This window comes from Streptomyces sp. NPDC085946, from assembly GCF_044540485.1.
Lineage (GTDB): Bacteria > Actinomycetota > Actinomycetes > Streptomycetales > Streptomycetaceae > Streptomyces.
Window position 1 is genome coordinate 171,402 of sequence record NZ_JBITSF010000011.1, and the last position, 57,671, is coordinate 229,072.

The window sequence follows — 57,671 nt, forward strand, 5'->3', positions numbered from 1 at the left end:
CAAGACTTCACGTAGTGCCGTAGTCTCAGGGATGTTCAGTCAGCGAGGGTGCTGGGGCTCGGGCGTCGGCATCCGAACCGGGAGTGGCGTGTACCGATCCCTGGTACGGACGGGGCGTCAGTCCCCGGCGAGACGAAGGGAACACGCGTGTCGAACGATGCCAAGAAGCCAGGTGACGACAGGGACCGCCAGGTCGTTGTCTCGGTCCGTTTCCCAGGACACCTCCTGGACCGCATCCAGGCCATGGCGGCGGTGATGTCCACGACCGCCAACGCCCTGATCCGTGAGGGCATGGAGGCCTACGTGCAGGAACGGGCGTCCAGCGAGGAATTCAAGGCAGCCAGCCAGAAGTACATCGCCGAGGCGCAGGCCCGGGTCGCCACCGTGCTCGGCGCCCCGCTCGACGGCCGACCACCGCGTGATTGACATCGGCTCAACGGTCACCAGGCGACATGTGCACACCGTGCTCACTTTTTGATCCTTGCAACCGGTCCCACCGCGCCGGGGCTCGCCAGCGGGTCCCGGCGCACCTGCGCCCCCGGCGCACAGGCCCCACCGGGGCCTGAACCCCTTCCGCACCCGCGGAACACCGGCCACCCGCCCACGCCGCGCGCCCGCACAGCGGAGCAGCCGCCGCCCGCACGGGGATCCCGCCGCCTCCGCCCCCGGCGTCACCGCTGTCCGCCCCGGGCCGCCGCCCGGACCCGGCACCCTCCGGAGCGGGAGCAGCCGGCCTGGTCGGGCAGTGCCGTGACACCCGCCTCGTCCCGTCGCCGGCAGGTCCGAGCGGCGGCTTCCCTCCAGGCGCCCTCAGGCGGTGGCGAGGGTGACGACGTCGTGCGTGGCGAGCCCCAGGGGCGACGATCCCCTCCTGAACCACCCTGCCGCGTGATCACGGGGTCACGGAACAACGGCCCTCCGCGTCACCGCCCGCCGAGCGGGGCGAACCGGCCCTTTCCGCGTCCTCGCGAGCCCGGGGCACCCCCCTTCCACCGGCCCGGAGCCGCCTCGTGCATGATCGATGGGTCCCTCGACCTCCAAGGCGGGGAGGCCTCTACCGAATGCAAAGGAGATGGCGTTGACCATCTGGGAGTCACTGGCGGTCTTCGTCGCCGGTGTGAGTGCCGGCACCATCAACACCATCGTCGGCTCGGGGACGCTGATCACCTTCCCGGTGCTCCTCGCCACGGGACTGCCACCGGTGACGGCGACCGTGTCCAACGCCCTGGGTCTGATCCCCGGCTCCGTCAGCGGCGCCATCGGCTACCGGAAAGAGCTCAAGGGCCAGCGCTCACTGGTGCTGCGGCTGGGGGTCGCCGCCGCGATCGGCGGGCTGGCCGGAGCGGTGCTGCTGCTCATGCTCCCGGAGACCGCCTTCGAGACGATCGTCCCCGTCCTCGTGGCGCTCGCACTGGTCCTCGTCGTGCTCCAGCCGCGCCTCTCCGCGGCCGTCCAGCGCCGCCGCACCCGCGCCGGAACCGCTACGAGGACCGACGGCGGCCCGGTCCTCTTCGGCGGCCTCCTGCTCGCCAGCGTGTACGGCGGCTACTTCACGGCGGCCCAGGGAATCATCTACCTCTCCCTGATGGGCATGCTGCTCGACGACACGCTCCAGCGTCTCAACGCCGTGAAGAACGTCCTCGCGGCGATCGTGAACAGCATCGCGGCACTCTTCTTCCTCTTCGTCGCCGACTTCGACTGGACCGCCGTCCTCCTCATCGCCGTGGGCTCCGCGATCGGCGGGCAACTCGGCGCGAGGATCGGGCGCCGGCTGCCTCCGACGGCGCTCCGCGTCTTCATCGTCGTCGTCGGCGTGTGCGCCATCGTCCAGTTGCTGCGCTGAAGCCCGTACGGGCACGCGACGCGATGACCGGCCGACGCCGCCCCCACCCGGCGCGGGCCGGGACGGCGCCGCGGTGGGCCGCGGCGATCCCGTGGGTACGGCCGGCCGGGCACCGGCGGCACCTCGGCCCGGGCGGCTGCGCGCGCTCCGGGACGGCGCCGGGCCGGAGGCCACGGGGCACCACGGGCCGGCCTCCGGCCCCAGGGCGCGAGGTCAGGAGCACAAGAACTCGGTGGTCACAGGAGGAACATTCGTGAACGTCGGCGTACAACGCGGAGCGATCGCTGCCGTGCAGGTACTCGGCCTCGCCGTGTGGTTCTCCATGTCGGCGGTGGTCCCCGGCCTGCGGGACGACTGGGGGCTCACGGCGGGCGGCGCGGTATGGCTGACCGCCTCCGTGCAGTTCGGCTTCGTCGCCGGGGCCGTGACCTCGGCCACCCTGAACCTGGCCGACCGGGTGCCGCCGCAGCGCCTGCTCGCCGCCAGCGCCGCGGCAGCCGCCGCCTGCACCGTGGTGCTGGCCCTGGTCGCCGACCGGCCGGCCGTCGCCGTCCCGCTGCGCTTCCTGACCGGCCTGTTCCTGGCCGGCGTCTACCCCACCGGCATGAAACTCATGGCGTCCTGGTCCGGCAGCGCCGGACGGGGCAGGACCATGGGCGTCCTCATCGCCGCCCTCACCCTCGGCTCCACGCTCCCCCACCTCATCGCCGGCGTGGGCTCACTGCCCTGGCGCCACGTGCTTCTCGCCGCGGCGGCGGCCGGACTCACGGGTTCCGTCGTCGCACTGCTCTTCGTCCGGCCCGGCCCCCACGCAGCGCCGGCCGCACCCGCCCGCAATCCCCGGTACGCGCTGACCATGTTCACCGAACGCGGGCCGCGGCTGGCCAACCTCGGCTACTTCGGGCACATGTGGGAGCTCTACGCCCTGTGGACGTGGATCCCCTCCTTCCTGCTGGCAACCGACACCGCAAGAGCGCTCCCGGGCTCGGTGGAGGTCACGGTGTTCCTCACCATGGGCCTCGGCGGAGCAGCCGGTTGCCTGCTCGGCGGCTGGGCCGCGGACCGCTTCGGCCGCCCACCCGCCGCCCTGGCCGCGCTGTGTGTCAGCGGCCTGTGCTGCCTTCTCTCCCCCCTCCTCTTCCACGCCCCGCCGCTGCTCCTGCTCGCCTTCTGCACCCTGTGGGGCGCCGCCGTGATCGCGGACTCGGGAGTGTTCTCGACGTCGCTGAGCGAGGTCGCCGACCACCGCTACATCGGGACGGCTCTCACCGGTCAGACCGCGATCGGATTCGCCCTCACCGTCGTCACCATCCAGCTGACCCCCCTCCTGGCCGACGCCATCGGCTGGCGTCACGCCTTCCTCCTCCTGGCGCCCGGCCCCCTGGCCGGCGCCCTCGCCATGCGCGCCTTCGGCAACGCCGCCCCCGCCGCGGTCCGGCCGGGCGCCTCCTGATGGTCGGCGGCCGGCCGCGCACCGGCGCTTCGGCCGAGGGAGCCGGTCCCTGCCCCGGCGCCGGCCGCGAAAGGGGACCGCCGACGGGACCGGACCGATTACGGCAAGCCGGCGCCGAGGAGCCGCTTGCTCACCGACCGGAACGGGATACCGCCGCCGTCGGGTGCCTCCCGAGGCCACCGCGGTCGTTGCCGGCCCGGCTCCATGACCGGCGCGTCCGGGCCGGGTCCCCCGCGCGGGCCCGGAGAGGCGGCATCCCCGAGGGGGGCCTAGCCTTTATGGGTGAGAGTCGCGCTGCGGACCGGCCCGCCGACCGGCGAGACCCTGTCCACGTGTTCGGGCGACAACGCACACGACCGCGCCGCAGGTCTCCCGCGCGGACGCGGCCATCGTCTCGTGCATCGACGACGCACGAGGGATGGAAGGAAGTCAGATCATGAATGCACAACGCGCCAGGCGTCTTCTCGCGGCGTCCGCCGTCGGAGTCCTGATGGCCGGCGGTGCCACGATCGGCGCAGCAGGTACGGCCTCGGCAGCCACCCCGGCCGTCCTTCCGACCCAGGTCGGCAGTGACTGGTGTGATCGCCACGGCTGGCAGAACGAGAACTGCCACCTCCCCGGCGGCATCGACAACACCGTCGTCGTAGTCGTCGTGGTGGCCTGACCGGTTCGACGGAGTACGGCCGGGGGTCGCCGCCCGCACCGCAGGTGGCGACCCCCCACCACGTCCACGGGCGTGAGCAGGCGCGGTACGGGAAGCCCCGGCGGGATCGGTCATCGCCGGCCGGCACACCGGCCAGGGGCGCCGGCCTCGGCCACGGTCCGGCCGTGCCGGCGGAGTCCCCGACTTCGAGCAGGCCGGGACGTACGGGACGTTCACCGAGGTGCCCCGTGCCCGGAGCCGGAGCCGCGAGACGGCTCGCCTGGCGGTCCACGGCCCGCACAGACCGCCCCGAGGTGGCCGGGCCGCTCGCCCTCGCCCTGCTCCACCCCACCCTGCGCGCTGTCCGGACCGCGCCCGACGGCGGCCCGGTGCCGCTCGCCGGGCAGGACCGCGGCCGGTGGTTGCCGCCGTACGGGACTCCTGCCGATCGGGCCCGCGGCCCGCAGGGAGGCGAAAGGCCGCGTGTCCGTCCACGGGCTGAGGCCGGCATACAACCGGGGGCGGACGCCGTTCAGGCCGTGGGCTGACGCCCCGGGCGGGGCCCGCTGCCTAGCCTCACCCGTATGGATCATCTGCCTCGCGGCGCAGCCGCCGCTTTACTCGGTCTGTCCCTCGCCCTCCTCGGCACCGGCGTGGCCCAGGCCGCACCGCCCGCGCCCGCGGCGGTGTCGCCGGCCGCCGAGACCGCTCGCGTACGCCTCGAACTGCCGCCTCCCACCGGGGCGTTCGCGGTGGGCCGTGACACCTTGCACCTCGTCGACAGGAGCCGCCCCGACCCCTGGGTGCCGGAGGCCGGGGCGCGTGAGCTGATGGTGTCGATGTACTACCCGGCACGGCCCGGTGGCGGCCGGACGGCCCCGTACATGACCGCCGCCGAGGCCCAGGCCTTCATCGAGGACCGGGAACTGACCGAGGTGGTGTCCGCCGGGGCGCTCAGCGGCACCCGCACCCACGCCCGCCCCGCCGCCGCGCCCGCACGCGGCAGGTTCCCGCTGGTGGTGCTGTCGCCCGGGTTCACCGTCAACCGCTCCACCCTGACCCTGCTCGCCGAGGAGCTGGCCAGCCAGGGGTACGTGGTCGCCGCCGTCGACCACGCCTACGAGTCGGTCGGCACGGCCTTCCCCGGTGGGCGCCTGCTGAACTGCGTCGCCTGCGAGAAGATCTCCCCCGGCGGGTACGGCGTGGTGCCCAGGGGCCGGGCCGAGGACGTGTCCTTCCTCCTCGACCGGCTGCTCACCCACCGGCACCCCGCCTGGCGGCACGCCCGCATGATCGACCCGGCGAGGATCGGCATGGCCGGCCACTCCATCGGCGGCGCCTCCGCCGCGACGACCATGGCGGGTGACCAGCGGGTCCGCGCCGGGGCCAACATGGATGGTTCCTTCATGGAGCCGGTCCCGGCCGAGGGCCTGGGCGGGCGCCCCTTCATGATGCTGGGCACCGGCGACGGGGACCGCTCCTGGACACGCGACTGGCCGCTCCTGGACGGCTGGAAGCGCTGGATCGACGTCACCGGCGCGGGACACTTCACGTTCACGGACGTGCCCGTCCTCGGTGACCAACTCGGTCTCCTGCCGCCGGAGGAGCCCTTGTCGGGCAAGCGGTCGCAGGAGATCACCCGCGCGTACGTGACGGCGTTCTTCGACCTGCACCTGAAGGGCGTGGACCGGAAGCTGCTGGACGGGCCGGCCCCCGAGCACCCGGAGGTGGTCTTCCACCAGGAGGGGTGACCAGGCGGAGTGGTGTCGCGACGAGACCGAGCAGGGGCTGCCTGACGCGGAGCTGTCTTGCGGAGGTGGGCCGGCGGCGTGCGCCCGTCGTCATGCGGGCACCCCGGCCTCCTCCATGACCGCGGCCATCTCCCTTGGGGGAAGGGCGGGGTTGGCACCCGCGCTGTGGGCGAGCTCGGGCACGGCGAGGGCCTCGACGAGCCGTGCGAGCGGCAGGCGCGGGTCGCGCGTCGCCGCCTGGCGCGTCCGGACGTCCGGGTCGTGGCTGAGCCGCTCGATCAGCTCGGGGCCGGCGGCGGGGTCGCGGACGGCCAACTGCCGGTAGATCCCGTCCGGGTGGTCCGCGTAGCGGGCCGCGAGCCCTTCGCGGGGGAAGCGGGGGTGACCGGTCGCCATCCAGGCGGAGAACGTCCCGCCGAGCCGTGCGTACACGCTCATCAGGACCTCCTCCGGGGTGTCGGGGTGATGCACGGCCAGGTGGGTGCGCACGAGGTCGTCCGTGTCCTCGGCCAGGAGCCGCAGGAGGCCGGGGGGCAGATGGGGGCTGCGGGCCGCGGCGCGGCGCAGCAGGGAGTGGGCGGAGGTCGCGGCCCGGCGCAGCACGTCCTGATCGGCGATGCCGGCCGCCACCCAGTCCACGTCACCGCGTGCGTACGGGGCCACCGTGAAGTCGATCGCGGCCCTTTGGGCCTCGGTCAGTTCGGGCCGGAGGGAGACGGCGAGCCGCACCTCGTCGTCGGGGTCGGCGGCGAGACGGTCCACGAGGTCGGCCGGCAAGGACGGATTGCCGGCGAGCTCGGCCAGGTGGACGCCTTCGGCGAGGAACCGCTCGGCGTCCGCGCGGTCGAGGAGCCCTCGGCGCAGCGCCCCGGGCAGGGTGGCGGGTTCGCGCAGCAGGGCCGCCGTGAGCCGTGCGTCGTGGGGACACCCGCACAGCGCGGCGGCCCGCCGCACCCCGGGGTCGGGGTCGTCGAGCAGCGTGGTGCGCCCGTCCGCCGTCAGGTCGTCCCAGACGCGCAGGGCGGCACGTCGTGCGGCCGGATCGGCATGCCGGACCAGGGAGGCGAGGAAGGAGGGCGCCAGATGGGGCGATTCCAACAGCGCGCTCCGCACGGACGGTTCGGGGTCCGCGAGGAGACGGCCGCACACGGCGTCCGGCAGCGGGCGGACCTTCGTCCGGGGATCGTGGGTCCATTCGGGTCCGTACGCGAGGGCGGCCCGCACCTTGGGCGAGGGGTCGTTCGCGAGCCGAGCGCGCTGCTCGGGCTCCGCCTGGCCGCTCGTCGCGAACCGGACGCGCGCGTCCACGACCGGGTGGGTGAGGACAGCGGCCACGGCCGGCTCGGGCAGCCCCGGCCGGTGGAGGGCCTGGAAGGGCGGGCCGTGGCCCCCACCGTCGAAGGCGATCAGTCGCAGCAACAGCGGTGCGGGAAGGGCCGGGTTGGCGGCGATTCCGTCCAGCGCGAAGGAACAGAAGGCGACCACGTCTCAACTCCCGGCCCATCACCTCGCGCGGGGTCCGGCGCCTGCGCGGCATCGGCCTCCCGGGTCAACGGCCGTCATCCTGCCACGAACCGAACAGCCTCTGTACGTGACCACCGAGGTCCGCACCACGCCGGGCACGCCCTCCCGGTCGCGACGGCCGGCCGCCGGACTTCTGCCCGGCACGGCTCGGGGCGTGCTGCCGGTGCTCGGGTTCGGCCGGGTGTGCTGTCCGCCGGTGGACCGTGCATCCGCTGCTGAGCCCTCCGGAGCAAGGCTCCGGAGGGCTCAGCAGGAAGCACACGGATCAGCGCTGCGTCGCGCCGCCGCTGCCGCTGTCGCTGCCGTAGGAGCGGCGCACCGCCTCGGCGGCCTTGTCGGTCTGGGCGTCGTACTTGTCGCCCGTCCGCTCGTCGATCGCCCGCTCGGCGCCCTGCACACCCTTGTCGGCCTGGTCCGGGTGGCCCTTCGCCATCTCCTTGGCCTTGTTCGCCATGTCTCCCAGCTTGCCCATGGGCACCTCCTGCGATAGCGCGTGCGTCGTACCCCGCCGCAGGTACCCCTCAGGTCCGGCCCCTCACCTCCGGCTTTTCGGCAGTCCGCCCACCTGCCGCTCGACGCGTCGGACCGCAGGGCCCGCACGGCTGCCTGGGACCGCGGCGCCGGCACACCGACTGGGCGTACCGTGCGGCAGCCATCCGTACTCCCCCGGTCGTGCGGCCGGCCAGGACCTCACTCCTCGCCTGCAGGCCGCCCAGCGCCTGCCCCGCCGCAGAACACCACCTGGCTCGAGACGGCCCGCAGCGTGCAGCGCGGATCCTGCTGCCACCTCGACGCGGACCGCGCGCAAGCCCACCGGGGCACGGGGGGCGGCCTCTTCGGCGCGGGGCGACGGGCAACGCGAGCGCCCCGGGGCAAGTGGTCGAGGGGAGGCCCACGCGCCCGGGAGTGTGGCGGCGCATGGTCCCCCACCAGCGGCGCGGATGCCACCGGTGAACCGGCGGTACCGGCCGCCGGAGGCCGATCTCACCCGTTCGGCCCAGTCCCGGGTCACCACCGCGGCCCGGGCCGTCTTCACTTGCGGGGAGGGCCGGCGCCCCGCGCTCCGGTGCCAGGAGGAAGACAGCACCCGACGCCTTTCCGAAGGAGTCGCTCATGACCGTGACGCTCCAGCCGAACGGTGCCGAGCCGACCACCCCGCCCGGGATCGACGCCGTCGCGGTGATCGCCGCTCCCAGACCGCTTCCTCACCGTCGCTAGGCCCCGCGAAGCCGGTCCCCCGCCGCCCGGCGCCGGTGCCGACGGTCGTCCGGCCCGGCCGAGGACGACCTCCGGTGTACTCGCACCGCCCTGCTCACGGGCAGCCGCTCGCCGGGCCGGTGCGGTGGTCCACCCGACGGCCCGTGCCCGTCGCGACGCGGCGTGGTCACCCCCCCGTTCTCCACGCGTTCCCCCGACGCCGGTCATCCCTGTCCGGCACGAGTGAAAGGTGCCCCCCATGCCGATACTGTGCCGTCCCGCTGTCGACGTCCCCGAGCACGTCATCACCGCGCAGGAGACACTCGCCCTGGCGGAGCGCCAGCACCCCGACCACCCGCAACTCGCCCTCGCGCTCAGGCTCATCCGCAACACCGGGGTGAACAAGCGCCACATCGTCCAGCCCATCGACCAGACCCTGCGGCACCCGGGCTTCGAAGAACGCAACCGCACCTACGAAGTCCAGGCCAAGGAGCGGGTGCCCGCCGTCGCACAGCGCGCTCTGGACAACGCGCGGCTGGCAGCGGACGAGATCGACGCCATCATCTACGTGTCCTGCACCGGTTTCATGATGCCGTCGCTGACCGCCTGGCTCATCAACCACATGGGATTCCGTCCCGACACCCGCCAACTCCCCATAGCGCAACTGGGCTGTGCGGCCGGCGGCGCGGCCATCAACCGCGCCCACGACTTCTGCACGGCCCATCCCGGCAGCAACGTCCTCGTCGTCTCCTGCGAGTTCTGCTCCCTCTGTTACCAACCGACCGACCTGGACGTCGGATCGCTGCTGTCCGACGGGCTGTTCGGCGACGCGGTCGCGGCCGCGGTCGTGCGCGGTCAGGGCGGCCAGGGCCTGAGCCTGGAGCGCAACGCGTCCTACCTGATCCCGCACACCGAGGAGTGGATCTCCTACGCCGTCAAGGCGACCGGTTTCCACTTCCGTCTCGACAGGCGCGTGCCCACCACCATGGAGCCCCTCGCTCCGGTCCTGCACGAGCTCGCCGCCGCACACGGCTGGGACGCCTCCCGCCTCGGCTTCTACATCATTCACGCGGGCGGCCCCCGCATCCTCGACGACCTGTGCCGGTTCCTGCACGTCGACCCGCACGCCTTCCGCCACAGCAGGGCCACGCTCACCGAGCACGGGAACATCGCGAGCGCCGTCGTCCTGGACGCCCTCAGGCGCCTGTTCGAGGAGGGCGGGGCGCCGGCCGGCGCCCCCGGCATCATCGCCGGCTTCGGTCCCGGCATCACCGCCGAGATGGCCGTGGGCAGGTGGGCCGGAACACCGGCCCCCGGCATGCCGGCCCACTGCACGACCGGACGCCGGCCCGCTGCGATGCCGGCGGCCGGTCGCGTCCGGAGTAGGGCGCTGCGTTCCACCGGTCCGTGGCCCGTTCCCCAGGCATGACGCGGAGCCGGCGACGGCCTCGGCGGAGCCCGGCTGACGAACGATCGCTGCCGGCCGGGCCAGAGGATCACTGAGGCGGGGCGGAGGCCGCGAGGCAGCGGGCGGGCGGGCGGCTCGCCGGAACGGGTGGCGCCCGCCCAAAACCGCCCGGGCCTGCTGAAACACCGCTCGACGACGGTGCGGGCCTTGCACTGCCCGGCGTCGAAGGCCGGCGGTCGTCCGCCGGCCGGTCCACGACGTCGCCGGCCCGTAACCCGACCGGCCCGCTCGGACGACCGCTCGGATGCCGCGCCGACGTGAGCCGGACCGGAAAGCCCGCGAGGAACGCGCCTCGCCCGCGACGCTCCGGCTCCGACACGCGGGACCGGGCCGCCCGCTTCTTCGGTGGAGCCGTGGGGTGCGCGGCGGTCGGCGCACGGCAAGACACGATCCGCGCCGCCCCGATCTCCCGGCCCCCACCGTCCGCCCGCCCACCACCCGTTTCCCCCTCCCGGCCTTGTGCCGACCCGCAGACGCAGGGCGGTGCGGGTGGCCGGCACCACACAGGTGCACCTGCCGCCCACCCTCGCAGGCGCGTCTTGAGCGGACCGGCCCGGGCCGGCCGAGCCGCGCGAGAGCCTGCCGAGCCGGGGCACCCTAGCCTCGGCCGGGCACCCGCGCACGCTGAGCTGAATTCCCTTTTGTCCGATTACTCTGGCTCTGTGGAGTCGTATCCCATGCCTTCGGGCAGCCCTCACGGCGACCGGACGCCGGACGCCCCCGGAGTACGCCCGGAAATCCTCGCCTCCTGGCAGCGCTCGCAGTCCCTGGGCATCGACCGCGAGCGGGTGGCCCTGCCCATCGAGAGAGACCTGGATCCCGACTCCCGGCTGAGCAGGGCCGCCGCGCCGGTGCTGGCCCGCCTGTACGAACGGTTCTCGGGCGTACCGGTGACCCTGACCCTGGCCGACTCACGGGCGAACATCGTGGATCGGTGGGGCGACCCGGCGGGGCTGAAGCTGATGGACGCCGCCTCCTTGGTGCCAGGCGCCAATGTCGACGAGCGGTTCATGGGAACCAGCAGCGTCAGCATGGTGCTGAGCACCAGGGCGCCGTTCGTGGTCGTGGGCCACGAACACTTCCTGCACGACCTCAAGGAACTCACCTGCATGGCCGCACCGGTGCGCGACCCGGTGGGCGGCACCGTGCGGGGCGCGGTCAACCTCTCCGTCCCCCGGGCGCTGGCCGACCCCGGTATGGTGCTGGTCCTGCAGGACGCCACCGAACGCATCGCGGAACGCCTGCTGGAGCTGAGCACGGCTCGCGAGGTCGAGCTCACGCGTTCCTTCCGCCGGGCCATGGAGCGCGGCGGGCACGCCGAGCTGGACCTCGGCTCGGGAGAGCTGTCCCGGCCCGGCGGACCGCCGCCCCGGCTGGCCTCGCAGGAGCGCCTGCTGCTGCTGGAACGTGCCGTCGAGCTGATCTCCTCGCCCGGTGAGGCGTTGGCCGAGGTGCCGCTCGCGGGCAATCGCGTGGCCGTGCTGCGCCGCCGGGAACTGCACCACGGTGACGCGGAGGGCGCGGCGGTCGAGGTCAGCTTCCAGGACGTCAACGGCGCGGGTACGGCAGGTCCGGCCACCGCGACCGCCCGCGACGGCCGTCGTGTCCCGCTCCTGAACCGCCCCGCCGGGACGGCGGAGGCAGAGGTCCGCGGCCACGGCGTGACGGCGGAACCGCACGCCGCCCAGAGCACCGACGCGTGGCTGCTGCTCGTGGGCGAGCCGGGCGTCGGCCGGCTCGCCGCCGAGGCGCGCGGGCGGCTGTCCCTGCTGAACGAGGCGGGCGTGCGCTTCGGCACCGACCTGGACCTGTGGCGCACCGCCGAGCAGCTGACGGAGATCGCCGTGCCGCGCTTCGCCGACCTGGTCGTCGTCGACCTGGCCGAGAGCGTCCTGGCGGGCGACGAGCCGCGGCCCGGACCGCTGCGCCCGGACACCCCCCTGCGCCGGGTGGCCGCCTGGGCCGGTGAGGACGCCCGCGGCACCTCGATCGGCGGCGTGAACGAGCCGGTCGGCTATCCCGCCGGCACGCCCCAGGCCCGCTGTCTGGAGGCCAGGCAGCCGGTCACGGACTCGGTGGTGACCGCCGCCCTGGCCGGGCACCCGGCCGGCCGGACGCACCCCGTCGACGTCCTCGGCGAGGGCGCGCACTCCTACCTGTGCGCTCCGCTGTCCGCGCGGGGCTCCGTCCTCGGCCTGGCGGGCTTCTACCGCCGCGGCAGGGCGAGGCCGTACGAGCAGGACGACCTGACGCTGGCGGGCGAGCTGGCGGCCCGTGCCGCGATCAGCATGGACAACGCCCGCCGCTACCGCCGGGAGCACGACGCCTCCCTCACCCTGCAGCGCAGCCTGCTGCCGCGCACCCTGCCCCGGCTGAGCACCGTCGACCTCGCCTCCCGCTATCTGCCGGCGGACGCCAGGTCGGGGGTGGGCGGGGACTGGTTCGACGTGATTCCGCTGTCCGGTATGCGCGTGGCGCTGGTCGTCGGTGACGTGCCCGGAAACGGGCTGCAGGCGGCAGCGACCATGGGCCGGCTGCGCACGGCGGTACGGACGCTGGCCGGCCTGGACCTGCTGCCCGAGGAGGTGCTGGCCCACCTGGACGACCTGGTCAGCCGCACCCCCGACGAACAGGACCCGGCGACGGGCACGACCTGCCTGTACGCGATCTACGACCCCGTGTCCGGCCGCTGCACGGCCGCACGGGCCGGACATCCGGCGCCCGCTCTGCTGACGCCGGACGGAAAGGCGGAGCTGATCGGCCTCCCGACCGGTCCGCCCCTCGGGCTCGGCGGGATCCAGCCGTACGAGTCCGCCACCGTCGAGCTGCCTGCGGGCAGCCTGCTGACGATGTACACCGACGGCCTGCTCAAGGAGGGCCGCGGCTACCAGGACACCGACGCGCGCACCGGGCAGCTGCTGGCCTCGCTGGACGACGCCGGTCCGGAGCTGGAGGACATCTGCGACCGGGTCGCGGACGCCCTCCTGCCCGGCGGTCCGCACGACGACGTGGCGCTCCTGCTGGCCCGTGTGCACGCGCTGCCCGAGGAGCAGGTGGCGTCCTGGGAGTTCCCGTCCGAGCCGTCGGCGGTGGCCCGGGCCAGGGCGCTGACCCGTGCGCAGCTCGACGCCTGGGGCATGTCGGAGCTGGATTTCAACACCGGGCTGGTGGTCAGCGAGCTGGTGACCAACGCCGTGCGGTACGGCGGCCAGGGTCCGGTGAGTCTGCGGCTGCTGCGCGGCGACTCGCTGATCTGCGAGGTCTCCGACCGCAGCAACACCTCTCCGCGCATCCGGCGCGCGGCCACGACCGAGGAGGGCGGGCGCGGCCTGTTCCTGGTGGCGCAGTTCACCAAGAGCTGGGGCGCCCGCTACATGCCGCAGGGCAAGACGGTGTGGGCCGAGCAGATCCCGCAGCGGGAGCAGTCCGCGCCGGAGGCGGACGAGCAGGCACTGCTGGCCATGTTCGACGACCTCGAGTGACCGCCGGTCCGCACACGACGATCCCGCCGGCCGCGGCCCGGACGACGGTGCCTGCCGCGTCCGGCCCCAGGACGGTGCCTGGTCGTGTCCGGCCGGCCGTGAACGCGGGTTCCGCGACGTCGAGCGGGACCGCGCGCACGTCGATCAGGACTCGCGGGTCATACGGCACCGAGTCGGGGACCGCGCCGAGACGAGGGCCTGCGGATGCGCCCCGGGAAGCGTGGGCCAAAGCGTGCATTCCGCTCCTCACCGGGAGGTCGAACGACGTCAGCGCGGCAGGTCGGCGTGACGTTCGAGGAACGCGGCGACCTCCGCCGGGTCCTCCAGCGGAAGCGGGTAGACCACGAGTCGGTCGACGCCGAGGTCGGCGTACCGCCGGGCGGTGCCGGCGTCCACCGGGGAGAACTGCATGAAGGTGATCTCGAGCCGGCCCAGCCACTCCGGCCGTTCGACCTCGGCGGCCGCCTTCCGCAGCCCGGCGAGGTGCCTGACGAGATCGTCCGGGCCGTCGCCGTTGCCGAACCACCCGTGGCCCCGCGCGACCGCCCGCCGGAAGGCGGCCGGGCTGTGGCCGCCGATCACGATCCGCGGTCCGTTCCCCCCGACGGGCCGCGGGTGTGCGTCGATGCCGTCGAAGGCCACGTACCGGCCCTGATAGGACGGCGCGGGCTGGGTCCACAGGGCCCTCATCGCGTCCAGGTACTCGTCGGTGCGTCGGCCGCGCTGCGTGTACGGCACTCCGACGGCGGTCATCTCCGGTTCCAGGTATCCGGCCCCGACCCCCAGAAGCAGTCGGCCGCCGCTGAGCACGTCGAGGCTCGCGACCTGTTTGGCGAGCACCAGCGGATTGCGCTGCGGCAGGATGACGATCCCGGTGCCGAGCTCCAGCCGTTCCGTGACGGCTGCGACGTAGGCCAGATGCACCAGCGGGTCGAGGATCGGATCCGTCGGCTCCATCGGCGCCTCCGGTACCCGGGGGCTGGGCAGCACGACGTGCTCACCGGCCCACCACGACCGGTACCCCAGCTCCTCCGCCAGCCGGGCCAGCCGGACCGTCTCCGCCGGACCCAGCACGGCCTTGGCATTCAGTCCGTTGACACCCAGCTCCACCGGCGCCCACCTCCATCCGCCCCGGGCGGCGGCAACGCCGGCGCCCTGCTCGCACTCACGCGGTCCATCGTGAGATCACGCGCGCCCGCTGTCCAAGAGCCGCCGTTATAGCCTTCGGCTATGGATGTCCACGTCCGGGACCTGCGCTACTTCGTCGCCGTCGCGGAGGAACTCAGCTTCACCCGAGCCGCGAACGACCGGCTCTTCGTCTCCCAGCCGACGCTGAGCAAGCAGATCCGCCAACTGGAGCTCTCCTTACGGACCGCGCTCTTCGAGCGCGACCGGCGGACGGTCGCCCTGACCGCCGCGGGCAGAGCCCTCCTCCCCCACGCCCGGCGGCTGATCGACCAGTGGGAGGGAGCGCAGCGTGCGGTCGCCGACGCCGTGGCGGTCCAGGACACGACCCTCACGGTCGGTTTCCAGACGAGCATCGGTCGCGGGCTCATCCCGGCCGTCACCGCCACGATGGGGAAACTGCTTCCCGGTTGGCGACTGCGGTTCCGTCAGATCAGCTGGGCCGACCCGACGGTGGGCCTCGCCGGCAGCGACGTCGACGTCGCCATCGCCTGGCTGCCCCTCCCGGCGAACGGCGACTTCTCGCAGAAGGTGATCACCAGGGAAGACCGCTGGGTCGCTCTTCCGGCCGCTCACCCTCTGGCCGACCGCCCGGTCGTCCCCTTCGAGGACCTCGTCGACGAGCCTTTCATCGCCCTTCCGGCGACGGCCGGTGCGCTCCGTGACTTCTGGCTCGGCAACGATCACCGCAGGACACCGGCACGCATCGCCGCGACGGCCGAAACCGCCGACGAGGCCTTCGAAGCGGTCGCGTCAGGACTCGGGGTGGTCCTGCTCTCCGCGGGCAACGCCGAGATCTACCAGCGGGAAACCGTCGTCTGCCGGCCCGTCACCGGCCTCTCCCCCAGCGAACTCGCCGTCGTCCGGCGCACAAGGGACCACCGCGAGGCCGTACGCGTCTTCGTCGACGCCTGCTGCCTCTGCACGGCGGCCCGCTCGTAGAAGCGGACCGCCGGCAAGTCCCGTCTCCGGCAAGGCGCCCCGTGGCGAGACGGCCGGGGCCTCCGACGACGGGCCACCCCCCTGTGCCGGGCAAGCCCGGGCGGGCCGGGGTACGGCCGCGTCGCCGTTCGAGCGGACGGATAAGGTGGCGCCGTCGACGAAGATCACGGAAGGACGACACACATGGCGGACATCATGGAGACGGCGGCGCGGAAGGTCTTCGAACGGTACGACCTGGACGGCGACGGCCTGGTCACCGCGGACGAGTACCGGAAAGTCGTGGCCGAGCTGGAAGGCACCGAGATCACCGAGTCACAGGCCCGGGAACTGATCGACGCACTCGACACCGACGGTGACCGCCAGATGTCCTTCCAGGAGTTCTGGGCAGCCATGAACCGCTGACACCGCACATCCGGAACCCGGAACCCGTGCGGCCGGTGGCGGGATCACCGGCAGGTGATCGACGACATCCTGCACCGAGTCGGCCCGCCACCGCCGCGCCCCTGGTCATCCGGCTCCGCGCCCGACAGGCCGGGGCGAGTCCTGGGCGACGCCTTCGGCTGCCGGGACGACACGGGACCGTTCGAGGCCGACGGCGGCGGCGGCGACGGCTGACGCTTCAGCGTTCCGCTCGAGCGGCTCCGGCGTCGTGTTCCTCCCGTGCCGGTCCGGTCCGACGGCCGCCACGCCGTCCCGCCGCCACCGCGCCGAGCAGCGCGCCGACCGCGATGACGACGAGGCCGCGCAGCCACACCCGGCCCTCGATCTGCGTGGCGAGCAGGACGCACGAGGCCGCGCCCAGCACCGGCAGCACGGTCGGGGCCTTGAAGTGCCGTTCCTCGCCCGGGTCGCGGCGCAGGACCAGCACGGCGACGTTCATCATGAGGAACACCACGAGCAGCAGCAGGACCAGGGTGGACGCCAGGGTGGCGGTGCTTCCGGTCAACGCGAGGGCCATGGCCGGCACGGTGGTGGCGGCGATGGCGGCCCACGGGGTGCGACGGCCCGGCAGCACCTTGGCCAGGGGCGAGGGGAGCAGGCCGTCGCGGGCCATGCCGAAGGCGAGCCGGGAGGCCATGATGCCGGTGAGCAGGGCGCCGTTGGCGACGGCGACGAGCGCGATGGCGCTGAAGAGCAGCGGGGGCACTCCGCCCGCTTCCTCGACGACCTCCAGGAGCGGACCGCTGGACGCGACGAGCCGGTCCGTCGGCACGGCCGCCGAGGCGGCGGCCCCCACCAGCAGGTAGACGGCACCGGCGGTGGCCAGCGCACCGAACAGGGCGCGGGGATAGGAGCGGCGCGGGTCGCGGGTCTCCTCGGCGACGTTCACGGACGTCTCGAACCCGACGAAGGAGTAGTAGGCGAGGACGGAGCCGCTCAGGACGGCGGCCGCCGCCCCTGTGTCCGCGGTACCGAGCCGGGTGAGCCGCCCCACGTCGCCGTCGCCGCGCAGCAGCACCCACGCGCCCAGGACGACGACGATCAGCAGCCCGCCGACCTCGACGACGGTGGCGACGAGGTTCGCGCGCATCGACTCCCGGATGCCGCGCAGGTTGAGCAGGGCCAGCAGGAGGAGGAACCCTACGGCGACCAGGCCCACGGGCAGGGTCACGAAGGCCGACAGGTAGTCGCCGCCGAAACCCCGGGCCAGGGCGGCGACGGAGACGATGCCGGCGGCGAGCATGCAGAACCCCGCGAGGAAACCGGCGAACGGGCCGAACGCCCGCGTGGCGTAGTGGGCGGACCCGCCGGCCCGCGGGTACTTCGTGGCCAGCTCCGCGTAGGAGGCCGCGGTCAGCATCGCCAGCAGCAGGGCGACGGTCAGCGGGACCCACACCGCTCCGCCCGCCTCCGCGGCGACCTGACCGACCAGGACGTAGACTCCGGCGCCCAGGACGTCCCCGAGGATGAAGAAGTACAGCAAGGGGGTGGTCAGGGCCTTCTTGAGCGCCGGGCCGCCCGGGGCGGCCGTCGGCTGCTGCTCTCTCACAGTCGGCATGCCCCCTCGTGTCCCCCCGGACACACGAGTCACGCATAGGCCCCGGTCAGAAGCAGCGACGGCAGCGGCAGCGGTGGCTGATGACGGGCAGCAGGCCCACGACGCTCCCGGGGCCGCGACGAGCCCTCCCCTACCGCCCGCGCCACGGCTGGAGCACCCTGGGTGCCGACCGGATATCCATGTGGAGGGGGACGGAACGTGAACTGCCCGAACTGTGGAGGCCAGGCCCAGCAGGGCCCGGACGGATCGTGGTCGTGCCCGCAATGCGGGCCGGTTTCGCGGTACTGCCCGGACCCGCGGGTAGGGTCGGGGCCGTGACGAGCGACGGATATCCCACAGCGGCCGAGGTCTCCCGGGCGGCGGAGTTCCTGGCATCGCAGCACATCACGACGACGGGCTGCCGACGGTGCGGAACAGAGATCTCCGGAGTGAACGGCCGGTATGCCTGCGGCGTCTGCGGGTGGACGAACCACTGGTCGGAGGGGCACAGCGACCTGCCGACCGCCGAGGACGACGACGTGGACGTGTGACGCGTCATCCCGGGGCACGGAAGTCGGCCCGGCGGCCGAGGGCGAAGGGCCGTCGACCGGCCACGGGCGATGACGCGGTGACCAGGACGAGGCAGCCGGGTCCACGTCGCCGTGGTCCTTCGCCCCGGCCCGCGGCGCGCCTTCGGACGTCCGGCCAGTACGGACCTCCAGCCGAAGCGCGTCACGAACGACACCACTTCCGGGTGAGAACCCACGACGCGGCCGGGCGGCGGCTCGGGGCGGGTGTCCACGCGTGATGTCCGCGCCGCCGATCGACCCGCGGGTCCTCCGCGCGGTGCGGTCCCGGACAGCTCCACCACGCCCGGAGGTCTTCCCCATGACCAAGCCCGGCCGGTGTCGGCGACGGGCGTGATCATCCCACCTGCCTCCGGCCGACCGCGGCCTCGATGTGGGCGAGTCGGGCGGCGAGGATCTCCTCGAACGCGGCGCGGCGGTCCGCCCCGAGAGGGCGGACGTCGTGGGCGAAGCGGGACAGGGCCGGGAAGCGTCCGGATCACCCGGAACGTCATCGAGCGCGCCGGCCTCCGGGACACCGGGCTCCCCACCGGGCCGTACGTCGACGGGCCGCACTCGCGGCTGTACGAGGCGTGGTTCGGCGTGATCGACCCGCCGCGCGACTGCAGCGTCTACGACATGTCCTGGGTGGGACCGTCGGCCTCGCTGATATCGACCGTCACGGACCTCAACCGCTTCTTCCGCTTGCCACCGGCCGGGAAGGTCGTCAGCCCGTCGTCGCTGGCGCAGATGCAGCGCACCGTCCCGGTCGTCCCCCAGGAGGGGAAGACGATCGACTACGGCCTCGGCCTGCACCCGATGGAGGGTCCCGGCCGGGGCACGTTCCGGGGTCACGGCGGCACGGTCTGGAGCGGTGGAGCGCTGGCCATGACCCGTCCCGACGGCCGGCGGCAGATGTCCGTCGCGCCGAACCTGCAGAGGTGGAACAGGCTCGACTCCTCCGACAGGCCACAGTCCCATCCCCTCGACGACGCGCTGGTGGCCCTGTACCGGGTGGCGATGTACGGCTGACCGGGCAGGACGGACGCGGCCGACCGAGGCGCTGCCCGATCGGCGGTCCCGGGCCGGCCCGAAGGCGCGAGCATGTCCGGTCAGGGCGTCGGAACGGCCGCTCCGATCGTCCCCGGCCTGGCCGGGACGCCGGCCTGGGTGCCGGTGCCTTCGCTCAAGCTGCGGCGGCAGCAGTGGGTCCATGCGCTGCACAGCCCGTCAGTGACGAGATCCTCGGACACTCCGCACGCCCTGCCGGCGAAGGTCACCGACCACCAACCGACACTCCGGGCTGATCCGGAACGATCAGTTGGTCTCCACGGACTTCCTTGATCGGGTGGATACGGAAGGTGCCGAGAGAGGCCGTGATGACGTTCAGCGGAGGCATACGGAGAAGACCGGCCGTCGGCACCATCCACCCCGGGAAGATCGCAGCAGACGACGACCGTCGTCGAACTGGACCCGAAGGCGTGCGCGTCCGGCCCGAAGGCGGTCAAGGTGCCGGCCGACTCCTGCGAGCCGGCGGATTTCCCCTGGACCACGTCAGCGGCGTCCGCGAGCCGGGAGCCGGCCGGCGCCGGCGTCCGCGCCTGGGGCGATGTCACCTTCACCGCGGGCGGGAAGACCGTCCAGGAAACAGTGCTGGCCCCGTCCTCCGAAGAGCCGGACTCGGTCGCGGCCGCCTACCGGGACCACCTGCGGGGCTGCAAGGCACACGTCGTCGGCGGCCACGACGGGGGGTCCGACCGGTTCCTCGTCGCCGACGCGACCGACCGGCTCCTGGTGAGCCTCGACGACGGCATCGTCATCGCCCTGCGAGCCGAACGCTCCCAGTGGAAGGACGACCGGTTGGCCGAGTTGATGGACGCGGCGGAGTCGCGGAGCGAGAAGTTCGCGCAATGAGCGGTTTCAGCGCTGCCGCCCGCCGCCGCGGTGGGGCCTGAGCTGCCCCGCCTCGCGTGCGGCACGGTGCGGATTCGCCGTGCACCGGCCGGAGCACCGCGAGGTCCTGGGCGTACGTCATGAGTTCGCCGAGCAGGCGGCGGCCGGTGTCCACGGTGGTCACCGGGGAGAAGCCGAGAGGGAGCCGGCCGCCCCGATCCGCCGGGCCGGACTTCCGCCCAGGCATGTCTGCCGGTGTCGGCACGGGACGGCGGGGCGGCCCGGCGGCGTGGCCGGAAGGCCCCACCGCGGCTCTTCGGCCCAGTTGATCGCGGGCCCGGCACAGAGGCCTCGCCCTCCGGCAACCCAGCCGTGACCCGCATCACATCGCTCCCATGTCACGGACCGGCCCGCACCTTCCATCCCCTGGTCGTCCACAGCGACCGGAGGAAGGCAAAGCGATGAACGCACAGCAGGAAGCCGGCACGACGACCACCGTCCACCGCGTCCTGATCCTGGGCGCGGGTTACGCGGGCATGTCCGCGGCCATGCAGCTCGCACCCCGGGTCAAGCGGTGCGAGAACGTGCAGGTGACCCTGGTGAACGCGCAGGAGCGGTTCACCGAGCGGCTGCGGCTGCACATGACAGCCACCGGGCAGCGGCTCGCCGAGCTGAGCGTTCCGGAACTGCTGGAGGGGACGGGCGCACAGTTCGTCCGCGGCTGGGTGACGGCGGTGGACGCGGACGCACGGGCGGTACGGATCGACGACGACCGGGTCCTGCACTACGACACGCTGGTGTACGGGTTGGGCGGTGTGGTGGACACGCGTGCGGTGCCGGGCGTCGACGACCACGCGTACACTCTCGACGGCCCTCAGGACGCCGAAGCGCTGGCCGACCGGCTGGCGCGGCTCGGCAGCGGCACGGTGGTGGTCGTAGGCAGCGGCCTGACCGGCGTCGAGTCGGCCGCGGAGATCGCCGAGCGGCACCCGGAGCTGAACGTCGTCCTGCTGGGCCGGGACGCACCCGGTGCGGCCATGAACCCGAAAGCCGGGGCGTACCTGCGGTCGGCGCTCGACCGCCTCGGCGTCCGGGTGCGCAGTGGCGTCGAGGCGGTGAAGGTGCTGCCCGGCTCGGTGGAACTGGCGGGCGGGGAGAGCGTCGCCGCCGACGCCGTCCTGTGGACGAGTGGTACGCGGGTCTCGGCGCTGGCAGCCGCTGCCGGACTGGCCGTCGACGAGCGCGGCCGCATCGTCACCGACACCGCGCTGCGTTCGGTGTCGCACCCCGATGTGTACGCCGTCGGTGACGCCGCGGCGATCCGCCAGCGCTACGGCGTCATGCACGGCACCTGCCAGGGCGGGATGCCGACCGGCGTGCACGCCGCGGTGTCGATCGTCCGCGCGCTGAAAGGCAAGCGGCCCAAGCCGTTCCGCTTCGGCTACTACCACACGCCGGTGAGCCTGGGTCGGCGCGACGCGGTCGTGCAGTTCACCCGCCCCGACAACAGTCCGCGGCGAATTCATCTGACCGGCCGGACGGCGGCCCGGTACAAAGAGGTGGTGACTGCCTCGCCCTGGCCGACCTTCGGCCGTATGAAGAAGATGCCCGCCTCGGGCGCGTTCTGGCCGCGCGGCGGTCGCTTCACCCGCCTCACCGAGGGTGCCGAGTGAGCGCCGGCCGGCAGGTCTTTCACGACAACCGCGGGCTGCTGTTCTCCGTGGCCTACCGCGTCCTCGGCTCCGCGGCCGACGCCGAGGACGCGGTGCAGGACGCCTGGATCAAGTGGTCGTCCGCCGACCGGTCGCAAGTCGCCGACCCCAAGGCGTACTTGACACGGATCGTGACCAACCTGGCGTTGGAACGCCTGCGTTCCACCCGGCACAAGCGCGAGACCTATGTCGGCCCGTGGCTGCCCGAGCCCATCCTCACCAGCGCCGACACCGCCGACGCCGTCACGGACAGCGAGTCGGTGTCGATGGCCATGCTGGTGGTGCTGGAGACGCTCAGCCCGCTGGAGCGCGCGGTCTTCGTGCTGAAGGAGGTCTTCGGCTTCAGCCACGCCGAGATCGGCGAGGCGGTGGACCGGTCCGAGGCGGCGGTACGACAGGCCGCGCACCGTGCGCGTGAGCACGTACGGGCCCGCAGACCCCGGTTCACCGCCGACCGTTCTCAGCAGCGCGAGGTCACAGAGCGGTTCCTCGCCGCCGCGACCGGTGGTGACATCAACACCCTGATGGAGCTGTTGTCCCCGGACGTCACCCTGTGGACCGACGGCGGCGGCAAGGTCCGTCAGGCGCTCAAGCCGGTCGTGGGAGCACAGACGGTGGCCTCGTGGTTCGCGGCCATCGGCACGGTCACCTACCAGGGCGTCCAGCCTGCCGACATGCGCGCCGAGCTCGTCGAGATCAACGGCGGCCCGGGCATGGTGTTCAGCGCCCCGGACCAGGTGATCGCCACCGTCACCTTCGACTTCGACGCCGACGGTCGAATCACCGCCATCCACAACGTCGCCAACCCCGACAAACTCCAGGCCGTCACGGACGGCACCGCCCACGACATCGGGACGCGGTGACCACGGGCGGACACCGCCCTCGGACGGCGACCGGAGGCCGGACCGGAAGGGTCCGCTCACCCCTTGGCCTGCCCCGGTCGCGGTCGCCGGGAGACCGCGCAGACCCGCCTCACCGACAACAGCCGGCTCACGGGGTGCAGGGCCGCACGGATCCGCCGGTCCGGGGGCAGGCCGGGCGCGTCCGGCAGGTGATCGGTCCGGGTCAGCGAGCGAAACCCGAGCCGAGGGAGGAGCCGTTCCCGGCCGTGCCGAGGGTTCCCGCGCCGAAGCTGACCGAGCCGGTGGCGGTGGGGGTGTTCACCGGGTCGGGAAACGCCCGGACTCCCCCGTCGCGGTTCTCGCCGGTGGCGCCGGCGAACAGCTCGGCCCGGCCGTCGCCGTTGACGTCGAGCAGCTTGGTGTCGGCGCCGAAGAAGTCGTTCTGCTCCGCCGTGCCCGGGACGGTCCTGGTGTTCTGGCTCAGGCTGCAGGCACCGGCGCCGGTCGGCCCCGAGGCGCCGCCGCGCAGGACGGTGACCTGGCCGGCCGCGTACACGTTCCCGAGGTCGACAGCGGCACCATCTGGGCCCTCCGCCAGGTCACCACCGACCCGGTGCCTCTCCGAACGATCCGTGACAGGCGTCGCCCTTCGGCATCACCGACCTCTCGCACCCGCACCCGTGCGGCCATACCGGCCAGCGTCCACCGCCGGGGCCTGAGCCGGTCGGCACCCGGCCGGACGCCGACAGCCGGGTATGCGACAGTACCGTCATGCTGATCGTGATGGCCGGCCTGCCCGCAGCGGGAAAGAGCTCGGTCGCCGAGGGACTGGGACGGGCGCTGCCTGCTGCGGTGGTGTCGGTCGACCCTGTCGAGGCGGCGATGTGGCGTGCCGGCGTGGACCGCGGTCAGCCAACGGGCCTGGCGGCCTACCTCGTTGCCGAGGCAGTGGCCGACGGTGTGCTGGCGCTGGGCCAGAGCGCGATCATCGACGCGGTCAACGCGGTGGAGGCAGCTCGCCGGCAGTGGCGGACACTGGCCGCCCGCCACCAGGTGCCCGTGGCGTTCATCGAGGTGGTGTGCTCAGACGTGCGGGTGCATCGGCAGCGATGGGAGCGCCGGTCCCGGGGCATCGAGGGCTTCGAGGAGCCGACCTGGGGAGCAGTTCAGGAGCGACGGGCCGAGTACGAGCCCTGGACCGATCACCGGCTGGTGCTCGATTCGATCGCGGACCTGGCCTCGAACGTGGCGAAGGCCCAAGAGTATTCGGCCATAGCGGCACAGCCCCCACAGGCCGCCCCCTGAGAAGGCACAACCGCACGCCCTGCCGCAAGGCGGAGCGAGTGCGACCGTCACACAGGGCGAACGTGGCTTCATGCGGCACTAGACGGTCGAAAGGACCGTGTTCTGACCGGCGGGCTGCCGACGACTGCACCACCACTACGAGCGGAAGTCGGAGTACTTCCTCGCCTTCGCCGGTATGACCGCGGCCCCCCAGGACGGTCGGGACCGCGCATCCCCGCTCAGCCGGAAGCGTGCGCACCTCGCCGATCGCGCGGGTGGTGGCGGGGCGGCCGACGCCGAACGGCAGTCCCGGCACCGAGTGCGGCAGGTCGTGCCGCGGACGGATCAGCGCGGCCGCCGGCCGGTCCACGAACACCAGCTGGTGGCGGGCACCGGTTCCCTCAGCCCGCTTCCTGGCCCCGTCTCGCACAGCATGGCGGCGCCCCTCGGGACTGGCCTGCCACGACACGGCCGACTCCTGGACCAGGCCGGCGAGATGACGCCGAGAGGCCCTGTGAACAGCCGATGCGGCAGGACCACCCGATTGACCGTGATCGCCACGCCCGGTCGTGCCACCCGCCTGGACGACGCCTCAGCCGCTGTCACGCACCGACTCGTCGATGGAGTCGGCGACATGGACCGTGTCGATGCCCTGGTCCAGGAAAGCGGCCAGCGTCTGGCCCTCCGCCTCCAGGTCTCGCCCCTCGGACCGGGTGAGGTTGCGCAGCGGGCTGATGATGAGGCGGCGGCCGCTGGTGGTCCAGGTGGCGGCGACGCGGCCGTCGACGAGGACGGCGCGTTGCCCGGCGACGGAGAGGCCGAGGTGTGCATCGTCGACGATGCGGCTGCGGTCCTGGTAGCCGAGGATCGCGTTGTCGAAGGCGGGCAGGAAGCGGACCGGTGCGGGGGTGTCGGGGTGCGGGCGGGGCGCGCCGGGCAGGTCGAGGAGTTGGCGGCCGTTTTCGTCGCGGAAGGTGATGAGGTCGCCGCGGAGGGCCTTGACGGCGGCGGGCAGTCCGGCCAGGCCGCTCCAGGCGCGGATGTCCGCGGTGGTGGCAGGGCCGTAGGCGGCCAGGTAGCGCAGGACGAGTTGCTGTCCGATCGGATCGTCCGGATCCGGGGGCAGAGGCGTGACGGGCTGGTGCAGCCAGGTGGACAGGGGGAGGTTGCGGACGCCCGCGGTGCTCTTCCACGTTCCTCTGGGGGGCAGTTGGACCATGGGGATGAGCGCGGCGACGAGAAGCTCGCCCAGCACCCGGCGGGGCGGCGTGGGCCAGCGGTCACGGAGAGCGGCGACGAGTTCGCCCATGGAGCGTGGCTGGTCGTCGGCCATCACGGCCCGGCCCGCCGCGCCCAGTTCGTCCAGGTCGATGCCCGCGAGTTCGCGGCGGTAGGTGGACAGGACCCGTTGGCGCAGCATGGCGTCATGGCGGGCGCGCCAGGCGACCGCGTCGGTGGCGGTGACGAGGTGGACGGTGCGGCGCATGAGATGGGTGCGCACGACCTGGCGGCCGGTGACCAGGTCGTCCAGGTCGGCAGGGGCGAACGCCCGGACGCGCGACCACACGCCGGTGAACGGTTCCTGCGGGGCCTGGGCCTGCAGTCCGGCCAGGTGGAACACGGCGTCGAGGGGGGTGCGGTCCTCACGTTCGAGGAGGTACTGGCGGGCGAGGGTGGCCCGGTTGAGGGCGCGCTGGGTCAGGACGTTCACGGTCTCAGGCTGCGACACGCTCGGAGCTGGGGCGGCACAGTGAGCCCTCGATCGCTTTCATGATCCAGCGGCGTGAGCCGCCCCTGCGGCCGGGTCCCTCACCCATGGGGCCGTTGAACTCGGTCGCCAGGACGACGTCGTCGCGGCGGCCCGTGAGCGCACGGCCGACGATCTGCTCGGTCTCGCCGTATCCGTGGGCGTCGGCCGTGTCGATGAAGTTGATGCCGCCGTCCAGGGCCCGGTGCGCGATGCGGGTGCACGCGCCGTGATCCGGGTTTCCGTCCGGGCCGGACATCATGGTGCCCGGGCAGCAGGCACTGACTTCGATGCCGGTCCGGCCGAACTGACGCATGCGCATTGCAAGATCCTCTTCCCGTGGGTGCCGACTGCCGTCGGCGTGCAGATGCCGAGAACGAGCGGGGCGGGCGACCGTTGCGGGGCGCCCGCCCCGGGACGGGTCAGCCGTTGTAGGGGGCCGTGACGTCGAGGACCCAGGTCACGCCGAAACGGTCGGTGAGCATGCCGTACAGCGGAGCCCACGCCGCCGGCTCCAGCGGGCGCAGCACGTTCGAGCCGGCGGCCAGACGCTGCCACAGGGCGCTGATCTCCTCGGTGTCCTCGCCGCGCACGGACACGAAGAACGGGTTGGCGCCCTGCTCGTACGGCATCGCCGAGGGCACGTCGTAAGCCATGACGTGGAAGCCGTTGTCGGCGACGACCTGACCCCACATCACCCAGTCCGCCTCGCTCTCGTCCTGGACGTCGCCGGCGTCCTTGTAGGTCACCACGACGGTGTGCCCGCCGAAGACGGACCGGTAGAAGTCCAGCGCCTCGCGGGCCGAGCCGCGGAAGTTCAGATGCGTGGTGGTGGTGAGGGACATGGTCTGCTCCTGCCTAGGAATACACCGGATGAGTCATATGCGAGCGAAAGGCGAAATGCCCCGCTCTGGAATCCGTGATGCAGCATGGCATCCGTACAGGACAGGGTGTGTCCTGTACTTCCGCATCATGGAGGCATGCAGAAGACGTCCTCGCGGCTCCTGACCCTGCTCTCCCTGCTCCAGGCACGACCGGAGTGGAGCGGGGACGACCTGGCCGAGCGGCTGGAGGTCACCGTGCGCACCGTGCGCCGTGACATCGACCGCCTTCGCGCGCTGGGCTACCCCGTTGCCGCCGACAAGGGCCCCGGCGGCGGATACCGCCTGCGTCCCGGATCGCAGATGCCACCGCTGCTCTTCGACGACGAGCAGGTCATCGCTCTGGCCGTCGCGCTGCGGAGCACCGCCCGGCCCGCGATCGCGGAGGACGCCGACCGGGCGCTCGCGACGATCCGGAACGTCCTCCCCCCGCGCCTGCGGCAGCGCATCGACGCACTCCACATCACCACCGTCCGCCCGCCTGATCCCGGCGCCCCGCCGGCCCGGGACCTGGATCCGCTCACCACCGTGAGCACCGCGATCCAACGCCGCGAGGAACTGCGCCTGGACTACACCCCCCACCAAGGAGCCGCACCGCAGCGACGCCGGGTGGAACCCCATCACCTCGTGGCCTGGCGCACCCACTGGTACCTGCTGGCCTGGGACCTCGACCGCGACGACTGGCGCACCTTCCGCACCGACCGCATGACCCTCCGCACGCCGACCGGTCCCCGCTTCGCCGTGCGCCAGGTGCCGGGCGGGGACGTCTCCGCGTTCGTCACCGGCCGCTTCCGGGGCTCCGACGGCACCGATGCCGCCTGGCCCTGCCGAGGCGAGGCCATCCTGGAGCTTCCCGCCTCGGAGGTCGTGCCCCACATCGCCGACGGCATCGTGGAACCGCTCGGTCCCACGCGGTGCCGCGTCATCACGGGATCCTGGTCCTGGACCGCCCTTGCCGCCGGCCTTGGCCGCTTCGACGCGAACCTGCACGTCGTCGGCCCGCCGGCCCTCCGTGAAGCCTGCGCCACACTGGCCCGCCGCTACGGCGCCGCGGCCACCGAGCCTGACCGGCCGGACGCACCCGACGACTGACGGGCCGGGGCCTCAGCATGCCTCGGAGGGCAGGATGGCGGGATGGCTCATCTGCTGTGGGACGGCCAGGTCGCGTGGCTGCTCGATCCAGCCGATGGGGGCTGCCTCCCCGACGTGTTCGTCGAGGAGACGACAACCTGCGCCCGGTCGCCCTGGACGGCACGCTCGGGCACCTCGGGCCCGTCACCGTGGAGACCGTCGACCTGCTCGTGGGACGCAAGAAACTCAGCTCCGCAGGCAGCGGCGGCACGCCCGCGACCGCCGCCATGCTGGACTTCTGCGCCCGGCACGGCATCACCGCCGACGTCGAGGTGCTTCCCTCGGCCCAGGTGAACGAGGCCCTCGACCGTCTCCGGCGCAACGACGTCCGCTACCGCTTCGTACTCGGCATGTCCGACCTGGACCTCGCAACGAGCGTCCGGACAAGCTGAGCAGTCGACCGGGAACGACCGTGTGCCGCCGCTCTGCGGCAGCGGCCCTTCCACGGCGGCGGTGTCAGTGCGCTGAAGTATTCTTCCCGCCACCGCGCACCGACTGTGAGGACCAGAAGAGTTGACCGGCCTGCCCGCTTTCCCTTTGCCCTTCCACGCTTCCCGTTCCCTGTCAGTCGCCGTACCCCGAACGGTGCGGGAGCTTCAGATGATGCAGTGCAGCGCGCACATCCGGGCGAAGCCGGAGTGGTTCACCAAGATGAAGGATCCCGGCATCGTCGCGAGGTGGACGCAGGAAGCGCTCGCCCAGGGCCTCACCGAAGCACAGATCCGCTATGTACTCGCCGAACTCGCGCACTACGCCGCGCTGCGGGACGAGCGAACCGGCATCGAGGTGTCCGCCGTCGACGGGGTGTGGCAGTCGGACACCCTGATCGACGACAAGCTCCGATCCCGGCTGCGTGAGGCGGTGCGGGTTCTGGAGCAGGTTCCCGAAGAGGAACAGGACTGGCATCCCGGATCCGACGGCCAGGTACTGGATCTGGTTCACCCCTCCCTGTTCTGTCTGGTCCGGGAGGTGAGCGGCGCGCCGGAGCGGGCTTGGCGGAACCCGACGGACCGTTATTCGAGGTACGAGTTCTCGGAACGGTTCCAGTGGCTGCCCACGGACGTCGAGGTCAGTGCGGAGGGTGATGTCACCTTCCGCTCGTACGTGAACAACGTCCATCCCGAGAATCATCGCGAACTGGCCTCGGTCCTGCCCGACGTGTTCGCGTGCCTGCTCCCGCTGTGGGAGAACGTGCTCACCGATCTGCGTCATCCGCGGCCACCGCGGATCGAGGCCGATCCTTACGGGTGGTACGACTCGGAGCCGGAGTATCCGGACAAGTCCTCCTACGGCGATGACGCGGCCTACGCGGAGGCCTGCCGTGCGTGGGAGCAGGCTCACGAGGACTGGTGGGAGGACCGGCACCCGGTCGTCCCGGACGCCCCGGCCTTCACGGCGCCCGAACTGCCGGACGAAACCGACCGGGTCGACCTGCGCGGTCGCCGTCTGCAGGTCATCGTCAAGCTCGCCACCATTCATCTCACCCCGGACAAGCCGGAGTACCCCGGCGGTTCCTGGCATGTCGAGGGAATGCTGAACGAGCGGATCGTCTCGACCGGCATCTACTACTGGGACAGCGAGAACATCACCGAAAGCCGGCTGGGTTTCCGGGTGGCACTCGACGACCCCGACTACGAACAGAACGATGACAACGGTCTGCGTGAGGTCTACGGCCTGGAGGACGAGGACGCGCTGAACCAGGTGCTGGGATCGGCCTCGACGCCGGCGGGCCGCTGCCTGGCGTTCCCGAACATCCTGCAACACCGCGTCGGCTCCTTCCGCCTCGCGGACCCCACACGCCCGGGACATCGCAAGATTCTCGCGTTCTTCCTGGTCGACCCGTCGGAAACGATCGTCTCGACGTCGGACGTGCCACCGCAGCAGCCGTGGTCCGGCACGTCGACCATGACGCTGGAACAGGCCAAGGCCTACCGCGAGCAGCTCATGCAGGAGCGCAAGTTCTTCGTCGACGAACACAACGAGCGGCTCTACGAACGGGAGTTCTCCCTCTGCGAGCACTGAGAGGGCCCGCCAGCACCGAAGAAGCCGATGCTGGCGTCGAAGCGGACGATGCCCTCCCCGTATGCGGGCTGTCGCACCCGTCGTCTCATCGACCGCCCTCTTCGAGACGGCGTGCAAGAAGGAGCAGATCCGCCAGGTGCAGTACGCGTCCGTCGAAGCCCGGGAGGGGGACATGGAGCGGCTGGGTCCAGCGGGCGGGGACAGCGTCCAGCCCGTAGTACGCCCCCGCGAGACCTCCGGTCACCGCGGCGACGGTGTCCGTGTCGCCGCCGAGGTCGATCGCTGCGCGTATCGCGTCTTCGAAGCCGGTGGTGGTGCGCAGAGCCCAGACGGCGGAGCCCAGGCACGGCCACACGGCACCGTTGAACTCGGTTGCCTGATCGGGGTGCCAGTCGGGCGCGAGGACGGTGGCGTAGCGGCCGCGGTGGTCGGGGTGGACATGAGCCAGGATGTCCGGGAGCGCGGTGAGGGGTTCGGTGTCCTCGAGCGTGACGCGGATGAGGTCGTGGAAGATCGCGGTGCCTTCCCAGGCTGCGCGGTCACCGTGGGTCAGGGCCGCGATGCGGCGGGCCGCGTCCATGGTGGCTTCTCGGCCGGCGGATGCGAAGTGGACCGCGGAGGTCGACGCCCGCATCAACGAGCCGTTTCCCGCTGCTCGTCGGTTGACCTGGAAATGAATCGCAGCGGCGAGGTCCCAGGCCATGCCGTTGGTCAGGACGTCCTCGGTCTGCAAGCCGATGTCCTTCGGTTCTGATGCCGCCCATCGCTGGAAGCGGGTGAAGATGTCCGGCGGATCCAGCCGGCCCCGCTCCAGCAGCGACTCCGCGACCAGGACGGCCATCTGCGTGTCGTCGGTGGCCTCGCCGGGGTCCCAGCCCCCGCCTCCGCACATCTCGCCACCGGCACCAGGCGCGGGAAACCGCGCGGAGAACGCTCCCGGGGGACCGAACTCGAAGGGGCCGCCCAGGGCGTCGCCCACCGCTGAGCCCACGATCGCGCCGGCGGCCCGCTGAATCCGCTTCATCCGCGCAGGGTATCCGCGGTCGCGCCGACGGCCGCACGGCCTGTTTCCTCCTTCGGCTCCCCGGGCGTCGGCGACGAACGCGTCTCCTCCACGGGGGTGTGCGCGCTGGGCGAGCCGTGCTGGGGCGGTGAGTCGTCCAGGGGTGCCGGGGAAGGCCAGGTGGAACTCCGGGACTGCCAGGTGGTGGGCCAAGGGATCACCGAAGGGGAAGAGGGAGCGTCGCAGGGGTGCCGTCGGCTGCGACTCCGGTGACGCGGTCTTCGGCCAGTGCTCAGGACCGGGTGGGGGCGGCTTCGATGGTTCCGCCGGCCGCGTTCCGGCGTTCCGGCGGTTCGACGGATCGGCGCCCGGACCGCCGGATCACCGGCAACGCGGCTGAGGTCCGTCATCCGGAGCTTCTCCAGCCAGTGCGACAGCACCAGTGCCTCGTCCTGGGCCTGCTGCACCTCTACGAGGAACCGGCCCGCAAGCGCGCCTGCCCGGCGGCGGCGAGGTCAGCCCCCGTAGGTGGCCTCGGACTCACCGAGCACGGCGGCGAAGTCCGAGGCCAGCCGCACCGCCTCGGCCGGCTCCAGCCCGGCCGTGGTGATCCGCACACCGGGAGTGGTTGCCTGCCGGAAACGTGCCCCCGCGGCGACCCACCAGCCGCGCGACCGCAGCCCGTTGACCACGGCCGACTCGTCCCGCACGGGCACCCACACATTCAGCCCGCTCACCCCGTGCGCCTCGATGCCGCGCGCGCGGAGCTCCCCCAGGAGGGCGGTGCGGCGCACCGCGTACGTCCGCCCGGCCCGGGCCACCGACGCGCGCGTGCCGTCGTCCGTCAGCAGACCGTGCACCGTCTCCTGCAGCAGGTGGCTCACCCAGCCGGAGGTCAGCAGCAGCCGCCCGTCGTGCCGCGCCAGCGTGACCGGATCGCAGGCGGCGGCGGCCCACCGCAGATCGGCTCCCAGGAACTTGCTGACCGTGCGCACGTGCACCCAGCGGGTCAGCGCCCCCGAGGCCGTCAGCGTGTGCAGGGGTGCCCCGGCCACGGCGGAGGCGTGGTCGTTCTCCACGACCAGCAAGTCGGGCTCGTCCGCGAGCAGACCGGCGAGCGCGTCCCGCCGCGTCGCCGAGAAGCAGCCCCCGTACGGATTCTGCGCCCGCGGACTGCACACCAGCGCGCGTACACCGCTGCGCAGGGCCGCTTCCAGGGCGTCCGGGCGCACGCCCTCGTCGTCGACGGCCACCGGCACCGCCCGCAGCCCCAGGGCCGTGAGCAGGTCCAGCAGGTGGTGGTAGCCGGGGTCCTCCATGGCGACCGCGTCGCCCGGCCGCAGCTCCACGGACAGCAGCCGTCCGATCAGGTCCAGCGCCCCGTGCGAGAAGGTCACCTGCTCCACCGGCACGCCGTCGTCCCCCAGCCACTCCCGCACCGCCGTCTCCAGGCGCGTCAGCCGGGGCGTCGAACGGTGCGACCGGGCGCTCCGGACCTGCCAAGGCGGCGTGGGATCGGGAAGCAGCCGGTCGTCGGGATGGCCGCCGGCCAGGTCCCGCAGCCCTTCGGGGACCCTCGGCGGCCGCCGTGAGGCCACCGCGGGCGCCGGTGCGACCACGGTTCCGCCGCGCCCGCGCGTGACGACGATCCCGCGCCGCCGCAGCTCCTTGTAGGCGGTGGCGACCGTCCCCGGACTCACCCCCAGGTCCTCGGCCAGCCGCCGCACCGGGGGCAGCGCGACTCCCGGCCCCAACTCCCCTTCAGCCACTCCGCGTTCGACCGACGCGGCAATCCCCTTGGCCGTCGCACCACTGATCCCATACTGTATTGCCACATTGAACATTATGTATCAATACATAATTTCGCACAAGGGGGTAGCCGTGCATCCGGTGCGCAGCGCAGTCGCCTGGTCACGACGCATACCGGGGGGACGCGACGGACGCGCCATGGTGGCCGCCGCACTCGTCGACCGCGTCGGCAGCGGCCTGTGGGCATCCGTCTCGGTCCTGTACTTCACCTACGTCTCGCACCTCACCGTCGCCGAGATCGGCGCCCTGGCCGCCGTCGCGGGAGCCGTCGGCATCGCCGGCGCGCCCGTGGCCGGCCGCGTCGCCGACCGCCTCCCGCTCACCCGCGTCCTGGTCACCGTCCAGATCGTCCGGGCCCTGGCCTCCCTCGCCCTGCTCACCACGGACCACTACGCCCTGCTCGTCGCCTTCTCCGCGCTGGGCGGCCTCGGAGACCGCGCCGCCAGCGTCCTCACCAAGCTGTACGCCACGCGCGTCGCCGGACCGGACCGCGTCCGCTACCAGGCCGTCCACCGGACCGTCGCCAACGCCGGCTGGGCCCTGGGCGGCCTCGCCGCCGCCGCGGCCCTCACCCTGGGCGCCACCGGCGCCTACGCCTGGCTCCTGACCGGCGACGCCCTCTCCTTCCTCGCCTGCGCCCTCATCACCCTGCGCTGCGGCGAACCCCCGTCCCCCTCCCGCACGGCCGCCGCCTCCGACCGGGCCGCGACCACCGCCCCACCCGCCGGACCCTGGCGCGACCGCACCTACCTGGCGTACGTCGCCACCGAGACCGTCCTCTTCCTCGACGACGCCGTCTTCAAGGTCGGCCTGCCCCTGTGGATCGCCCACGCCGACAACGCACCGGACGGCCTGGCACCCCTGCTCATGGTCCTCAACAACGTGATGGTGGTGGCCCTCCAGGTCCCCATGGCCCGGTTCGCCGCCACCACGCCGGCCGCCCGCCGGCTCCTGCTGCCCCTCTCGGCCGTCTTCGTTCTCGGCGGCCTCACCATGACGCTCTCCGCCACCGGCGGCACGATCACCGCGACCGTGCTGCTCACCGTCTCCGCCGCCGCCTTCACCCTGGCCGAGATCCTCCACGCCACGGTCTCCTGGGAACTCTCCGTCGCCCTCGCCCCCGACACGGCCCAGGGCAGCTACCTCGGCGTCCACGGCCTCGCCCAGGCCGCCCAGCGCAGCATCGGACCCCTCACCGTCACCGCGGCCATCGCCGCCGGTCCCCTCGGCTGGACCGCCTTCGGGAGCGGCATCGCCCTGACCTGCCTGGTCCAGCACCGCCTGATCCGCGACCGCCTCGCCGAGAAGCCGTCGCCGCCGATCACTGTGAGTAAAAATTGATCGACTGCACACAGGGGGACATGGCGCACACCAACGCCCGAACCCTGCGACGCGCTCTGCGCCGCGAGATCGCCGGCATCATCGGCCTGCTGACCGATGGTCACCGTCACACTGGCTGATGGGGTGAGACGATCTCCGAATCGATCACGTTGGAGGAAGTGCCTGCAGGAGACGCCCCGATACGACACACTCCGTCGGCACTTCGCCGACGACTGCCCCCGCCCCGACGAACACGAACACCGAAACCACACGGCTGAGCTCACGCTGACCGCATGGCATACGAATTCGTGTCCACCTTGCGGGGAAGACCCAGGTGCCCATCGGAAGGCGAGGGCCGTGGGCAGGGTGCGGGTCCACACCCTGCCCACGGCCACAGACATCGAGGCAGGATCACCTCATACGGCCGCTACTTCGAGCGATACCTCAAAGCGGCGCCGAAGGCAATGATCAGGAATACGGCGATACCGCCTATCCAGAGACCGACGGCCACCCTGTCGTTCACCACCGCGTAGACGGCGATGACCACGGCGAAAACGCTCGCAAGGAGACCGACCCACAGCGACATAGCCGCCATGGACTTACCCAGCTCGGAGGACGAATCCGCACCCAACATCTCGCCGCCGTCCGGAGACGTATTCACGATCATTTCCCTTTCTTACTTGAGGGTGTCCTCCATGGCACCGGCAGTCACGTTGCTGACGGTGTCCGCAGCGATCCCGCAGCCGGCCACGGTGAGAGGAATGAGGTACGGCATGCCGGCAGCCGTTGCCATTGTCGCTGTACCCGCGTTGCAGGCGGCACCGAATACTGTGCCGGCTACCATCCCGACCGACTGCGCGATCAACGCGTCGGGATCAGCCCTGTTCTGCCATGCTTCGACCGCGTCCTTGGCACCGAACACTCCGTCGACGAAGCTCCCGAAGCCCAAGCCGGACGGATCCGTGTTGCTGATGGGGTCGCCACCTGCGTACAAGTACGGATTGGTCTCCTGCCCGGAGGGGTCGGGCTGGGTAAAGCGGCCGAGCTGGGGGTCGTAGTAGCGGTGGCCCATCTTGTACAGGCCCGTCGGGTCGAGGTAGGCGCCGCTGTAGCGGTACGGCTGGGGGACCGCCTCGGTGGGGGTGGTGCGGGGCAGGCCGGTGGGGCCGTAGGCGTAGGTGTGGGTGCGCTTGCCCGCGTCGTCGACCAGGCCGAGGACGTTGCCGGTGGCGTCGGTGAGGTAGTAGTAGGACTTCCCCCCAGTCGTCATGGAGTTCAGCGTGCCCGCCGGTTCGCGGATGAATCCGGTGTCGACACCGTTCGTCGTCGTGGAGGCCAGGCCGAGCGCGGTGTGGTGGAACCAGGTCGAACCGAGCTTGGTGCGCTCGGAGTTGGTCGTGCCCGCGTGGACCAGGTCGTAGTTCGTGCCGCCGACGGTGATGCCGGAGAGCTGGCTGTGATCGGTCCAGGTCTCGTCGGTCCGCGCGGTGGCGGCCACCCGTCCGCCGGCGGTCTCGTTGCCGGCCTTGTCGTACGACCATGGAGTGGCGGAGCCGGTCTGGCCGGTGAGCTGGAGCGCGTCGTCGTAGGTGAAGACGCTGCCGCCCGGGCAGGCGCTCTTGCTGCCGTCCTGGGAGGTGAGGTTGCCGGCCTGGTCCCAGCAGTACAGCCACGACGCCTTGCGCGTCCCCGCCGCGTCCGCTTCGAGGGCGTAGGACAGGCGGTCCTGGGTGTCGTAGGTGTAGGTGGTCTTCAGCTTGGTCAGGTTGTCGGTGCGGGTGCGGATCTTGGTGGTGTCCTTGCCCGCGGTGTTCTTGTAGTCGTAGGTCAGATCGACCAGGGTGGTCGTGCCCGAGGTGGTCTTGACCGCGGAAGGGCGGCCGTCGTTGTCGATCGTGACCGACTGGGTGGTGCCACCGGGGTAGAGCGTCTTCGTCCGCTTGTCGTTGTTGTCGTGGTCGAAGTCGGTCTTCTTGCCGTCCGGGGCGATGAGGTGGTCCAGGCGGCCGGCCGCGTCCCAGGTGTAGTCCGTCTTGCCGGTGGGGTCGGTGTAGTGGTCGACGTCGCCGCCGGGGGTGTACGCGAGGGCGGTCTGCGCGCCGTTCTGCAGGGTGCGGACCTTCTCGCGGTTGAGCCTGTCGTAGGTCCAGGTGGTGGTGCCGGAGGCGTCGGTGCGGGACTTGAGGTTACCGTCGCCGTCGTAGTCGAAGGTGACGGTCAGGTTGGTCGAAGAAATCTTCTTGATCCGGTCGCGGTTGTCGTAGGTGTGGACGGTCTTGATGCCGCGGCCGTCGACGACGGTCTCGACGCGGCCGAGCGCGTCGTAGGTGTACTCCGTCTTGCCCTGCGGGGCGGGCGGGGTGACCGTCTTGAGGTTGCCCTGGTCGTCATAGGCGAAGGACGTGACCGACGACTTGGTGTCGGACATCCTCACCGTCGCCGAACAGCGCTGGCCCTCGAAGCCGCCGCAGGAGGGGGTGGCCTTGTTGTAGGTGTAGGTGCGCCGGCCGCCGGCGGTGCCCGAGGTGGTCACCGACAGGGTGTTGCCGTTGGTGTCGTACTGGAAGGCGTCCTTGCGGCCGTCGGCGGAGGTGAAGTCGTCCGGCAGGTCCGTGCCCGCGATGGTCTGGTACTGCGTGACCTGGGCGGTGGCGCCCATGGGCAACTGGGCGGAGATGGGGTTGTTGCGGGTGTCCCAGCCGTAGGTGGTGACGTTGCCGCCCGTGCCGTCCGTGGACGTGCCCATCGCGTCCGTCGCGGTCTGGGTCAGGTGATTGGTGTACTTGGCGTGCCGGTAGTGGTCCAGCGGGTCCTTGACCTTGGTGACCTCGCCGTCCGCGTTGTGCCAGTAGACCGTGGCGTCGCCGTCCGGGTCGGTGACCGTGGTGGTGCCCGCGTCCTTCGGGGTGGCGGCCGTGTGGTCGAAGCGCCAGGTCGGGCCGGTGTGACCGCCGGCGGTGGTCTCGGTGACACGCTGCATCGAGGTGACGCGGTTGTGGCCGTCGTAGGTGAACACGGTGACCGTGCCCTCCGGGGTGGTCACCTTCGTCAGACGGCGCGAGGAGTCGTACTCGTACCCCGTCGCCTTGGCGGCGGTGTCCGTGGTGCGCTCCACGTTCCCGGACGCGTCCAGGTCGAAGACGGCCGTGCGGCCGGTGTGGTCCTTGGCCTGCCACTGGTCGCCGTAGGTCTTGACCAGGTCGATCCACCGGCCCGAGCGGGTCTCGGTCAGCTTGAAGCCCTTGTGCTCGCCGGTCTCGTCGTGCTGGTCGACGGTGATCGTGCCCTTGTTCTTGTCCGCGACCCTCAGCAGCGTGCCGTGCGCGTCGTAGGTGTCGCGGCTGCCGGACTTGCGGTCGGTCAGGGTGTAGGTGCCGTCCGCGTTCTTCTTCAGGTCCTTGGAGTAGCCGGTCGGCGTGGTGTATCCGCCGGTACCGGTCTCCTTGAAGCGCAGGGCGTCCCCGGTGGCGTCGAAGACGACCGTCTCGACGTCGCCGATCTGCAGATAGCGCTCGTAGGCCTGCCACCAGCGCTGCGAGACCTTGCCCCAGGGGGCTTCGAGCGAGTTGTACGTCCGCGTCAGCTGCAGTTTCTGCCCGACGCCGGCGATGTCGAAGTCGGTGGCCGCCAGCATCAGGTTGCCGTTGGACAGGTTCACCCGGGCCACCAGGGCGTCGTTCAGGCGGGTGTCCAGGACGCGGTGCCAGGGGACGTCGCCCTGCCCCTCGGGCACGTACGTCGTCTCCGCCGCCTCGGCGACGGCGGCCGTGCGGGCGGCTTCGGTGGTGCCGGCGGTGCGGGCCTTCTGTGCCGCCCGCCAGGCCCGCACCTCGGCCGACGGCTGCTCTTCCGCCTCCGACGCCGGAGGCTTGGTCACCCCGGCCGGCGTGGCCGGGGCCTCGACCTTGGTCGGCTTGGTCCACGGGCTCTCCGGCTCCGGCAGCTCCGGCTTCGGCGTCGCCGCCAGACCGGGTGCCGCCGCGACCACCAGCGCGGCGGTGGTGATCGCTGTGACAAGAGCGGTTCTGTGTGATCTCCGGGCACGCCGAGACGGCGTGCGCGCGGCACGCGAATGCATCAGCTTCCCCCACAGGAAGTCAGACAAGGAATGAGACAGACAGTCAGAAGCGGCGACACCAACGGCCACCGCTGCCACACAACCTGTCACATCACGCACACAAACCGGCGCACCCTGCCCTCGAACCCATGATCCATACGGGCCGGAATCGGCCCCGCCGCTTCCAGACGACATGGGAGTGATTACCTGGATATGCCCCCGTGATCCTGGGCGGAATTATCCGTTCTGTTATCCACCCTCTTGCTCGTACCGACCGAAACAGGCGGCCTTTGAACCATTGCGGGCCTGTCGCGGCCTTCGGGCGCCGGTTTCAGGTCGAGTCCAGAACGGGGCAGGTGCCCGGACGGACAGCGCTTGCCATGCTCATCTGCGGTTTCGACGGCGAACACCTGGCCGCAAGTTGTCTTGGAGTCCTCGCCCGCCGCACGAGCGTTCTACGGAATCCCCTTCACCTCGTACACACTTGCGGCGTTCGGTCCGTCCAGCCTCACCGGCACCCCGCGCCGACCTCCGTGAAGGACCCCCCGCCATGAGCGAACCGGGCAGAGCCCTGCCCTCCCACCCCTCCCCCCTCCAGCACCAGCACCGCGCGCAGCGACTGGCCCGCGCCGTTCACCGCGCCGGACGCCTCCTGTGCTGGAACCTGGCCGCCGCCATGACCACCGCGGGCACCGACCTCCTCCTCAACCCGCGAACCCCCTGGTGGAACAGGATCTGGCCACTGCCCTGGTACCTCACCTGCGTCTGCGCCCTCACCTGGGCAGCCCTGCGCGCCCGCGAGAAAACCACCCGCCAGCCGCCCGGCGACCATCCCTCTGCCGGCGAATTCCAGCAAGCCGCCTGACCGAGCCACCAAGCCCCTGCCCGGCAGCGACCGAAGCCTCCCCTGGGTGGTGGGTACGCCGATGCCGGATCTGCTCGGTCCACAGAAAACGAGACACCGCCGACGGCGTTGAAGGACCATTCGGACGAGTCCACGGCCGATGCCGTAGACCTGTGCGGGTGCGCACCGAGGGCTGCCTGCAGAAGCATTGCCGCCGGCCCGGGCATCGACCGGGCCACCGGCATCGCGAGGCCGGGAAGCACTTGTCCACCTGTCGGACTGCTGTGGCCGCCGACCATGTGGTCCTCGCTGCGCTCCGCGAGCTGTGCCACCAGAGCGTTCTCCTCTGCCGTCGGCGTGACCGCCGTGTATTTGACGGACCTTCAGCAGGCAGTCGGCGCCAGATCGGCCCGGTCCTGCGGGCCTGGTCTTCCGGACCGTGCTGCCGGACCATCACTGGACGGTGGTCCGTGCTCACTGAGGTTCCCACGGTGGGGTCGGTGGAGTGAGGAGCAGGCCGGGAGGGTTTCCAGCCCCTCGGGGACGGTCCCGCATTGTCTCGGTGTGGTGGCGTGCGGTTTGGCGGTCGCGCCCGGTGCGGCGGCGTGCGAACCGGCCCACGGTACGCGGGCGCGCCGCCGCGGCCCACTCCGCTGCCACCGCCTCCTTTGACGGGCGCGTGGGCGGCGGGGTGTCCGCGAGGTCTGAAGGCGCCGAGGGACCGCTTTCTACCGGGTCTTCTGCACGCGGGTGGTGTCGGTGTCGAGGAGGGTGCCGTCGGCACTGGTCGGCACGATTTCCGGCACAGGGGTGCCGTGCTGGTCCACAAGGACGGAGTGGGTCTCGCCGGGGGCGAAGGCGTGCCGTTCTCCCCACTGTCGCAGGGTGAGGATGACGGGGAAGAGGGCGCGGCCGGCGCTGGTGAGCACGTATTCCTGGCGGCGGCCCGACGGTGCGGTGCGCTGGGCGAGGAGTCCGTGGGCGGTCAGCTTGCGCAGGCGGTCGGTGAGGATGTTGCGGGCGATGCCGGTCCGTCGCTGGAACTCGGTGAACGACCGTGCCCCGTCCATCGCGTCGCGGATGACGAGAAGGCTCCACCTGTCGCCGACGAGGTCGAGCGTGCGGGCGACGGGGCAGTCGGGGTCGGTCCAGTCGAGGTCCGGGGCGCGCGTGGCGGTGCGTGACATGCCACCTCCCAATGAGTTGCGGATTGAAACCATCATGCCGTACGGTCAAATTGGTTGCAATCTGCTACCGATTGAGGTTGGAGTACGGTGAACGCAGGGCGGCGGTTACTGCTCGCGGTGGTGTGTGGTGTCGCTGTGGCGAGCCTCTATGCCGCGCAGCCGGTGCTGGAGCCGATGGGACGCGATCTCGGTGTCTCGGCAGAACTCGCGGGGTGGATCGTCGCGACCGGCCAGTTCGGCTGCCTGGCGGGGTTGCTGCTGCTGGTGCCGCTCGGCGATGTGGTCGACAGGCGCCGACTCATCGCCGCGCACCTGGCGATCATCGCAGCGGGCGTGATCCTGACGGCCTCGGCATCAGCCGCATGGGTGGCGTTCGTGGGGCTGGCGACGGCTGGGGCGTTCGCGGTCGTGGTGCAGACCACGGTGGCCTACACCGCGTCGGTCTCGCTGCCCGCCGAACGCGGCCGGAACATCGGTGTCGTGACCTCGGGCGTCGTGGTCGGCATCCTGGGCGCGCGGGTCGTCACCGGCACGCTCGCCGAGGTGTGGGGCTGGCGGAGCGTCTATGCCGTGCTCGCGGTGCTGTCGCTCGGGCTCGCAGCCCTCGTCCTCGTCCTCCTGCCGTCAGAGCAGCGCCCCGACCCACCAGTGGGGTACCGGCAGGTCGTCGTCTCACTCGGTGGGCTGTTCGGGCAGCGCATCTTCCTGACGCGCGGGCTCATCGCGTTCTTCTTGTTCGCGTCGTTCGGAACCCTGTGGAGCGGACTGTCCCTGCCGCTGGCGGAGACGCCGTGGCAGCTGAGCGAGAGTCAGATCGGACTGTTCGGCATCGCCGGACTCGCCGGCGCGCTCGGCGCGGCCCGCGCGGGACGGTGGGCGGATGCGGGACGGGCGGTCCCGGTCACCGGTCTCGCCCTCGCCCTGCTCATCCTCTCGTGGGCAGCGATCGCGCAGCTGCCGTGGTCGCTGTGGCTTCTCGTCGTCGGCATCGTGGTCCTCGACTTCGCAGTCCAGGCCGTGCATGTGAGCAACCAGCACCTGCTCACCGCCGCGCATCCGGACCGCACCAGCAGCGTCATCGGCAGCTACATGGTCTTCTACTCACTCGGCTCCGCCCTCGGCGCAGCCGCGACCACCGCCCTCTTCACCGCCCACGGCTGGGCGGGCTCCAGTCTCCTCGGGGCCGGATTCGCGGCCTGCGCGCTGGCCGTCTGGGCGGCCGACAGGCGGCTGCCCCGCGACAGCACGCACCTCCCATCCGGGAAAGCGGGCACGCACCGGGCGCGGGAAAAAATGCAAGACACTGAACAAGCTCCCCGCTGCACACCATCGACCCCAAAGAGTCCTGCCCCGCAACGACAGCGGAACTGAGCCGACGGTCCGCCTGGGCACACACCGCCTCAGGACCCAGGATGCCCCTCCGGTTGCGAGGGTTCTCGACGCGCTGGGTGAACAGCTTCAGAGGTCGTTATTACCCGATGTCCTATCAGGACTCCGTCAAGTCTTCGGGTTCGGCCTGTCCCTGGGCATGCTCGATGAGCCGGCCGACTGGGGCATGAGGTCGCCGGTCGTGGTGGCCGATGCCGCCTACGGCGCCAACGTCCACCTGCGGGCCGGCCCGGCCCAGCGGGGAATCGACTACGTGCCGGCCGTCCGCGCGGACGTGAGTGCCCGCCCGTTCGACGCCCGACCCGTGGCTCCGCGGCGCAAGGGCCCCGTCGGCTGCCGGCCCCGGCTCCGCTGCCGTCACCGGGCCCCCTCGGTGACGGCCCTGACGACCGGCCTCGGGCAGGAAGCGTTCACCTCCCTCACCTGGCGGCAGGGCTTACGCGACCTCTGGGTCAAGACAGACCTGACGGAGTCCTACTGCTCGAAGCAGTGGGAACAGCCCTGCCGGTGACCAAGACGTACCTGTCCGTCAGGCAGGCCCCATGAAGCCAATGTCAATCAGGCATTCACAGTTCATGGCCGTCGCTCGTCGCTCGTTCGATCAGGCCTGCTCTGAGCGTCCGCCGGGTACGCGACACAGGCTACGGACGCAATCTCCGGCGCGGAGTGCGAATCGTACGGCGGCCCCGACGAACGGATCTCGCTGATCGGGCAGCGGCTGCTCAACCGAGACGGCACTCCAGCCGCAGACAACGGGTATATGAGCCTCGCCACTACCGAAACCGGCAGCACTCCTTGAGGAAAAGCACGTCAGGGAAGTCGGATTGCTGCTGAGAGGGAGGGCGGTCACCGTCGGCCTGGGCATGTCGCCGCACGGCGTCTTCGCCGTCGCCCTCGCCGGCGGATACGGCAGCCGCCACGAGAAGACCACGGTCGCGGGCCGGAAGCTGCGCGAGGGAATTCCCGTTCCCAGGTCCAGACAGGTCACTCGCCGGGAACGAGACCCATGGGTCAGGACGGGGGCTGGAGAACCGCGTCAATGACGTGGATGGTGGCGTTCGCGGCCTTGATGTTTCCGCAGACGATGTTCGCCTTGTCGTTGACCTTGAAATCGGTGCCCGAGCCCGACGTGGTCAATTTGCCGCCTTCCAGCGTCGTGAAGGAGCCCTGGGAGAGTTCGTTCGGGGTGATCTGCTGGTCCACGACGTGGTAGGTCAGCACCTTCTCCAGCTGCCCCTGATCGCTGAGGAGCGAGGAAAGCTGCGACACGGTCACGTTCTGGAAAGCCTCGTTGTTGGGAGCGAAGACGGTGACGTCGGGTTTTCCGTCGAGGGTGCCGCTCAGCCCTGCCCTGACCACGGCCGAGACCAGCTGGCTGAGCTGTGGGTATGCGGCTGCGGCCTCTACGACCTTGTCCTTGGCCGTGTCGGCCTTCTGGGAAAGGGCCGAACAGCCGGGACCGAACGTTCCCGACGGACTGGGAGACGCATCCTGCGCGTGGCTGTGCGACGCCAGACCTCCAAGCGCAAGCGGGACGGCGGCCACGGCTGCCGCCGTGGCCCTTGCGGTACGCATGCGGGTGAACCTCATCGCAACCTTCCTCCGCGGAGGCGTGAACACTGCAGAGGTGTGCCCTGCAGAAGTCTTCGTTTCCTCTGGGCAGGATGGGGACGGCTGCTGCGTCCGGCCTGGGGCCGTCATCACCCGGCCACTCACCGAGCGTATCCAGCAGGAGTCGGTGACCGCATCTCGAGACCCGGACGCGATGAAAGCCCTGCCTCACCGGACCTTGGCCTACCGGGATTGCCGGTAGGAACGCTGTCACCGGCCGCAAACGAGCGGTGTCAAGTCCGACGACGTGCGGCGGGGCCGCGTTACGCCACGTGCCGGGCGACCGCGTCCGCGCCGGAGCGGGCCTACCACTCCAGGGAGCTGACGGAGGCACGGCGGGCATCAGGCCGAATACAGCGCGTGCACGCAGCCGCCACCGCCTCCCGGGCCGGCCGGGCAAGCCCGGCTTCTACCGCCCGCACTGAGCACCTGTCCGAGGAGCACCTCAATGAGGGCTTACATCCGAATCATCGGTGACCTGTGATGCCAGGTCTGCCTGGTTAATGATCTTGGTGGGGTTCGCGGCGCCGAAGGATGAGTGCTGCGAGGTGGAGACCGCAGACATGACGCCGGGGGACGAAGCCGCCTTCCCGTGGACGCGGGTCGTGGTCAGGTCGTGCGTACGTGCGGCCGGGCAGTAGCCGCGAAAACCACAGCGGTGTTCCGCCCGGGACGGCTACCACCTGCATATTCATCCCGTGGCGGCGGTACTTCATCGAGCGGTACGGTTCGTCCGCCGCGATGCACCGGCTGACAGTGGTGGTGGAAACGCCGAAACCGGCCGCGCCCCGGGAAGGCGAAAAGCGTTCTGACGGTCAAGAACGCCTGGCCCTCATACCGGTTTCCTCCACGGGGTGCCAAGGTCTTCCTGCCGCTGTGCGCCGGACTTCAGGGGGCGACCAAGGGCTTGGCCCAGGAAGACAAGTCGTCCCCGGAGGCGCCGCTCACGCTCGCGGAGTAGGTCGTCGAGTCGATCCGCACTTCCAAGTCGAGGTTCTTGGACAGCCGCAGGAAGTGGCTCCTCACGACCCGAGCGTCACCGGTGAACACCTGCCGGAGCAGCTTTCCGAGGTGTTCGGTGCGGATCTCCTCGAACGTGAAGTCGTCCAGCATGAGCCTTACACCATCGGGATGGTTGTGGGCCCCCATGACCAAGAGGTAGACGTCGTGACCGCGGACACGTCCCTCCCAGTCCGCCACCCAACCGTTTCGGTCCCAGCGCTCGCTGAGCGCCGTGTCCCTCACACCCAGCGAGCCGAGCGCCGACTGGAGCTCGACCAGCGCGCGCGGCCTTTCAGCTCTCTCAGTCACGACTCACAGCCGCCTTCCCGCTCTCACATCACCACTGTGTCCCATGCGGCGAGGTGTCGTCGAACTCGGCATGGGGCGGGGTACGTGGAGTTGGATTGTTCCGGACGGGCTGTGGGGGATCGCGAAGCCGCCGATCCCGCCGTCGAGGGTGCGGCCGCAGAGCGGCGGAACGCAGGACACGCCTGATGAGACGCTGTTCGCCGCGATCATCCATGCCCTGGTGTCCGGGTGCGCCTGGCGCGCGTTGCCGCCGTGCTCCGGCATCTCGAAGTCGGCCGCCCACCGCCGGTTCCCGATCTGGTCCAGCGCCGGCCTCTGGAGCCGCCTGCACGAGGCCCTGCCGCGCCGCCTGGGCGAGATGCCGGTCTGGTCGATGTCACCCGCACCGCTCTCATACCGCCCACGTCCTGGCTCCTGTCGGACGCGAACGGGCTGCCCCTCCTCGTCGAGCGGCCCGAAGACGGCAGCGGGGACGCCACATGGGGCTACGCGACGGCTGCGACGTCGGTCGGCGGAGCGACAGGCGGCTCCTGAGAGTGGGCAGGCATCAGCCGGTCAGAAGACGGCGAAGGGAGAGTGTTCGACCAGCAGGAGTCTTCGCAGCAGTGAGTGGATGCGTGACAGGGCTCGACGCCGGGATGACACGGATGTGGACATGACCCCTCCAGCGGTAAGGTACGCCTAGCGGCGTACCTCACCGAAGGTACGTCACCTGTCGTACCTTGTCGAGAGGCGGAGCGATGGCACCGAGCGAACTGCCACACCCTGATGCGGACGACCTGGAGGTGGGGCCGATCCTTCTGGCACTCGCCGACGACAACCGGCGCCGGGTCATCGCCGAACTTGCCGCACGGCCCGATGAGGAGCGGCTCTGCGCCTCCTTCGACCTGCCGGTCGGCAAGTCGAGCCGTACCCATCACTGGCGGGTCCTTCGTGAGGCCGGTCTGGTCTGTCAGCGCGACGCCGGCAACAGGCTGTACATGCGCCTCCGCAAGGAGGACCTGGACCGCCGGTTCCCGGGCCTGATCGAGGCCGTTGTCACCGCGGAACGAAGCACGCGTTGAGTGACCGCCGTGGCAGCGGGGCGGTGCGGGGTCAGACCTCGGTGTCGGGCCAGCCCAGCAGCCGGGCGCCGATGACGGCGGTCTGAAGGGTGTAGCGGTGGACGGGGTCGGCCGGGTTGGTGCCGGTGAGCTTGTGGATGCGTTCCAGGCGGTAGGTCAGGGCCCGCACGCTGAGGCGCAGGCGGCGGGCCGCCTCGGCCGCCACACACCCGGAGTCGAAGTACGCGGTGAGGGTGTCGAGGAGGGGCTGGGCACCGCCGCGTGCCGCCTGGAGCGGGCCGAGGGCGCTGCGCACGAGGTCGGCCATGGCTTGCCGGTCGCGGGTGAGGACCGGGTAGACAAGCAGGTCGGCGGCGTGCAGCACGGGCTCTTCCAGCTCCAGGCGGTTCGCCAGGTCGAGGGCGTTGAGGGCCTCCTCGTAGGAGTGGACGACTCCGCCGGCGCCGGGGTGGGCGCGGCCGATGGCGACCCGGCCCCCGTCGGTGGCCGCGTGCGCCTGTTTCGCGAAGAACGACAGGACGTCGTCCTGTCCGCCGGGCGCGATGCAGATCAGCCGGCCGTCCTTGGTGGTGAGCAGGATCCGGCGCTCGCCGAAACGGGCGACCAACGCGCCCTCCACGTGCCGGGTCGCCGGATGGGTGTCGTCGACCGGCGTGGCACCCTGGGCGACGGCGACTGCGTGGGCGCGGGAGAGGAGCAGACCGAACCGTTCGGCCCGCTCGGCCAGGCGGCCCAGGTCGCTGCGGCCGTAGAGCAGGTCGTCGATGAACTCCCGGCGCGCGGCCTCCTCCTGACGTACGGCGAGCTTCTGTGCCCGTTCGTGTCCTTCGGCGAAGGCGTCGACCGCCTGCTCGACGGTGGCGAGTACGCGGTCGACGCCCGCGGAGGACAGGGTGGGAGAGAGCTCGCGGGCCGCGGACAGATGCCGGCGGACCAGGGAACGCAGCCCCAGGCCCGCTTCCGCGGCGTGCTCGCCCTGAGCGCGCAAGGACTCCAGCTCGTCCCGGGTCAGGCGGCGCCCGGTGGCGCAGACGTCGGCCAGGATCCGGGCGTACCCCTCCAGGTATTCGTCGGGTATTGCCGACCGTGCCACGCGTCCTCCCGGATGCACATTTCCTGCCGACGTCCTCGCACACGCGGCGGACCAGAGTGACAGACTTCCGGCCGCCTCGCTTCGAAGGCCACCGCATGCGACCCGCGTGTCATGGCTGCCCCTGGCCTGTCAGGGCAGCAAGGTAGTCCCGGTCCTGCGGGTCGTCGGGGTCAAGGCGCTCGTACGGACGCCGGGGCCACAGCGGGCGACCGCCGGCCAAGGGGACGACCGTGGGCGCGTCGTCCGGACGGCCCCGCAGTTCCAGGGATCCGACCGGCGACGGCATGCCCTTCCACGGGCGTCCGGGGCCGCCGGGCGGGTTGACCTCGATGCAGCCCTCCGGCACGTCGTCCAGGCCGCCGTGGGCGGAGAACAGGACGAGGACCGGTCCGTCGTCAAGGCCCGGGAGGACGACATGGCGTCTGGAGACGAGAACGGGGGCTCGGGCAGCACGGTGCAACACCTTCACCACAGGCACCGCCCGCAGGGCCGGCCAAGCCAACCGGAAGGCGTTGCACGCCGAGAGGGCACCGGCAAGCAGCGGGATGCAGTTCCCGAACTCCCCCACAGCCACCACAGCAGCAGCATCGACCCGGCGAACGACGCGTTGGCAGCGGCAGGCCGCACGCGCGAGATTTTCAGCAGCACCCGTACCCGCCACCAGGGCACGGCACGGACGTCCGGCCCTCTGTGCTCACCAGGTCCGTCGGCGCGGGAACGAGCGAGGTGGTGGGCGGCTCGGGCCAGTGCCGCGTACGAAAGATCCAAGTCCTGTTCCCTGCCCGGATCCTCGCCGACGACGGGCCGCGGTGGTGTGGGCCTGTTCAACAACCCGCGCCGTACGGCGCTTTCCACGTCGTGGCGGCGTCGGCGCCGCGGCTGTGTGGGGTGTACCCGGAGCAGGTGCTCCCCGCCCGGCGGGGTGATGACCCCGCCGGTGCGGGGGTCTCCGGCCCACCACAGCACACCACCGGGGCCGGGATCGGCCGGGTGGCAGCGCGGCGCCATCGAGCGGACGGACAACGGGATCAGGGTGTCCGTCACCGGATCGCGCAGCACCACGCGCGGCGGGCCCGGGCCGGCCGGGACGGCAACCGCGCCGCAGGCCGTCCACGCATGGGCCGCCACGGCACGCCCCGTACGCCGGGCACGAGCAAGCGCAGCCACTGCCACAGCGGTGGCGACGGGGCCCCGCCTGACACCGAACCTGGCGAGTGCGGTCAGCCCGCGGATGCCGGCCTCGTCCGCGCCCGGTCCTACGGCCGGCCCGGAGATGACGGCGGTGATCCCGATACCGACCCGGCACCAGGCCCGTCGACGATGGCCTGCGACAGCGCGTGCGGTCGCCGGGAGCGCAAGGGCGGTCGTCCTGCGCGTGCCGGAGTGCACTCCGGGCATACGGGCCACCGTCCTCTCCCTGTACGTCCGCTGGCTGGCGAAGGTGTCACGCCGGGAACGCCCGAGGAGGGCACCCGCGCCGGTCAGAGGCCCGGCGGCGGATGCCGCGCGGGCCCCTGCGCCGTTCTTCCTGACGTCAGCCGATCGGAATCTTTCCGTCGGCCCCGGCGGCCGGCGTGGTCTCGGGCTGGACGCCGCCGTTGCGCCGGGTGACGCCCTTCAGCAACTCGGCCAGGTCGACCCCGGTGGTGGAGCTGAGCAGTTCCATGCCCTGGGCGACGTTGTCGGCGACCGTACGGGACAACTGGCTCGCCCCGTCGGTGGAGATGACCGTCATCTTGTCGACGGCGCTGAGCGGCTCGGATGCCTTCGCGACCACCTGCGGCAGCACCTCGATCAGCATCTGCAGCACGGCGGCCTCGCCGTACTGGGCGAATGCGTCGGCCTTCTTCTGCATCGCCTCGGCCTCCGCCGCACCCTTGGCACCGATCGCGGCGGCTTCGGCGTCGCCCTCCAGCCGGACCGCCTCCGCGATGGCCGCGCGCCGGGAGCGCTCGGCCTCACCCTGCTTCAGGCCCTCGATGGCCTCCGCCTCAGCCAGCGCACTACGGCGCTGCTTCTCGCCCTCACCCGTGAGCCGGGACCGCTCGGCCTCCGCCTGCGCGGCGGCGATCTCCGCCAGCCGCTCGGCCTCCGCCTGCTTGACACGGGAGACCCGCCTGGCCTCGGCCTCCTGTTCGGCGGCGTAGCGCTGGGCGTCGGCCGGCTTGCGGACCTGGGTGTCGAGCTGGCGGTCGGTCAGCGCGGCCTGCCGCTCGGCGACCTTCTCCTGCTCGGCGAGGATGTCCTGCTGCCGGGCGGCCTCGGCCAGCGGGCCGGCGGCGTTCGCGCGGGCGGCAGCCTGGTCGGTCTCGGCCTTGATCTCGGCCTGCCTCAGATACAGGGTCCGCTGCGCGACGGCGATCTCCTCCTCGGCCTTGAGCCGGGCCTGCTCGGCTGCCCGCCGCGCCTCGGCCTCGGCGATGTCGGCCTCCTGCTTGGCGCGGGCGGCTTCGGGCCGGCCGAGGTCCTCCAGGTAGGAGCCCTCGGTGGTGATGTCCTGGATCTGGAAGGCGTCCAGCACCAGGCCCTGCCCCGACAGGCTCGCCTCCGCCTCCTCGGCGACCTGCCCGGCGAACGCGGCCCGGTCGCGGATGATGTCCTCCACCGCCATGCGGCCCACGATCGCGCGCAGCGCGCCGGACAGCACCTCCTGAGTGAAGCCGACGATCCCGTCCTGCTGCATCAGGAACCGCTGGGCGGCGGCGCGGATGGCGTCCTCGGTGCCGCCCACCTTGACGATCGCGACGCCCTCCAGGTTGGCCTTCACCCCGCGCAGGGTGACCGCGCCGCGCACCGCGACCGGGATGTGCCGCGAGGACAGGTCGAGGGTGAACTTCTGCTGGACGAACGGCACGACGAACACACCACCGCCGACCACGACCTTCTGGCCGCTGTTGTCCGTGAACACCCGGCCGGTCTCCGGATCGGTGGCTTGCTTGCCGCGCCGCCCGGTGACGATGAACGCCTCGCTCGGACCGGCCACCTTGTACCGGCTGACGACGACCAGCGCGATCAGCACGAGGAGTACGACGACTCCTCCCACCGCGATGACGACAGAACTCATGGTGTTGTCCCCTCAGCCCTCCCTGAGGACGGCAATCGGTGAAGGATGTGTACGGGTGGATCGGCACCGCGGAAGTGATGCCGGGAAGGGAGTGGCTGCGTGCGCCGGGTCAGCGCTCGACCGGCCGGACGGACACCGCCGACTGCGACAGCGTCTGCTCGACCCAGACTTCGGCTCCCCGGGCCACGGCAACCGGGCTCTTCGCCGAGAGCTTCACCGGCTGCCCTGCCCGGCGCACCAGCACCTCGCCATAGCCGCCGGCGGGAATCGCTGTCACCACCGAGCCGGACGCGCCGATCAGGTCGTCGTCACGCGGGGCGGTACCGGAGGAGTCACGCATCAGCGCCCGGCTGAGGCGGTAGGCGGACCAGCCGGTGAGGACACCAGCCGGCACCCCGATCACCGTGGCTCCCGCCGCATCCAGCCCGGTCGTCCCCATGACGATCGCCCCGGAGAAACCGAGCATGGACAGGAATCCGGCGATCACCGGCAGCGACAGCAGCCCATCGAGCAGGCCGTCCACGACGGAGATCCCGTCGAACAGCCCCTCCAGCACGCCGTCGAGGACGAACGACAGGGCAAGGAGGACGACCCCCGCAATGCCGAGCCCCAGAAACCAGGCCATCCGCGCACACCGCCTCTCCTTGCCCTCCCCCGCTGGTGCACGCATCGTCACATCGGGACACCGGGCCAGGCATTGCCTGATTCCGGCAATCTTTACGCGGCTTTGATGCCGCACCCGCACAGTCGGGCAGTCGGGCAGTCGGGCAGTCGGGCAGTCGGCGGCCCGGTCCCCGGCGACGCCCTGGAGCACCGGGAGACACCCCGGTGCCGTCCCCGGCGATGTGCCGGAGTCCGGTCGGCGATCTGACGGAAGAAGGCGGAGAAACCTCGCCGAACGGGGTTCCGGCGTGGTGCTCATGACGGTCTTCGGAGTGATCCTCGGGGGCGCACACGCCCTTGTGCGGGGACGACGCGCTCGCCAAGCGGCCGACCGCCGGACTCGCCCCGGTGTGCCGGGAACGGGTCACTCTCGTCGTACCGCCCTCGCGGCGGCCCGACGCCACGGGCAGGACGAGCGCCGCGCGCTGCTCGGCCGGACACAGGCCGCCGTGGACCGCATGGAGGAGCCAACCGGCTCCGGCGTCACCGACTCGGTTGGCATCGTCGGGGACGCAGTGCTCGACGAAGCCGCCCTGGCCGAGGTGGGCGTGCGCGAGGCCGCCGCGCTGACGCTCGTGCATGACGAGGAGACCGCCGTCCATGTCGCGCTGGCCGCCCGCCGGCTCAACTCCCGGCTGTGCCCGGTCATCCGGCCCTGCAATCGCAGGCTCGACCGGCACCGGGAGGAACTCCTCGATCCGGCCGCCGCCCTCGCCGTCCCCGGACCTGGACTTCCGAGGCGGCGTTCGCGGAGAAGTTGCCGGAGACAGCCGCCGAGCTGTACGTCAGCGTCGCCTCGGAGAATGACCTGGCGGCCGCGGACCGGCTGTCCGCGCCGTCGGTCGACGCGACCTTCTACGAGCTGGAGGCCGGGCGTCACGTCCCTCCGGGTCGCGTCCGGGCGGCGAGGCGCCGCTCGACGCGGTGGCGCAGGTGCAGCCGGCCGACTGGTGCCGGGTATCGGCCGGAAATCCGGCGCGGGCGCTGCCGTCCTGGGTGACCGGGCCCCAGGCACTCGCTGAGCACGGGCGGACCAGGGGCGGGCAGGGTGAGGCGGGTGCGGTGGCTGCTGGGCGGATCGCAGCGGGAGCCGGTGGTCTTGGGCTGCCGGCCCTGCGCAGCCCTGCGTAGAGCGCGGAACGGGCCGGTGTGGGTGTATCGGCCGTCGCGGCAGCAGTTGTGCGTGCGGCACGGCCGGTGACTGCTGAATGTGGGTGAGGGGCCGCCGTCGGAGTTCACCGATGTCACCGCCCGGGCCGGGCGCAGCACCGGTGAGCCGGGGTGGTGCGGGCGGCGGCCGCCGGCAGGCGCAGTGCGCCTGCCGCTTCATGCTCGGGCAGCCGGGCTGTCTGTGCCTCGGGGGCCCGGTCGGGGAAGTTGCAACTCGACTCGCTGGGCAACACGCATGCGGCCCGGGCGTGCCCGGCGCGACTTTCAGCGTGCCCGGCATCGACCGCGCGGGTCAGGAACTGCTCGATGACGGCAATCCAGTCGCTGTCCCGGTCCGGCGGGGCACCGAGCGGGTCTACGAGGCCGCCAGGCGCGCCGCCCGGCCTGCGGGCCCGTGACCACGCCGACGGCGGACCGGAGTACGGCGCGGACCACGCCTGGACGACGAGATGTTCCTCGAGCCGGGGGTATCGGCCGGGCACAGCCGGGCGTCGGCTGCGGCGTTCACTCCTGCGAGGAGGCGTTCAGGCTTTGGACCTGGCCGAGCGTATGGACCTGGAAGATCCGGTTCTGCGCGTTGCCGACCTGCTGGTCCGTCCGGTGCTCACCCGCGTCCGCCAGGCTACGGCCGACCTTGTGCGGACCGTTCTGGAGCCGCTGCGGCAGGGCCGCGGAGGCGCGCGGCCGTTACTCGACACCCTCACCGCCCGCTTCGGCTCCGGCTGGGTGGCCGCGGAAGCCGCCCGACGACTGCCGCTGAGCATGCAGGCGACGACCTGCCGACTGAAGCAAATCCACCATCCGACCGGTGCCGACGCCGGCCGTCCCGTGGACCGCCCCACACTGCGGACGGCGTTCGTCGGTGCGCGTCTGCTGGACTGGCCGGATCGGGATCTGCGACCGGGCTCCGCGAGGGCAGCGGCGTGCGGTGCGCCGACAGACAGATGCCCACTGAACGGATCAGGGTGTCCGGATAACGGTGAGGTATCAGTTCCCTCGACTTCCGCAGGTCACCGACAGTTATGTGATGTGCATCACTAAAAGTTATGTAAAGGCGTGGTAGAACTGCGCAACTCCGCAGGTGGCACCACCCCACGCCGCACTGCGGAGCAGCCGGCATCACCAGCAGCACGACCAGGGTGAGCACGCTCCGAGTCCGCGGAACGTAATCCCAGGGTCGCCGATCGGACAACGGCGTTCGCTCAAAGACCGCACACCTTTCCGGCCACTTCGGTGCGCCGGAACTGCGCCATCGAGGTAACCACCGTGTCACTCGACTCCCTCACGACATCCGTCGACGAAGCCGTCAGCGGATTCTTCGAGCCCATAGCCAGCTGGCTCGGGGAGGTCGTCTTCTACTCCGTGCCCATCGCCGGTACGGAACTGCCCCTCATCGTCGCCTGGCTCGTCGTCGCCGGCCTGGTCTTCACCGCTTAGTTCGGGCTGGTCCAGGTCCGCAAGTTCAAACTGGCCATCGACGTGGTGCGCGGGAAGTACGACGAGAAGGGGTCGGCCGGCGAGGTCAACCACTTCCAGGCACTGACCGCCGCCGTCTCCGGCACCGTCGGCCTGGGCAACATCGCCGGTGTGGCCGTCGCCGTCTCCATCGGCGGCCCCGGCGCCACCTTCTGGATGATCCTGTGCGGCCTGCTCGGCATGGCCACCAAGTTCGTCGAGGTCACCCTCGGCGTGAAGTACCGCGAGGTGCACGCCGACGGCACCGTCTCCGGCGGCCCGATGCACTACCTGCCCAAGGGCCTGGCCGACCGCTTCGGCAAGAACGGCAGGACCCTCGGCAAGGTCCTCGCGATCCTGGCCTCCACCTTCGTGCTGTTCTTCGGCCTCTTCGGCGGCAACCTCTTCCAGGTCAATCAGTCCTACGCGCAGCTCGTCTCGGTCACCGGCGGCGACGACGGCCTGCTGGGCTCCTCCGCCGGCGCCGTACTGTTCGGCATCCTGGTCGCCGCACTCGTCGGCATCGTGCTGCTGGGCGGCATCCGCTCCATCGCCAACGTCACCAGCAGGCTCGTGCCCGCCATGGCAGGCATCTACATCGCGGCCTGCCTGGTCGTCATCCTGGTCAACGTCACCGCCGTGCCGGCCGCGATCGGCACGATCGTCGAGGGCGCGTTCAACCCCGAAGGTGTCGCCGGCGGTGTCCTCGGCGCCCTGATCATCGGTTTCAAGCGGGCGGCGTTCTCCAACGAGGCCGGTCTGGGTTCCGCCCCGATCGCGCACTCCGCCGTCAAGACCAAGCACCCCGCCAGCGAGGGCCTGGTCGCCCTGCTGGAGCCGTTCATCGACACCGTCATCATCTGCACGATGACCGCGCTCACCATCGTCATCGCCAACCCGGCCAGCTGGGCCGAGGCCCGCGCCGGCGAGTCCATCGGCGGCGTCACGATCACCTCCGACGCCTTCGCCACCGTCCTGCCCTGGTTCCCGTACATCCTCACCGTCGCGGTCCTGCTGTTCGCCATCTCCACCGTGCTGACGTGGGGCTACTACTGCCTCAAGGCCTGGACCCACCTCTTCGGCCGCAGCCGCACCAGCGAGGTGACCTTCAAGGTCCTGTACACGCTGTTCGCGGTCGCGGGCTCCCTGCTGACGCTGCAGACGCTGATCGACATGGCCGACGCGGTGCTCTTCATGCTGGCCGTCATCAACATCATCGGCCTGTACCTCCTCGCCCCGGTCGTCAAGCGCGAACTGAACTCCTTCCTCGAGTTCGTCCGCGCCCGCAACGCCGGTGAGAACACCGAGGACGCCGAAGACCAGGAGTCGGTGAAGACCACCGTCTGACCGCCCCCGCGGCCCGGCTCCTGAACGGGCCCGTACACACCTCGCGCCTTGGTGTGCACGGGCCCGTTCCCCTGCCTTGTCCGTCGTCCGCCCAGGTCAGACCGGGTCTGGTGGCATGGCGGGGCGGCGGTTAGGGTGTGAGGAACGCGTCAACGTCCCGCCTTGAAGCGGTTGCAGTCGGCGCGCGGTGTGCCGGGAAGTCTGGTCGGCGTCTTGGGCCGGTGTGCCCTGAAGCCGATGCTCCGGAGGTCTTTCCCTGATGGCTGCCGCTCCTCGCGGACGTTCGCTCTTCCTCGGTCTCCTGCCGCTGCCGGAGCGCAACGCGGTGATCCAGGCCCTCAGGACCGAGACGGTCGGCGGTCTGGTCCTCCTCGCGGCCGCTGTCGTCGCGCTGGTGTGGGCCAACACCCCATGGGGCGGGGCCTACGAACAGATACGCGACGCCCACTTCGGCATACCGGCCCTCGGCCTGGACCTCTCCGTCGGGCACTGGACGGCCGACGGGCTGCTCACCGTCTTCTTCCTCGTCGCGGGTATCGAGCTGAAGCGCGAACTCGTGGTCGGCGAGCTGCGCACTCCGGCCACGGCGGCCCTTCCGGTCATCGCAGCGATCTGCGGCATGGCCGTCCCCGCCGCGCTGTACGCCGCGACCGCATCGGCCGGCGGAGGCAGCATGGAGGGCTGGGCCGTGCCGATGGCCACCGACATCGCCTTCGCGCTCGCCGTCCTCGCGGTCCTGAGCACCCACCTGCCGGCCGCGCTGCGCGCCTTCCTGCTCACGCTCGCCGTCGTCGACGACCTGGGCGCGATCCTCGTCATCGCGGTCTTCTTCACCAGCGACCTGAACTTTGCCGCCCTCGGTGCAGCGGTCGCCTGCCTGACCGTCTTCCACCTTCTCCAGCGCTTCCGGGTGCACGGCTGGTGGTGGTACGTCCCTCTCGGCATCGTCACATGGGCGCTCATGTACACCAGCGGCGTGCACGCCACCGTGGCGGGCGTGGCGATGGGCCTGCTCCTGCGTACCACCCGCGACAAGGACGAGACCGCCTCCCCGGCCGAGCGCACCTCCCACCTGATCCACCCGGTGTCGGCCGGAGTGGTGGTCCCGCTCTTCGCGCTCTTCGCTGCCGGGGTCGGCATCTCGGGCGCGGCCCTGGCGGAGGTCTTCACCCGGCCCGAGCCGCTCGGCGTGGTCCTCGGCCTGGTCGTCGGAAAGACCCTGGGCATCTTCGCCGGCACCTACTTCGCCGCCCGCTTCACCCGCGCCAGACTGAACCCCGACCTCGCCTGGGCCGACGTCCTGGCCCTGGCGGTACTCGCCGGCATCGGCTTCACCGTGGCACTGCTGATCGGCGAGCTGGCCTTCCCCGATCCGGCCATGGCCGAACGCGTCAAGGCCGCTGTCCTGATCGGTTCCCTCCTGGCCGCAGGGCTGGCCGCCCTCCTTGTCAGACGCCGCAACGGCATCTACCGGCGGCTGTACGAAGAGGAGGAGCGCGACGAGGACCACGACGGCATCCCCGACATCTACCAGCGAACCCCTGCCACAGAGCGCTGACCCCGAGCTCCATGGACCCATCGCGCATGGAGCGGGGCCACGTCATGGCAGAACCGATGAAGTGCGGTAGCCAGCAGCACGTCAGCGACGCGGCAGGGTTGTTCCGCAACCGGACCGATCAGCGGGGGGCAAGGCCGACAAGCCCAGCGGTACAGAGGCCAAGGCGCCGCCCCGGCCAGGCTCAGGCCGTGGAGAGAGCTCCGATCAGCTGCTTGTCAGACCCCCCGACGCCGTGTCCGAGGCCGGGCAGGCAAGCCGTGGACGGAGAAGCTGCCGGACAGGAGCAGGGAGCTGTGGGACTAGGCCGTGTTTTAGGTAGCGCGGCTGGCCAGCCATTTGGTGAGGTCGCCCGCGATGTGGCTGATGCTGGTCTCGACGGTGACGTCGTGCTCGCGGCGGCCGGTGTCACGCCGGACGATCTCGTAGCCGCCTGTTTCCAGGACGGCGACGGATGCGAACCAGGCGGGATCGTCCTCGTCGGGCTGGATGACGAGGAAGGTGTTGTCCGTGCCGTTGAGGTCGCTGATCAGGTCGAACAGGGCGTCTTCGGACGGGTCGTCGATGTGGTCGCCGTTCTCGCTGTCCGCGCAGTAGTAGTCGGCGGCCACGAGACCTCCTTATGCGTGTGCTGCTCGAAGTGCCGGTGGCCAGCATGGCACGGCCACCGGGCCGCCCGGCGGCTCACAGCCACTGGTGGATCGCCGCGATGTGAACCGTCGCCTCGTAGCGAACCGCGAGCTTGTCGAACCGGGTGGCCACGGCCCGGTGCTGCTTGAGACGGCTGATCCCGCACTCGACCGCATGCCGCTCGCGGTAGTCGATCTTGTCGAACTTCGGCGGTCGGCCGCCTTGCGAACCACGCTTCTTGCGGTTGCGAACTTGATCGGCCTTCTCCGGGATCGTGCACCCGATGCCTCGTCCGCGCAGGTAGGCGCGGTTCACGCGGGAGCCGTAGGCCTTGTCCGCCCGGACCTTTTCCGGCCGGGATCGCGGCCGGCCAGGACCGATCCGAGGCACCCGTATGGCCTCCAGGACCGGCTGGAACTGCGGGCTGTCGTGCCGGTGCCCCGCGGTGATGAGGAGCGACAACGGCTTTTGACCCTGCTCGCAGGCCAGGTGGATCTTCGTGGTGAACCCACCCCTTGACCGGCCCAGCCCGTGGTCGTCGGGCTCGGTGGTGATACCACCAGGCGGCTCCTTCTGCCCTGCGCCGTCCCGGCGGGCGCCGGCCGCGTGCTGGTGGGCCCGGCAGATCGTGGAGTCGACGTTGACCTCCCAGGTGATCAGCCCGGCCGCGTCGGCCCGGGTCTGTAACAGCGTCAGCAGCCTCGCCCACACCCCCTGCCGCTGCCAGCGCCGGAACAGCCCGTACACGGTCTGCCAGGGCCCGTACTCACGCGGCAGGTCACGCCACGGAACACCGGTCCGCACCCGCCAGCGCACCCCATCCACCAGCCGTCTCCGCCCCGGCCACCTGCGACTCACACCGGCCGCAGGCAGCAACGACTCCAGCACCGACCACTGCTCATCAGAAAGATCCCCACGCGCCACACGGAGATCATCACGGCACGAGACATGGACCGGAGCTCCGACCTAAAACACGGCCTAGTCTTCTGAGTCAGGAATTCTGTTCAGATGCGTAGGGTTGTCTGGTGGCACGTACTGGGCGACCGAAGGCCGAGTTGATCCCGTCGGATAAGGACGGTGACCGATGAGCAGGTCGCCGCGGTGGTGAAGCGGACGTTGGAGTCGACGTCGAAGAACGCCACGCACTGGTCGACGCGGGCGATGGCGAGGGAGATGGGCCTGTCGTAGTCGACCGTGTCGCGGATCTGGCGGGCCTTCGGCCTGCAGCCCCACCGCACCGAGACGGCTCTGCTGTCGACGGATCCGTACTTCGTCGACAAGGTCCACGACGTGGTCGGCCTGTATCTGGATCAGCCCGAGCGGGCCTTGGTGTTCTGCGTGGACGAGAAGAGCCAGATCCAGGCACTGGACCGCTCCCAGCCGGTACCGCCGATGATGCCCGGGGTCCCACAGCGCCTCACCCACGATGACGTGCACGCCGGCACCACCGCGCTGTTCGTCGCATCGTCCTGGCTCAACCTGGTCGAGTGGTGGTTCGCGGAGCTGACGAACAAACAGATACGGCGAGGCGTCCACAAAAGCGTCCAGTCCCCGG

44 protein-coding genes and 10 pseudogenes (1 of these 54 only partly in view) are annotated in these 57,671 nt (G+C 71.5%); 30 read left to right on the forward strand and 24 right to left on the reverse strand.

Annotated elements, in window-relative coordinates; all coding sequences use genetic code 11:
• The first annotated feature begins 147 nt into the window (after positions 1–147).
• The 6 genes and pseudogenes from ACIF8T_RS22905 (at position 148) to ACIF8T_RS22930 (ending at position 5,690) form a co-directional block, all read left to right on the forward strand.
• The gene (locus ACIF8T_RS22905) at positions 148–426 is read left to right on the forward strand and encodes a hypothetical protein (protein ID WP_400037849.1); all 279 of its coding nucleotides are present in this window, start codon (positions 148–150) and stop codon (positions 424–426) included.
• Between the two features lie 646 nt (positions 427–1,072).
• Positions 1,073–1,843, forward strand: a complete 771-nt coding sequence (locus ACIF8T_RS22910; RefSeq protein ID WP_400037851.1) for a sulfite exporter TauE/SafE family protein — start codon at positions 1,073–1,075, stop codon at positions 1,841–1,843.
• Between the two features lie 253 nt (positions 1,844–2,096).
• Positions 2,097–3,296 carry an MFS transporter gene (locus tag ACIF8T_RS22915; protein ID WP_400037853.1) on the forward strand — a complete coding sequence of 400 codons (1,200 nt, stop codon included), beginning with the start codon at positions 2,097–2,099 and terminating at the stop codon, positions 3,294–3,296.
• Between the two features lie 436 nt (positions 3,297–3,732).
• Positions 3,733–3,960, forward strand: coding sequence for a hypothetical protein (locus ACIF8T_RS22920; RefSeq protein ID WP_400037854.1), 228 nt, complete (start codon positions 3,733–3,735; stop codon positions 3,958–3,960).
• 236 nt (positions 3,961–4,196) lie between these two features.
• Positions 4,197–4,361 (forward strand): annotated as a pseudogene (locus tag ACIF8T_RS22925) (DUF6596 domain-containing protein); the annotation flags it as partial.
• Between the two features lie 162 nt (positions 4,362–4,523).
• On the forward strand, positions 4,524–5,690 hold the full coding sequence (locus ACIF8T_RS22930) for an alpha/beta hydrolase family protein (RefSeq protein WP_400037856.1): 1,167 nt from the start codon (positions 4,524–4,526) through the stop codon (positions 5,688–5,690).
• 90 nt (positions 5,691–5,780) lie between these two features.
• On the opposite strand, the gene ACIF8T_RS22935 is transcribed toward ACIF8T_RS22930, so the two are convergent.
• Both ACIF8T_RS22935 and ACIF8T_RS22940 read right to left on the reverse strand, forming a co-directional pair.
• Positions 5,781–7,175, reverse strand: coding sequence for a Mucin-2 (locus tag ACIF8T_RS22935; RefSeq protein WP_400037858.1), 1,395 nt, complete (start codon positions 7,173–7,175; stop codon positions 5,781–5,783).
• A 304-nt stretch (positions 7,176–7,479) separates the two neighbouring features.
• Complete coding sequence (locus tag ACIF8T_RS22940) at positions 7,480–7,686, reverse strand: antitoxin (RefSeq protein ID WP_400037860.1); 207 nt, start codon at positions 7,684–7,686, stop codon at positions 7,480–7,482.
• A 984-nt stretch (positions 7,687–8,670) separates the two neighbouring features.
• Here ACIF8T_RS22940 and ACIF8T_RS22945 point away from each other — a divergent pair.
• Together ACIF8T_RS22945 and ACIF8T_RS22950 are read left to right on the forward strand one after the other, a co-directional pair.
• Positions 8,671–9,840 carry a type III polyketide synthase gene (locus ACIF8T_RS22945; protein WP_400037861.1) on the forward strand — a complete coding sequence of 390 codons (1,170 nt, stop codon included), beginning with the start codon at positions 8,671–8,673 and terminating at the stop codon, positions 9,838–9,840.
• A 716-nt stretch (positions 9,841–10,556) separates the two neighbouring features.
• A complete protein-coding gene (locus ACIF8T_RS22950) occupies positions 10,557–13,361 on the forward strand; it encodes a SpoIIE family protein phosphatase (protein ID WP_400037863.1) in 2,805 nt (934 codons plus the stop codon).
• Between the two features lie 267 nt (positions 13,362–13,628).
• Here the strand turns inward: ACIF8T_RS22950 and ACIF8T_RS22955 are convergent, their stop codons facing one another.
• Entirely contained in the window at positions 13,629–14,471 is an 843-nt protein-coding gene (locus tag ACIF8T_RS22955) for an LLM class F420-dependent oxidoreductase (protein ID WP_400037865.1), read from the reverse strand.
• A gap of 120 nt (positions 14,472–14,591) precedes the next feature.
• Between ACIF8T_RS22955 and ACIF8T_RS22960 the strand changes: the two genes are divergently transcribed.
• From ACIF8T_RS22960 to ACIF8T_RS22970, 3 genes are all read left to right on the forward strand, one after another.
• On the forward strand, positions 14,592–15,488 hold the full coding sequence (locus ACIF8T_RS22960; RefSeq protein ID WP_400037867.1) for a LysR family transcriptional regulator: 897 nt from the start codon (positions 14,592–14,594) through the stop codon (positions 15,486–15,488).
• Between the two features lie 183 nt (positions 15,489–15,671).
• Positions 15,672–15,890: an EF-hand domain-containing protein gene (locus tag ACIF8T_RS22965; RefSeq protein ID WP_400037869.1), complete on the forward strand. Its 219-nt coding sequence runs from the start codon at positions 15,672–15,674 to the stop codon at positions 15,888–15,890.
• Between the two features lie 54 nt (positions 15,891–15,944).
• Positions 15,945–16,103 (forward strand): hypothetical protein, encoded by a 159-nt coding sequence (locus ACIF8T_RS22970; RefSeq protein WP_400037871.1) that lies wholly within the window; start codon positions 15,945–15,947, stop codon positions 16,101–16,103.
• 4 nt (positions 16,104–16,107) lie between these two features.
• Here the strand turns inward: ACIF8T_RS22970 and ACIF8T_RS22975 are convergent, their stop codons facing one another.
• A complete protein-coding gene (locus ACIF8T_RS22975) occupies positions 16,108–17,487 on the reverse strand; it encodes an APC family permease (RefSeq protein ID WP_400037873.1) in 1,380 nt (459 codons plus the stop codon).
• Positions 17,488–17,801: 314 nt separating this feature from the next.
• On the opposite strand from ACIF8T_RS22975, the gene ACIF8T_RS22980 reads away from it, so the two are divergent.
• Positions 17,802–18,017, forward strand: a complete 216-nt coding sequence (locus tag ACIF8T_RS22980) for a hypothetical protein (protein ID WP_400037875.1) — start codon at positions 17,802–17,804, stop codon at positions 18,015–18,017.
• A gap of 373 nt (positions 18,018–18,390) precedes the next feature.
• On the opposite strand, the pseudogene ACIF8T_RS22985 reads toward ACIF8T_RS22980, so the two are convergent.
• Positions 18,391–18,525: pseudogene (locus ACIF8T_RS22985) on the reverse strand (TetR/AcrR family transcriptional regulator); the annotation flags it as partial.
• Positions 18,526–18,530: 5 nt separating this feature from the next.
• Between ACIF8T_RS22985 and ACIF8T_RS22990 the strand changes: the two are divergent.
• The 4 genes and pseudogenes from ACIF8T_RS22990 to ACIF8T_RS23005 form a co-directional block, all read left to right on the forward strand.
• Positions 18,531–19,064, forward strand: a pseudogene (locus tag ACIF8T_RS22990) (serine hydrolase domain-containing protein); the annotation flags it as partial.
• A gap of 477 nt (positions 19,065–19,541) precedes the next feature.
• The gene (locus ACIF8T_RS22995) at positions 19,542–19,946 is read left to right on the forward strand and encodes a hypothetical protein (RefSeq protein ID WP_400037877.1); all 405 of its coding nucleotides are present in this window, start codon (positions 19,542–19,544) and stop codon (positions 19,944–19,946) included.
• A gap of 440 nt (positions 19,947–20,386) precedes the next feature.
• A complete protein-coding gene (locus ACIF8T_RS23000; RefSeq protein ID WP_400037879.1) occupies positions 20,387–21,598 on the forward strand; it encodes an NAD(P)/FAD-dependent oxidoreductase in 1,212 nt (403 codons plus the stop codon).
• Positions 21,595–22,500, forward strand: a complete 906-nt coding sequence (locus ACIF8T_RS23005; protein ID WP_400037881.1) for an RNA polymerase sigma-70 factor — start codon at positions 21,595–21,597, stop codon at positions 22,498–22,500. The genes ACIF8T_RS23000 and ACIF8T_RS23005 overlap by 4 nt, the downstream gene beginning before the upstream one ends.
• Before the next feature lie 202 nt (positions 22,501–22,702).
• On the opposite strand, the gene ACIF8T_RS23010 is transcribed toward ACIF8T_RS23005, so the two are convergent.
• Complete coding sequence (locus ACIF8T_RS23010; protein WP_400037882.1) at positions 22,703–23,035, reverse strand: hypothetical protein; 333 nt, start codon at positions 23,033–23,035, stop codon at positions 22,703–22,705.
• A gap of 10 nt (positions 23,036–23,045) precedes the next feature.
• A pseudogene (locus ACIF8T_RS23015) lies at positions 23,046–23,169 on the reverse strand (IS630 family transposase); the annotation flags it as partial.
• Positions 23,170–23,250: 81 nt separating this feature from the next.
• On the opposite strand from ACIF8T_RS23015, the gene ACIF8T_RS23020 reads away from it, so the two are divergent.
• Positions 23,251–23,784: an AAA family ATPase gene (locus ACIF8T_RS23020; protein WP_400037884.1), complete on the forward strand. Its 534-nt coding sequence runs from the start codon at positions 23,251–23,253 to the stop codon at positions 23,782–23,784.
• A 571-nt stretch (positions 23,785–24,355) separates the two neighbouring features.
• Here ACIF8T_RS23020 and ACIF8T_RS23025 read toward each other — a convergent pair.
• The 3 genes from ACIF8T_RS23025 to ACIF8T_RS23035 form a co-directional block, all read right to left on the reverse strand.
• On the reverse strand, positions 24,356–25,474 hold the full coding sequence (locus ACIF8T_RS23025) for a winged helix DNA-binding domain-containing protein (RefSeq protein ID WP_400037886.1): 1,119 nt from the start codon (positions 25,472–25,474) through the stop codon (positions 24,356–24,358).
• 4 nt (positions 25,475–25,478) lie between these two features.
• Positions 25,479–25,832 (reverse strand): aldo/keto reductase, encoded by a 354-nt coding sequence (locus tag ACIF8T_RS23030; protein WP_400037888.1) that lies wholly within the window; start codon positions 25,830–25,832, stop codon positions 25,479–25,481.
• A 100-nt stretch (positions 25,833–25,932) separates the two neighbouring features.
• Positions 25,933–26,355 (reverse strand): VOC family protein, encoded by a 423-nt coding sequence (locus ACIF8T_RS23035; protein ID WP_400037890.1) that lies wholly within the window; start codon positions 26,353–26,355, stop codon positions 25,933–25,935.
• A gap of 135 nt (positions 26,356–26,490) precedes the next feature.
• Between ACIF8T_RS23035 and ACIF8T_RS23040 the strand changes: the two genes are divergently transcribed.
• The 3 genes and pseudogenes from ACIF8T_RS23040 (at position 26,491) to ACIF8T_RS23050 (ending at position 29,544) form a co-directional block, all read left to right on the forward strand.
• Entirely contained in the window at positions 26,491–27,483 is a 993-nt protein-coding gene (locus ACIF8T_RS23040; protein WP_400037892.1) for a helix-turn-helix transcriptional regulator, read from the forward strand.
• A gap of 137 nt (positions 27,484–27,620) precedes the next feature.
• A pseudogene (locus ACIF8T_RS23045) lies at positions 27,621–27,914 on the forward strand (NAD(P)-dependent alcohol dehydrogenase); the annotation flags it as partial.
• A gap of 121 nt (positions 27,915–28,035) precedes the next feature.
• Positions 28,036–29,544 carry a DUF4246 domain-containing protein gene (locus tag ACIF8T_RS23050; protein ID WP_400037894.1) on the forward strand — a complete coding sequence of 503 codons (1,509 nt, stop codon included), beginning with the start codon at positions 28,036–28,038 and terminating at the stop codon, positions 29,542–29,544.
• An 85-nt stretch (positions 29,545–29,629) separates the two neighbouring features.
• On the opposite strand, the gene ACIF8T_RS23055 is transcribed toward ACIF8T_RS23050, so the two are convergent.
• Together ACIF8T_RS23055 and ACIF8T_RS23060 are read right to left on the reverse strand one after the other, a co-directional pair.
• Positions 29,630–30,568, reverse strand: a complete 939-nt coding sequence (locus ACIF8T_RS23055) for an ADP-ribosylglycohydrolase family protein (protein WP_400037896.1) — start codon at positions 30,566–30,568, stop codon at positions 29,630–29,632.
• Between the two features lie 494 nt (positions 30,569–31,062).
• Positions 31,063–32,382, reverse strand: coding sequence for an aminotransferase class I/II-fold pyridoxal phosphate-dependent enzyme (locus ACIF8T_RS23060; RefSeq protein ID WP_400037897.1), 1,320 nt, complete (start codon positions 32,380–32,382; stop codon positions 31,063–31,065).
• A gap of 112 nt (positions 32,383–32,494) precedes the next feature.
• On the opposite strand from ACIF8T_RS23060, the gene ACIF8T_RS23065 reads away from it, so the two are divergent.
• Entirely contained in the window at positions 32,495–33,697 is a 1,203-nt protein-coding gene (locus tag ACIF8T_RS23065) for an MFS transporter (protein WP_400037899.1), read from the forward strand.
• A 406-nt stretch (positions 33,698–34,103) separates the two neighbouring features.
• Here ACIF8T_RS23065 and ACIF8T_RS23070 read toward each other — a convergent pair whose 3' ends face one another.
• Entirely contained in the window at positions 34,104–34,343 is a 240-nt protein-coding gene (locus ACIF8T_RS23070) for a hypothetical protein (protein WP_400037901.1), read from the reverse strand.
• A 9-nt stretch (positions 34,344–34,352) separates the two neighbouring features.
• Positions 34,353–37,667: an RHS repeat-associated core domain-containing protein gene (locus ACIF8T_RS23075; RefSeq protein ID WP_400038005.1), complete on the reverse strand. Its 3,315-nt coding sequence runs from the start codon at positions 37,665–37,667 to the stop codon at positions 34,353–34,355.
• A gap of 616 nt (positions 37,668–38,283) precedes the next feature.
• On the opposite strand from ACIF8T_RS23075, the gene ACIF8T_RS23080 reads away from it, so the two are divergent.
• Positions 38,284–38,598 (forward strand): hypothetical protein, encoded by a 315-nt coding sequence (locus ACIF8T_RS23080; protein ID WP_400037903.1) that lies wholly within the window; start codon positions 38,284–38,286, stop codon positions 38,596–38,598.
• Positions 38,599–39,305: 707 nt separating this feature from the next.
• On the opposite strand, the gene ACIF8T_RS23085 is transcribed toward ACIF8T_RS23080, so the two are convergent.
• Positions 39,306–39,764 (reverse strand): winged helix-turn-helix transcriptional regulator, encoded by a 459-nt coding sequence (locus ACIF8T_RS23085; protein WP_400037905.1) that lies wholly within the window; start codon positions 39,762–39,764, stop codon positions 39,306–39,308.
• A gap of 87 nt (positions 39,765–39,851) precedes the next feature.
• Here ACIF8T_RS23085 and ACIF8T_RS23090 point away from each other — a divergent pair, with 87 nt between their 5' ends.
• Together ACIF8T_RS23090 and ACIF8T_RS23095 are read left to right on the forward strand one after the other, a co-directional pair.
• Complete coding sequence (locus ACIF8T_RS23090) at positions 39,852–41,135, forward strand: MFS transporter (protein ID WP_400037907.1); 1,284 nt, start codon at positions 39,852–39,854, stop codon at positions 41,133–41,135.
• A gap of 157 nt (positions 41,136–41,292) precedes the next feature.
• Positions 41,293–41,664 carry a transposase gene (locus tag ACIF8T_RS23095; RefSeq protein ID WP_400037909.1) on the forward strand — a complete coding sequence of 124 codons (372 nt, stop codon included), beginning with the start codon at positions 41,293–41,295 and terminating at the stop codon, positions 41,662–41,664.
• A gap of 500 nt (positions 41,665–42,164) precedes the next feature.
• Here ACIF8T_RS23095 and ACIF8T_RS23100 read toward each other — a convergent pair whose 3' ends face one another.
• The 3 genes and pseudogenes from ACIF8T_RS23100 to ACIF8T_RS23110 form a co-directional block, all read right to left on the reverse strand.
• Positions 42,165–42,743 (reverse strand): fasciclin domain-containing protein, encoded by a 579-nt coding sequence (locus tag ACIF8T_RS23100; protein WP_400037911.1) that lies wholly within the window; start codon positions 42,741–42,743, stop codon positions 42,165–42,167.
• Between the two features lie 641 nt (positions 42,744–43,384).
• A pseudogene (locus tag ACIF8T_RS23105) lies at positions 43,385–43,507 on the reverse strand (IS5/IS1182 family transposase); the annotation flags it as partial.
• Between the two features lie 145 nt (positions 43,508–43,652).
• Positions 43,653–44,075 (reverse strand): hypothetical protein, encoded by a 423-nt coding sequence (locus tag ACIF8T_RS23110; RefSeq protein ID WP_400037913.1) that lies wholly within the window; start codon positions 44,073–44,075, stop codon positions 43,653–43,655.
• A 70-nt stretch (positions 44,076–44,145) separates the two neighbouring features.
• On the opposite strand from ACIF8T_RS23110, the pseudogene ACIF8T_RS23115 reads away from it, so the two are divergent.
• Positions 44,146–44,515, forward strand: a pseudogene (locus ACIF8T_RS23115) (transposase); the annotation flags it as partial.
• Positions 44,516–44,815: 300 nt separating this feature from the next.
• The gene (locus ACIF8T_RS23120; protein ID WP_400037915.1) at positions 44,816–45,139 is read left to right on the forward strand and encodes an ArsR/SmtB family transcription factor; all 324 of its coding nucleotides are present in this window, start codon (positions 44,816–44,818) and stop codon (positions 45,137–45,139) included.
• 31 nt (positions 45,140–45,170) lie between these two features.
• On the opposite strand, the gene ACIF8T_RS23125 is transcribed toward ACIF8T_RS23120, so the two are convergent.
• The 4 genes from ACIF8T_RS23125 to ACIF8T_RS23140 all read right to left on the reverse strand — a co-directional run bounded on the left by ACIF8T_RS23125 (position 45,171) and on the right by ACIF8T_RS23140 (position 49,921).
• Entirely contained in the window at positions 45,171–46,232 is a 1,062-nt protein-coding gene (locus tag ACIF8T_RS23125) for a PucR family transcriptional regulator (RefSeq protein WP_400037917.1), read from the reverse strand.
• 109 nt (positions 46,233–46,341) lie between these two features.
• Entirely contained in the window at positions 46,342–46,692 is a 351-nt protein-coding gene (locus ACIF8T_RS23130; protein ID WP_400037919.1) for a hypothetical protein, read from the reverse strand.
• Between the two features lie 1,074 nt (positions 46,693–47,766).
• A complete protein-coding gene (locus ACIF8T_RS23135) occupies positions 47,767–49,296 on the reverse strand; it encodes a flotillin family protein (protein WP_400037921.1) in 1,530 nt (509 codons plus the stop codon).
• A gap of 109 nt (positions 49,297–49,405) precedes the next feature.
• Positions 49,406–49,921: a hypothetical protein gene (locus ACIF8T_RS23140; protein WP_400037923.1), complete on the reverse strand. Its 516-nt coding sequence runs from the start codon at positions 49,919–49,921 to the stop codon at positions 49,406–49,408.
• A 1,677-nt stretch (positions 49,922–51,598) separates the two neighbouring features.
• Here ACIF8T_RS23140 and ACIF8T_RS23145 point away from each other — a divergent pair.
• From ACIF8T_RS23145 to nhaA, 3 genes and pseudogenes are all read left to right on the forward strand, one after another.
• Positions 51,599–52,026, forward strand: a pseudogene (locus tag ACIF8T_RS23145) (PucR family transcriptional regulator); the annotation flags it as partial.
• Between the two features lie 369 nt (positions 52,027–52,395).
• Positions 52,396–53,931 (forward strand): annotated as a pseudogene (locus ACIF8T_RS23150) (alanine/glycine:cation symporter family protein).
• A gap of 259 nt (positions 53,932–54,190) precedes the next feature.
• A complete protein-coding gene (nhaA, locus tag ACIF8T_RS23155) occupies positions 54,191–55,489 on the forward strand; it encodes a Na+/H+ antiporter NhaA (protein WP_400037925.1) in 1,299 nt (432 codons plus the stop codon).
• Positions 55,490–55,800: 311 nt separating this feature from the next.
• Here the strand turns inward: nhaA and ACIF8T_RS23160 are convergent, their stop codons facing one another.
• Positions 55,801–56,097 carry a hypothetical protein gene (locus tag ACIF8T_RS23160; RefSeq protein WP_400037927.1) on the reverse strand — a complete coding sequence of 99 codons (297 nt, stop codon included), beginning with the start codon at positions 56,095–56,097 and terminating at the stop codon, positions 55,801–55,803.
• 73 nt (positions 56,098–56,170) lie between these two features.
• Positions 56,171–57,040, reverse strand: coding sequence for an IS5 family transposase (locus ACIF8T_RS23165; protein ID WP_400037929.1), 870 nt, complete (start codon positions 57,038–57,040; stop codon positions 56,171–56,173).
• Between the two features lie 141 nt (positions 57,041–57,181).
• Between ACIF8T_RS23165 and ACIF8T_RS23170 the strand changes: the two are divergent.
• Positions 57,182–57,671, forward strand: a pseudogene (locus ACIF8T_RS23170) (hypothetical protein); its annotated part runs 122 nt beyond the window's last position; the annotation flags it as partial.

Coding starts and splice junctions, on each gene's coding strand:
- ACIF8T_RS22910 (WP_400037851.1), top strand. CDS start 1,073: ATGGCGTTGACCATCTGGGAGTCACTGGCGGTCTTCGTCGCCGGTGTG.
- ACIF8T_RS22920 (WP_400037854.1), top strand. CDS start 3,733: ATGAATGCACAACGCGCCAGGCGTCTTCTCGCGGCGTCCGCCGTCGGA.
- ACIF8T_RS22930 (WP_400037856.1), top strand. CDS start 4,524: ATGGATCATCTGCCTCGCGGCGCAGCCGCCGCTTTACTCGGTCTGTCC.
- ACIF8T_RS22940 (WP_400037860.1), bottom strand. CDS start 7,686: ATGGGCAAGCTGGGAGACATGGCGAACAAGGCCAAGGAGATGGCGAAG.
- ACIF8T_RS22945 (WP_400037861.1), top strand. CDS start 8,671: ATGCCGATACTGTGCCGTCCCGCTGTCGACGTCCCCGAGCACGTCATC.
- ACIF8T_RS22950 (WP_400037863.1), top strand. CDS start 10,557: ATGCCTTCGGGCAGCCCTCACGGCGACCGGACGCCGGACGCCCCCGGA.
- ACIF8T_RS22960 (WP_400037867.1), top strand. CDS start 14,592: ATGGATGTCCACGTCCGGGACCTGCGCTACTTCGTCGCCGTCGCGGAG.
- ACIF8T_RS22965 (WP_400037869.1), top strand. CDS start 15,672: ATGGCGGACATCATGGAGACGGCGGCGCGGAAGGTCTTCGAACGGTAC.
- ACIF8T_RS22975 (WP_400037873.1), bottom strand. CDS start 17,487: ATGCCGACTGTGAGAGAGCAGCAGCCGACGGCCGCCCCGGGCGGCCCG.
- ACIF8T_RS23000 (WP_400037879.1), top strand. CDS start 20,387: ATGAACGCACAGCAGGAAGCCGGCACGACGACCACCGTCCACCGCGTC.
- ACIF8T_RS23020 (WP_400037884.1), top strand. CDS start 23,251: ATGCTGATCGTGATGGCCGGCCTGCCCGCAGCGGGAAAGAGCTCGGTC.
- ACIF8T_RS23030 (WP_400037888.1), bottom strand. CDS start 25,832: ATGCGCATGCGTCAGTTCGGCCGGACCGGCATCGAAGTCAGTGCCTGC.
- ACIF8T_RS23035 (WP_400037890.1), bottom strand. CDS start 26,355: ATGTCCCTCACCACCACCACGCATCTGAACTTCCGCGGCTCGGCCCGC.
- ACIF8T_RS23040 (WP_400037892.1), top strand. CDS start 26,491: ATGCAGAAGACGTCCTCGCGGCTCCTGACCCTGCTCTCCCTGCTCCAG.
- ACIF8T_RS23055 (WP_400037896.1), bottom strand. CDS start 30,568: ATGAAGCGGATTCAGCGGGCCGCCGGCGCGATCGTGGGCTCAGCGGTG.
- ACIF8T_RS23065 (WP_400037899.1), top strand. CDS start 32,495: ATGGTGGCCGCCGCACTCGTCGACCGCGTCGGCAGCGGCCTGTGGGCA.
- ACIF8T_RS23070 (WP_400037901.1), bottom strand. CDS start 34,343: ATGATCGTGAATACGTCTCCGGACGGCGGCGAGATGTTGGGTGCGGAT.
- ACIF8T_RS23080 (WP_400037903.1), top strand. CDS start 38,284: ATGAGCGAACCGGGCAGAGCCCTGCCCTCCCACCCCTCCCCCCTCCAG.
- ACIF8T_RS23085 (WP_400037905.1), bottom strand. CDS start 39,764: ATGTCACGCACCGCCACGCGCGCCCCGGACCTCGACTGGACCGACCCC.
- ACIF8T_RS23095 (WP_400037909.1), top strand. CDS start 41,293: ATGCTCGATGAGCCGGCCGACTGGGGCATGAGGTCGCCGGTCGTGGTG.
- ACIF8T_RS23100 (WP_400037911.1), bottom strand. CDS start 42,743: ATGAGGTTCACCCGCATGCGTACCGCAAGGGCCACGGCGGCAGCCGTG.
- ACIF8T_RS23120 (WP_400037915.1), top strand. CDS start 44,816: ATGGCACCGAGCGAACTGCCACACCCTGATGCGGACGACCTGGAGGTG.
- ACIF8T_RS23135 (WP_400037921.1), bottom strand. CDS start 49,296: ATGAGTTCTGTCGTCATCGCGGTGGGAGGAGTCGTCGTACTCCTCGTG.
- ACIF8T_RS23140 (WP_400037923.1), bottom strand. CDS start 49,921: ATGGCCTGGTTTCTGGGGCTCGGCATTGCGGGGGTCGTCCTCCTTGCC.
- nhaA (WP_400037925.1), top strand. CDS start 54,191: ATGGCTGCCGCTCCTCGCGGACGTTCGCTCTTCCTCGGTCTCCTGCCG.